General features: G+C 64.2%; 53 protein-coding genes, 1 tRNA gene and 1 pseudogene (2 of these 55 cut by a window edge). 32 read left to right on the top strand and 23 right to left on the bottom strand.

Going from position 1 to position 56,353, the window contains the following annotated elements; all coding sequences use genetic code 11:
• Nucleotides 1-641 carry the 5' end (the start) of a S41 family peptidase gene (locus tag AAG793_RS09375; protein ID WP_341907136.1) on the bottom strand. The gene continues 799 nt to the left of window position 1, outside the view, so the window shows 641 of its 1,440 coding nt (coding positions 1-641); its start codon is at nt 639-641; its stop codon lies off the left edge, out of view.
• 256 nt (nt 642-897) lie between these two features.
• Nucleotides 898-1,641: a 2,3-diphosphoglycerate-dependent phosphoglycerate mutase gene (gene gpmA, locus AAG793_RS09370; RefSeq protein WP_341907692.1), complete on the bottom strand. Its 744-nt coding sequence runs from the start codon at nt 1,639-1,641 to the stop codon at nt 898-900.
• Between the two features lie 123 nt (nt 1,642-1,764).
• On the opposite strand from gpmA, the gene AAG793_RS09365 reads away from it, so the two are divergent.
• The 4 genes from AAG793_RS09365 (at nt 1,765) to AAG793_RS09350 (ending at nt 4,152) form a co-directional block, all read left to right on the top strand.
• Nucleotides 1,765-2,175 (top strand): rhodanese-like domain-containing protein, encoded by a 411-nt coding sequence (locus AAG793_RS09365; RefSeq protein ID WP_341907133.1) that lies wholly within the window; start codon nt 1,765-1,767, stop codon nt 2,173-2,175.
• 19 nt (nt 2,176-2,194) lie between these two features.
• Nucleotides 2,195-2,455: a glutaredoxin 3 gene (grxC, locus tag AAG793_RS09360; RefSeq protein ID WP_341907131.1), complete on the top strand. Its 261-nt coding sequence runs from the start codon at nt 2,195-2,197 to the stop codon at nt 2,453-2,455.
• 168 nt (nt 2,456-2,623) lie between these two features.
• Nucleotides 2,624-3,094, top strand: a complete 471-nt coding sequence (secB, locus tag AAG793_RS09355; protein ID WP_341907129.1) for a protein-export chaperone SecB — start codon at nt 2,624-2,626, stop codon at nt 3,092-3,094.
• A gap of 47 nt (nt 3,095-3,141) precedes the next feature.
• Nucleotides 3,142-4,152, top strand: coding sequence for an NAD(P)H-dependent glycerol-3-phosphate dehydrogenase (locus AAG793_RS09350; RefSeq protein WP_341907126.1), 1,011 nt, complete (start codon nt 3,142-3,144; stop codon nt 4,150-4,152).
• A gap of 46 nt (nt 4,153-4,198) precedes the next feature.
• Here AAG793_RS09350 and panC read toward each other — a convergent pair whose 3' ends face one another.
• The 4 genes from panC to panD all read right to left on the bottom strand — a co-directional run bounded on the left by panC (nt 4,199) and on the right by panD (nt 7,622).
• The gene (gene panC, locus AAG793_RS09345) at nt 4,199-5,047 is read right to left on the bottom strand and encodes a pantoate--beta-alanine ligase (protein WP_341907122.1); all 849 of its coding nucleotides are present in this window, start codon (nt 5,045-5,047) and stop codon (nt 4,199-4,201) included.
• A gap of 64 nt (nt 5,048-5,111) precedes the next feature.
• Nucleotides 5,112-6,014, bottom strand: a complete 903-nt coding sequence (gene panB / locus AAG793_RS09340) for a 3-methyl-2-oxobutanoate hydroxymethyltransferase (RefSeq protein WP_341907117.1) — start codon at nt 6,012-6,014, stop codon at nt 5,112-5,114.
• A 105-nt stretch (nt 6,015-6,119) separates the two neighbouring features.
• The gene (bioB, locus tag AAG793_RS09335) at nt 6,120-7,145 is read right to left on the bottom strand and encodes a biotin synthase BioB (RefSeq protein ID WP_341907114.1); all 1,026 of its coding nucleotides are present in this window, start codon (nt 7,143-7,145) and stop codon (nt 6,120-6,122) included.
• A 96-nt stretch (nt 7,146-7,241) separates the two neighbouring features.
• The gene (panD, locus tag AAG793_RS09330; protein WP_341907111.1) at nt 7,242-7,622 is read right to left on the bottom strand and encodes an aspartate 1-decarboxylase; all 381 of its coding nucleotides are present in this window, start codon (nt 7,620-7,622) and stop codon (nt 7,242-7,244) included.
• Nucleotides 7,623-7,794: 172 nt separating this feature from the next.
• On the opposite strand from panD, the gene nadC reads away from it, so the two are divergent.
• Both nadC and AAG793_RS09320 read left to right on the top strand, forming a co-directional pair.
• Complete coding sequence (nadC, locus tag AAG793_RS09325; RefSeq protein ID WP_341907108.1) at nt 7,795-8,673, top strand: carboxylating nicotinate-nucleotide diphosphorylase; 879 nt, start codon at nt 7,795-7,797, stop codon at nt 8,671-8,673.
• Nucleotides 8,670-9,147, top strand: a pseudogene (locus tag AAG793_RS09320) (hypothetical protein). Before nadC ends, AAG793_RS09320 begins: the two are co-directional and overlap by 4 nt.
• Here AAG793_RS09320 and AAG793_RS09315 read toward each other — a convergent pair.
• Nucleotides 9,144-9,953 carry a ScpA family protein gene (locus AAG793_RS09315; protein WP_341907690.1) on the bottom strand — a complete coding sequence of 270 codons (810 nt, stop codon included), beginning with the start codon at nt 9,951-9,953 and terminating at the stop codon, nt 9,144-9,146. The pseudogene AAG793_RS09320 and the gene AAG793_RS09315 sit on opposite strands and share 4 nt — an antisense overlap.
• A gap of 123 nt (nt 9,954-10,076) precedes the next feature.
• A complete protein-coding gene (locus AAG793_RS09310; protein WP_341907105.1) occupies nt 10,077-10,295 on the bottom strand; it encodes a DUF3460 family protein in 219 nt (72 codons plus the stop codon).
• 184 nt (nt 10,296-10,479) lie between these two features.
• On the opposite strand from AAG793_RS09310, the gene AAG793_RS09305 reads away from it, so the two are divergent.
• Nucleotides 10,480-11,007, top strand: coding sequence for an outer membrane protein assembly factor BamE (locus AAG793_RS09305; protein WP_341907102.1), 528 nt, complete (start codon nt 10,480-10,482; stop codon nt 11,005-11,007).
• A 20-nt stretch (nt 11,008-11,027) separates the two neighbouring features.
• On the opposite strand, the gene AAG793_RS09300 is transcribed toward AAG793_RS09305, so the two are convergent.
• Together AAG793_RS09300 and metG are read right to left on the bottom strand one after the other, a co-directional pair.
• Nucleotides 11,028-12,698: a SulP family inorganic anion transporter gene (locus AAG793_RS09300; protein WP_341907099.1), complete on the bottom strand. Its 1,671-nt coding sequence runs from the start codon at nt 12,696-12,698 to the stop codon at nt 11,028-11,030.
• Nucleotides 12,699-12,780: 82 nt separating this feature from the next.
• Complete coding sequence (gene metG / locus AAG793_RS09295; protein WP_341907096.1) at nt 12,781-14,931, bottom strand: methionine--tRNA ligase; 2,151 nt, start codon at nt 14,929-14,931, stop codon at nt 12,781-12,783.
• 232 nt (nt 14,932-15,163) lie between these two features.
• On the opposite strand from metG, the gene apbC reads away from it, so the two are divergent.
• Complete coding sequence (gene apbC / locus AAG793_RS09290) at nt 15,164-16,264, top strand: iron-sulfur cluster carrier protein ApbC (protein ID WP_341907093.1); 1,101 nt, start codon at nt 15,164-15,166, stop codon at nt 16,262-16,264.
• 35 nt (nt 16,265-16,299) lie between these two features.
• Here the strand turns inward: apbC and AAG793_RS09285 are convergent, their stop codons facing one another.
• On the bottom strand, nt 16,300-16,824 hold the full coding sequence (locus AAG793_RS09285; protein ID WP_341907090.1) for an alpha/beta fold hydrolase: 525 nt from the start codon (nt 16,822-16,824) through the stop codon (nt 16,300-16,302).
• 77 nt (nt 16,825-16,901) lie between these two features.
• Here AAG793_RS09285 and AAG793_RS09280 point away from each other — a divergent pair, with 77 nt between their 5' ends.
• The 16 genes from AAG793_RS09280 (at nt 16,902) to AAG793_RS09205 (ending at nt 37,117) form a co-directional block, all read left to right on the top strand.
• Nucleotides 16,902-17,369: an Lrp/AsnC family transcriptional regulator gene (locus AAG793_RS09280; RefSeq protein ID WP_341907087.1), complete on the top strand. Its 468-nt coding sequence runs from the start codon at nt 16,902-16,904 to the stop codon at nt 17,367-17,369.
• A 23-nt stretch (nt 17,370-17,392) separates the two neighbouring features.
• Nucleotides 17,393-19,276 (top strand): NADH-ubiquinone oxidoreductase-F iron-sulfur binding region domain-containing protein, encoded by a 1,884-nt coding sequence (locus AAG793_RS09275; RefSeq protein ID WP_341907083.1) that lies wholly within the window; start codon nt 17,393-17,395, stop codon nt 19,274-19,276.
• Nucleotides 19,273-22,152 (top strand): formate dehydrogenase subunit alpha, encoded by a 2,880-nt coding sequence (gene fdhF, locus AAG793_RS09270; protein WP_341907080.1) that lies wholly within the window; start codon nt 19,273-19,275, stop codon nt 22,150-22,152. The genes AAG793_RS09275 and fdhF overlap by 4 nt, the downstream gene beginning before the upstream one ends.
• 77 nt (nt 22,153-22,229) lie before the next feature.
• A complete protein-coding gene (locus AAG793_RS09265; RefSeq protein ID WP_341907077.1) occupies nt 22,230-22,838 on the top strand; it encodes a DUF3305 domain-containing protein in 609 nt (202 codons plus the stop codon).
• Nucleotides 22,825-23,610, top strand: a complete 786-nt coding sequence (locus tag AAG793_RS09260; protein ID WP_341907074.1) for a DUF3306 domain-containing protein — start codon at nt 22,825-22,827, stop codon at nt 23,608-23,610. Before AAG793_RS09265 ends, AAG793_RS09260 begins: the two co-directional genes overlap by 14 nt.
• The gene (locus tag AAG793_RS09255) at nt 23,537-25,675 is read left to right on the top strand and encodes a 4Fe-4S binding protein (RefSeq protein WP_341907072.1); all 2,139 of its coding nucleotides are present in this window, start codon (nt 23,537-23,539) and stop codon (nt 25,673-25,675) included. Before AAG793_RS09260 ends, AAG793_RS09255 begins: the two co-directional genes overlap by 74 nt.
• Nucleotides 25,676-25,689: 14 nt before the next feature.
• The gene (locus tag AAG793_RS09250; protein WP_341907069.1) at nt 25,690-26,319 is read left to right on the top strand and encodes a molecular chaperone TorD family protein; all 630 of its coding nucleotides are present in this window, start codon (nt 25,690-25,692) and stop codon (nt 26,317-26,319) included.
• A gap of 308 nt (nt 26,320-26,627) precedes the next feature.
• Complete coding sequence (locus AAG793_RS09245; protein WP_341907067.1) at nt 26,628-26,837, top strand: formate dehydrogenase; 210 nt, start codon at nt 26,628-26,630, stop codon at nt 26,835-26,837.
• A gap of 26 nt (nt 26,838-26,863) precedes the next feature.
• Complete coding sequence (locus AAG793_RS09240; protein WP_341907065.1) at nt 26,864-29,833, top strand: formate dehydrogenase subunit alpha; 2,970 nt, start codon at nt 26,864-26,866, stop codon at nt 29,831-29,833.
• Nucleotides 29,834-29,845: 12 nt separating this feature from the next.
• Nucleotides 29,846-30,466 carry a formate dehydrogenase FDH3 subunit beta gene (gene fdh3B / locus AAG793_RS09235; RefSeq protein WP_341907062.1) on the top strand — a complete coding sequence of 207 codons (621 nt, stop codon included), beginning with the start codon at nt 29,846-29,848 and terminating at the stop codon, nt 30,464-30,466.
• Complete coding sequence (locus AAG793_RS09230; RefSeq protein WP_341907058.1) at nt 30,463-30,705, top strand: hypothetical protein; 243 nt, start codon at nt 30,463-30,465, stop codon at nt 30,703-30,705. Before fdh3B ends, AAG793_RS09230 begins: the two co-directional genes overlap by 4 nt.
• Nucleotides 30,706-30,724: 19 nt before the next feature.
• The gene (locus tag AAG793_RS09225; RefSeq protein ID WP_341907055.1) at nt 30,725-31,894 is read left to right on the top strand and encodes a formate dehydrogenase subunit gamma; all 1,170 of its coding nucleotides are present in this window, start codon (nt 30,725-30,727) and stop codon (nt 31,892-31,894) included.
• 25 nt (nt 31,895-31,919) lie between these two features.
• Nucleotides 31,920-32,348 (top strand): hypothetical protein, encoded by a 429-nt coding sequence (locus AAG793_RS09220; protein ID WP_341907052.1) that lies wholly within the window; start codon nt 31,920-31,922, stop codon nt 32,346-32,348.
• 101 nt (nt 32,349-32,449) lie between these two features.
• Complete coding sequence (locus AAG793_RS09215) at nt 32,450-33,493, top strand: formate dehydrogenase accessory sulfurtransferase FdhD (protein ID WP_341907050.1); 1,044 nt, start codon at nt 32,450-32,452, stop codon at nt 33,491-33,493.
• A gap of 55 nt (nt 33,494-33,548) precedes the next feature.
• Complete coding sequence (locus AAG793_RS09210; RefSeq protein ID WP_341907049.1) at nt 33,549-36,128, top strand: FtsX-like permease family protein; 2,580 nt, start codon at nt 33,549-33,551, stop codon at nt 36,126-36,128.
• Between the two features lie 557 nt (nt 36,129-36,685).
• Entirely contained in the window at nt 36,686-37,117 is a 432-nt protein-coding gene (locus AAG793_RS09205) for a group II truncated hemoglobin (protein ID WP_341907047.1), read from the top strand.
• A gap of 16 nt (nt 37,118-37,133) precedes the next feature.
• Here AAG793_RS09205 and AAG793_RS09200 read toward each other — a convergent pair whose 3' ends face one another.
• Nucleotides 37,134-37,790: a Smr/MutS family protein gene (locus tag AAG793_RS09200; RefSeq protein WP_341907044.1), complete on the bottom strand. Its 657-nt coding sequence runs from the start codon at nt 37,788-37,790 to the stop codon at nt 37,134-37,136.
• A gap of 9 nt (nt 37,791-37,799) precedes the next feature.
• Complete coding sequence (gene radC / locus AAG793_RS09195) at nt 37,800-38,474, bottom strand: DNA repair protein RadC (RefSeq protein ID WP_341907042.1); 675 nt, start codon at nt 38,472-38,474, stop codon at nt 37,800-37,802.
• 115 nt (nt 38,475-38,589) lie between these two features.
• Between radC and AAG793_RS09190 the strand changes: the two genes are divergently transcribed.
• The 5 genes from AAG793_RS09190 (at nt 38,590) to AAG793_RS09170 (ending at nt 42,740) form a co-directional block, all read left to right on the top strand.
• Entirely contained in the window at nt 38,590-39,087 is a 498-nt protein-coding gene (locus AAG793_RS09190; RefSeq protein WP_341907037.1) for an FKBP-type peptidyl-prolyl cis-trans isomerase, read from the top strand.
• Nucleotides 39,084-40,085: a 4-hydroxy-3-methylbut-2-enyl diphosphate reductase gene (ispH, locus tag AAG793_RS09185; protein WP_341907034.1), complete on the top strand. Its 1,002-nt coding sequence runs from the start codon at nt 39,084-39,086 to the stop codon at nt 40,083-40,085. The genes AAG793_RS09190 and ispH overlap by 4 nt, the downstream gene beginning before the upstream one ends.
• A gap of 19 nt (nt 40,086-40,104) precedes the next feature.
• On the top strand, nt 40,105-41,046 hold the full coding sequence (locus AAG793_RS09180; protein WP_341907031.1) for a threonine/serine dehydratase: 942 nt from the start codon (nt 40,105-40,107) through the stop codon (nt 41,044-41,046).
• A gap of 174 nt (nt 41,047-41,220) precedes the next feature.
• A complete protein-coding gene (serS, locus tag AAG793_RS09175) occupies nt 41,221-42,606 on the top strand; it encodes a serine--tRNA ligase (protein WP_341907028.1) in 1,386 nt (461 codons plus the stop codon).
• Nucleotides 42,607-42,652: 46 nt separating this feature from the next.
• Nucleotides 42,653-42,740, top strand: a tRNA-Ser gene (locus tag AAG793_RS09170).
• A gap of 30 nt (nt 42,741-42,770) precedes the next feature.
• Here AAG793_RS09170 and AAG793_RS09165 read toward each other — a convergent pair.
• The 4 genes from AAG793_RS09165 to AAG793_RS09150 form a co-directional block, all read right to left on the bottom strand.
• Nucleotides 42,771-43,652, bottom strand: coding sequence for a DUF3750 domain-containing protein (locus tag AAG793_RS09165; RefSeq protein ID WP_341907026.1), 882 nt, complete (start codon nt 43,650-43,652; stop codon nt 42,771-42,773).
• Between the two features lie 124 nt (nt 43,653-43,776).
• Nucleotides 43,777-44,361 (bottom strand): response regulator transcription factor, encoded by a 585-nt coding sequence (locus AAG793_RS09160; RefSeq protein ID WP_341907023.1) that lies wholly within the window; start codon nt 44,359-44,361, stop codon nt 43,777-43,779.
• A 181-nt stretch (nt 44,362-44,542) separates the two neighbouring features.
• The gene (locus tag AAG793_RS09155) at nt 44,543-45,853 is read right to left on the bottom strand and encodes a tryptophan--tRNA ligase (protein WP_341907020.1); all 1,311 of its coding nucleotides are present in this window, start codon (nt 45,851-45,853) and stop codon (nt 44,543-44,545) included.
• A gap of 35 nt (nt 45,854-45,888) precedes the next feature.
• A complete protein-coding gene (locus tag AAG793_RS09150; protein WP_341907015.1) occupies nt 45,889-46,557 on the bottom strand; it encodes a site-2 protease family protein in 669 nt (222 codons plus the stop codon).
• A 123-nt stretch (nt 46,558-46,680) separates the two neighbouring features.
• Here AAG793_RS09150 and AAG793_RS09145 point away from each other — a divergent pair, with 123 nt between their 5' ends.
• Nucleotides 46,681-47,691 carry a metal-dependent hydrolase gene (locus AAG793_RS09145; RefSeq protein ID WP_341907012.1) on the top strand — a complete coding sequence of 337 codons (1,011 nt, stop codon included), beginning with the start codon at nt 46,681-46,683 and terminating at the stop codon, nt 47,689-47,691.
• Nucleotides 47,692-47,712: 21 nt separating this feature from the next.
• On the opposite strand, the gene AAG793_RS09140 is transcribed toward AAG793_RS09145, so the two are convergent.
• The 5 genes from AAG793_RS09140 to AAG793_RS09120 form a co-directional block, all read right to left on the bottom strand.
• Nucleotides 47,713-48,348: an L-threonylcarbamoyladenylate synthase gene (locus tag AAG793_RS09140; RefSeq protein WP_341907009.1), complete on the bottom strand. Its 636-nt coding sequence runs from the start codon at nt 48,346-48,348 to the stop codon at nt 47,713-47,715.
• Nucleotides 48,349-48,383: 35 nt separating this feature from the next.
• Nucleotides 48,384-49,289 carry a DMT family transporter gene (locus AAG793_RS09135; protein WP_341907006.1) on the bottom strand — a complete coding sequence of 302 codons (906 nt, stop codon included), beginning with the start codon at nt 49,287-49,289 and terminating at the stop codon, nt 48,384-48,386.
• Between the two features lie 8 nt (nt 49,290-49,297).
• A complete protein-coding gene (locus AAG793_RS09130; protein WP_341907003.1) occupies nt 49,298-50,158 on the bottom strand; it encodes a 3',5'-nucleoside bisphosphate phosphatase in 861 nt (286 codons plus the stop codon).
• A gap of 359 nt (nt 50,159-50,517) precedes the next feature.
• A complete protein-coding gene (gene recJ / locus AAG793_RS09125; RefSeq protein ID WP_341907000.1) occupies nt 50,518-52,242 on the bottom strand; it encodes a single-stranded-DNA-specific exonuclease RecJ in 1,725 nt (574 codons plus the stop codon).
• A gap of 43 nt (nt 52,243-52,285) precedes the next feature.
• A complete protein-coding gene (locus AAG793_RS09120; protein WP_341906997.1) occupies nt 52,286-53,311 on the bottom strand; it encodes a hypothetical protein in 1,026 nt (341 codons plus the stop codon).
• 32 nt (nt 53,312-53,343) lie between these two features.
• On the opposite strand from AAG793_RS09120, the gene AAG793_RS09115 reads away from it, so the two are divergent.
• Nucleotides 53,344-54,597: a lipoprotein-releasing ABC transporter permease subunit gene (locus AAG793_RS09115; RefSeq protein WP_341906994.1), complete on the top strand. Its 1,254-nt coding sequence runs from the start codon at nt 53,344-53,346 to the stop codon at nt 54,595-54,597.
• A 13-nt stretch (nt 54,598-54,610) separates the two neighbouring features.
• Nucleotides 54,611-55,336: a lipoprotein-releasing ABC transporter ATP-binding protein LolD gene (lolD, locus tag AAG793_RS09110; protein WP_341907688.1), complete on the top strand. Its 726-nt coding sequence runs from the start codon at nt 54,611-54,613 to the stop codon at nt 55,334-55,336.
• A 60-nt stretch (nt 55,337-55,396) separates the two neighbouring features.
• On the opposite strand, the gene AAG793_RS09105 is transcribed toward lolD, so the two are convergent.
• Nucleotides 55,397-56,353 carry the 3' portion of a VWA domain-containing protein gene (locus AAG793_RS09105; RefSeq protein ID WP_341906988.1) on the bottom strand. The gene runs 111 nt beyond the window's last position, so 957 of the gene's 1,068 nt are visible here — the last part of the coding sequence; its start codon lies beyond the right edge, outside the window — the gene reads right to left on this strand; it ends in the stop codon at nt 55,397-55,399.

The following is a 56,353-nucleotide window of genomic DNA, read 5'->3' as shown; positions in this document are numbered from 1 at the left end:
TCTTCTACCGTGCGCTCCTGGAACTGGCTCAGGCGGATCCATGCATAGCCGGGTTCCACCACCTTGCTGCGGACCGACTGGGTGCGGATTTCCTCGCGGATGATGGTGACCGGGAAGGTGCGGTTCTCGTCCTTGCGGAAAATCGTCAGCGACACCTTGGTCTTGGGCTCGCCGCGCATGCGCTTGACGGCTTCGTTGAGCGTCAGGCCTTTGACGGCGGTGTCGTCGATTCGGGTGATCAGGTCGTTCGGCTTGAGGCCGGCCTTGTCGGCAGGCGAGCCTTCAATCGGGGACACCACTTTGACCAGGCCGTCTTCCTGGCTGATTTCAATACCGACGCCGACAAAGCGGCCGGTCGTGCCCTCGCGGAATTCCTTGTAGGACTTCTTGTCAAAGTAGACCGAGTGCGGGTCCAGGCTGGCGACCATACCCGAGATGGCATCGGTGATGAGTTTTTTCTCGTCCACTGGCTCCACATAGTCAGACTTGACCATGCCGAACACGGCGGCCAGCTGCTGCAGTTCTTCCAGCGGAAGCGGCGTCAGGCCACCGCGCGCGACGGCCTGCAGTTGCACGGTGGTGAGCGCACCGGCAATCGCACCAATTGAAATCCAGCCTGCAATCTTGAGCTTCTGACCCATACGAACACCTTTTTAAGCCCGACGGAAAGACCTTGCTCCGCCATGTCTGGAGCAATATACACCTTGGAGAAAGGCCATGCGAGACAGTTCCTTGCAGCAGGGCCCGGGGCAAGGAAAAAGTCCGCCTTTGACCCTGTTTTGACCCGTTTTTTGCCCGGTTTAGATGCCCTGACGGCAGTTTCCGCTGCAGCTTTACCGTGCGTTCACGCGGCGGCGCGGGAAACTGGCAGAAAACCGGTCGCCCAGAACCGGTCGCTCAGGCTTTGCCCTGGGCACCCACTGCGGCGGCCGCAGCTGCGGCTGCCTCGCTGTCACCCAGGTAGTAATGACGCAGCGGCTGCAGATTGGCGTCGAGTTCGTACACCAGCGGAATGCCGTTCGGGATATTCAGGCCGACGATGTCGCTGTCGGAGACCTTGTCGAGGTATTTCACCAGCGCGCGAATCGAGTTGCCGTGCGCGGCCACCACGATGCGTTTGCCGGCCTTGATGGCGGGCGCCATCGACTCGTTCCAGAACGGCAGCACCCGGTCCACTGTGTCTTTGAGGCACTCGGTCAGCGGAACCTGCCCGGGTTGCAGTTTGGCGTAGCGGGGGTCGCCGCGCTCGCAGCGGGGGTCGCTGGCGTCCAGCGCGGGCGGCGGGGTGTCGTAGCTGCGGCGCCACACCAGCACCTGGTCGTCGCCGTATTTCTTGGCGGTTTCGGCCTTGTTCAGGCCCTGCAGCGCGCCGTAGTGGCGCTCGTTGAGTCGCCAGCTGTTGACCACGGGCAGCCAGGTCCGGTCCATTTCGTCCAGCGTGTGCCACAGGGTGCGGGTGGCGCGCTTGAGCACGCTGGTGTAGGCCACGTCAAAGTCATAGCCTTCGGCCTTGAGCAGCCGGCCGGCGTTCTTGGCCTGCTCCACGCCGGTGTCGGTGAGGTCCACGTCGGTCCAGCCGGTGAAGCGGTTTTCAAGATTCCAGGTGGATTCGCCGTGGCGGATGAGCACGAGTTTGTACATGTTGATGAGGTGAATGGCAGTGGAAACGGGAGAGGTGAGCATGGATTCCGGGGCCTTCGGGACGCCGGACCGTGCCTCCATTCTAAAATCACGGGTTGGCTGAAAAAACGCAAAGGGTAAAACGTGAAATTTCTGATGGACAACTGGATGCTGATTTCGATCGCTGTTGCTTCGGGCGGCATGCTGATCTGGCCGCTGATTGCCGGTGGCATGAACGCTGGCGCACTGACTGCCAGCGGGGCGGTCCAGCTGATCAACCGCGAGAAAGCAGTGGTGGTGGATGTGGGCGACGAGGCCGAATTCGCCGCTGGGCATGTGACGGGGGCCAAACATGTGCCGCTGAACGAACTGGAAGAAAAGCTCGTCGCCACCGTCAAGAACAAGACCGTGCCGCTGATCCTGGTTTGCGCCAACGGGGCCCGGTCCGGACGGGCTGTGGCGACCGCCAAAAAACTCGGTTACGAGCAGGCTCAATCGCTGGGCGGCGGACTCAAAGCATGGAAAGAGGCTAACCTGCCTCTTGAAAAAGCCTGAGCCAGTTCGAAAGACATTCATGCAAACCGTCAAAATCTACACCACGGGCACCTGCCCCTACTGCATCCACGCCAAGCAGTTGCTCAAGCAGCGCGGCGTCACGGACCTCAATGAAATCCGCGTCGACATGGTGCCCGATGAGCGCCAGAAAATGATGGAAATCACCGGCCGGCGCACGGTGCCGCAGATTTTCATCGGCGACACCCATGTGGGTGGCTGCGACGACCTCGTCGCACTCGACGGCCGGGGCGGCTTGATGCCGCTTCTCAACGGGGCCTGACCACCCATAGCCTGTGCGGGCGCCGTTGCCAGGCTGGCACTTTGGCCTGAGATAATGCGCGCTTGTTGGCCCGGCTTGATCCCCGCGCCCAAGCGGCCATCGCTGACTCGGGCGCTTTGTCCTTCCAGCACCCCACTCGTACTATTTCCTCTGTCCTGAAAGACCACCATGGCCGAAGCCACTCTTGACCCCGTATTCCAGATCCAGCGCGTTTACCTCAAGGACGTGTCCCTAGAGCAGCCCAATTCCCCCGAGATCCTGTTGAACCAGGAGCAGCCCGGCGTTGACATCCAGCTGGGTGTTGAGGCCGCCCCCGTGGCCGAAGGCCTGTTCGAGGTGACGGTGACCGCCACTGTTCACACCAAGATTGCCGACAAGACGGTTTTTCTGGTCGAAGCCAAGCAGGCCGGCATTTTCGAGATCCGTAACCTGGCGCCCGAGCAGATGAATGGCATTCTCGGCGTTGCCTGCCCGCAGATCGTCTACCCCTACCTGCGCAGCAATGTGGCCGACGTCATCCAGCGTGGTGGTTTCCCGCCGGTTCACATGGCCGAGATCAACTTCCAGGCCATGTACGAACAGCAGCAGGCCGATGCCGCTGCCGCAGCGGCACCCGCTGCGCCGCAGATTATCGTCTGACCGGCAAATTCACGGATGCAGCCACTGGCTGATTGCCGCCTGTGCCCATGAACATCCTCGTGATCGGCGCAGGTGCCTGGGGCACCGCGCTGGCCGCCAGCAGTGCAACCCGGCATCGCGTCACCTTGTGGGCACGCGATGCATCCCTAGTGCAGACGCTGGCCGATACCCACACCAATCCGCGCTACCTGCCTGGCATCACCTTGCCTGCCTCGTTGCGGGTGGCTGGCGGCAGCGATGCCTCGCTGGCCGACGCACTGACCGGACAAGACCTCATCGTCGTGGCCACGCCGGTTTCTGCTGCGCGCAGCATGCTGACGCGCCTGCAGAACCTGGCCGCGCCGGTGGCCTGGCTCAGCAAGGGCTTTGAAGCCACAGTGGCTGCCGGTGCGGAGCCGCACGGCCTGCTGGTCCACGAAATCCGTGCCCAGGTGGCACCGGGCTTGCTGGCGGGCGTGTTGAGCGGCCCCAGCTTTGCGTTGGAAGTCGCGCGTGGCCAGCCCACCGCGCTGGTGGCAGCAAGCGAGCATTCCAGCGTGCGCGAGACGCTGGTCCAGGCCTTCCACGGCCCGGCATTGCGTGTGTATGCCAATGACGATGTGGTGGGTGTGGAGGTGGGTGGCGCGGTCAAGAACGTGCTGGCGATTGCCACCGGGCTGTGCGATGGCCTGCAACTGGGCCTTAATGCACGGGCGGCGCTGATCACCCGTGGGCTGGCCGAAATGACCCGCCTCGGCGTGGCGCTCGGTGCCAGACCGGAAACCTTCACTGGCTTGTCAGGCTTGGGCGATCTGGTGCTCACGGCCACCGGCGACCTGAGCCGCAACCGCCGCGTGGGCTTGCTGCTGGCGCAGGGCCAGAGCCTTGCACAGGCTGTGGATTCGCTGGGTCATGTGGCTGAAGGCGTGTACTGCGCCCGCACCGTGGTGCAGCGCGCGGCTGGCCTCGGCGTGGACATGCCGATTGCGCGCAGCGTGGTGGACTTGCTGGACGGCAAGCTACAGCCTGCTGCCGCGGTGGCGGTGTTGATGGGGCGCGAGCCGACCGCCGAGCTGTGATGACGCGCGCTCATAGCGCGGTCACAGCGCGGTCAGACACAGGCTTTCAGATTTCCAGGTTGTCAATCAGCCGGGTGTTGCCCAGCTTGGCGGCGCCCAGCACCACCAGTGGCTGATCGGCCAGAGGCTCTTGCGGCGGCAGCAGGTCGCTGCGGCGGCGCACGGTGAGGTAATCAGGCTTCCAGCCCCGGCGTGCCAGACCCTGCATGGCTTGCGCTTCAAGCACTGAGAGATCGGGCGTGGGCGTGGCCCGCGCTGCGGTACCCAGTGCCCGCAGGGCCCGCGAGAGCTCCACCGCCTCCGCCCGCTCCGTGGCGTTGAGATAGCTGTTGCGTGACGACAGCGCCAGACCATCTTCAGCGCGCTGGGTTTCCCCGGCCAGGATCTCGATGGGCAGCGCAAACTGCTGCACCATGCGGCGAACCACCATCACCTGCTGGTAATCCTTCTTGCCGAAGGCCGCCACGCCTGAAGGCTTGCCCGCATACACGCAGGAAAACAGCTTGAGCACCACCGTGCTCACGCCAATGAAAAAACCGGGCCGGAAGTGGCCTTCGAGGATGTCGCTCAGGTCGGTCGCTGGGTGCACCTTGTAGGTCTGCGGCTCCGGGTAGAGCTCTTTTTCGCGCGGTGCAAACAGCACGTTGCAGCCAGCCTCTTTCAGCCGCTGGGCATCGGCGTCCAGCGTGCGCGGGTAGCTGTCGAAGTCTTCGTGCGGCGCAAACTGAAGGCGGTTCACAAAAATGCTGGAGACCGTCACATCGCCCAGCGGTTTGGCCTGTTTGACGAGCGCGATGTGGCCGTCGTGCAGATTGCCCATGGTGGGCACAAAGGCCGGGCGCTGGTAGGGCGCCAGATGTTCGCGCAGCTCGGCGATGGTGTGAACGATGTGCATAGTGTCTCCAGGAATTGCCGCAGCGGGGCTTGTGGTGAAGAGGTGGCGTTGGCGTGGCCCTGGCTTACCAGGCGTGAACGGCGTCCACAGGGAAGCTGCCGTCCTTGACGGCGCGGACATAGGCTTCCATGGCGCCGCGCACGCTGGCACTGCGGTTGTCGGGCCCGTCCATGAAGTTGCGCACGAACTTCGGCATCTTGCCGAGGTTCATGCCCAGCATGTCGTGCAGCACCAGCACCTGGCCGGCCGTGCCTTTGCCGGCACCAATGCCGATGGTCGGGCAGTGCGTCAGTTCCTGCGTGAGCGTCGCAGACAGCGCGGCGGGCACCATCTCCAGCACCACCATCGCGGCGCCAGCGTCCTGCAGCTCGTGGGCGTGGCGCCTCAGGGTGGCGGCGGCCTCATCACCCTTGCCCTGCACCCGGTAGCCGCCCAGCGCGTGCACGGTCTGCGGCGTCAGACCCAGATGTGCGCACACCGGAATGCCGCGCTCGACCAGAAAGCGCACGGTATCGGCCGTCCAGCCGCCACCTTCGAGCTTGACCATGTGGGCGCCGGCCTGCATCAGCACTGCCGCGCTGCGCAGCGCCTGCTCGTTGGATTCGTGATACATACCAAAGGGCAGATCGCCGATCAGCCAGGCAGTGGCCTGCGAGCGGCGCAGGCCGTTGGCCACGCATTCGGTGTGGTGGCGCATGGTCTCCAGCGTCACGCCGACGGTGCTGGTCAGGCCCTGGCAGACCATGCCCAGTGAATCGCCCACCAGAATGCACTCCACACCGGCCGCATCGGCCACGGCGGCAAAGGTCGCGTCGTAGGCGGTCAGCATGGTGATCTTTTCACCCTGGGCGTGCATTTCGCGCAGGCGCGGCAGGCTCAGCGGCTTGCGCGTCGAAGGCGTGGACGACGGCGGCAGCGTGCCATACGGCGTGGCTGACGCAGCGGAGGTGTTGGAAGGTGTCGTCATGCGGCGAATCCGGAAAATTAGCGAGAGTCTAACCAGCTTCCGCCGTCTTGCTGAGCGGGGGTTTAGAGAGGCCAGACCACGGCTGTGGATGCCCGCCCCTCGATATCAATTCCTTGGGGCCAGCGGCAGCTGCGCCGCGCGGCGCATGCCCATGCGCTCGAGCAGTTGCACGTCGGCATCGGTGTCCGGGTTGCCGGTGGTCAGCAGCTTATCGCCATAAAAAATCGAATTGGCACCGGCGAGGAAACACAGCGCCTGCACGGCATCGCCCATCTGCTGGCGGCCGGCTGACAGGCGCACGCGTGCCGTCGGCATGGTGATGCGCGCCACGGCGATGGTGCGTACAAACTCCAGCGGGTCCAGGTCCTGCTGCTCAGCCAGCGGCGTGCCCTCGACCTTGACCAGGTGGTTGATGGGGACGGACTCCGGGTGGGGCTCCAGGTTGGCCAGCTCGGCGACCAGGCCGGCGCGCTGGCGTCGGGTTTCACCCATGCCGACAATGCCGCCGCAGCAGACCTTCACGCCGGCGCCGCGCACCCGGGCGAGGGTGTCCAGCCGGTCCTGGTAGTCGCGCGTGGTGATGATGTCGCCGTAAAAATCGGGCGCGCTGTCGAGATTGTGGTTGTAGTAATCGAGGCCGGCGCTTTGCAGCGTCTGGGCATGGCCGTCTTCCAGCATGCCCAGCGTGGCACAGGTTTCGAGACCCAGCGCCTTCACGGTACGTACCAGCTCGGCCACCTTTTCAATGTCGCGGTCCTTGGGCGAACGCCATGCCGCGCCCATGCAGAAACGGGTGGCGCCTGCCGCCTGCGCGCGCTGTGCGGCGGCCAGCACTTCGGCCGGCTCCATCAGCTTGCTGGCTTCGATACCAGTGTCGTAGCGCGCGGCTTGCGGGCAGTAGCTGCAGTCTTCCGGGCAGCCGCCGGTCTTGACCGAAAGCAGCGTTGCGAACTCGACCTGGTTGGGGTCGAAATGCGCACGGTGAACGGTCTGCGCGCGGTGCATCAACTCCGGAAACGGCAGGTTGAACAGCGCCTCGATCGCGTCCACGCTCCAGCGTTCAGCCCCTGTTTTTTTCGTGGCGGGCTGAGGGCGGTGCAGGGTGATGGCTTGCTCAATGACGTGGGACATCTTCTCTTCCTGGGAATAAGTTCTCGGAGTCTATCCAATGCGATGTTGATGATCGCTCTGTCAGGCGTGAGGTGAGTGTTGCCTACGCCGCCAGCCTCAGGGCTGCTGTACCGGCACCGACGAACGCTGTTCATGGATGCGGTTTTCGGGCGTGACGAACACCAGCTTTGGGCTGAAGCCTGCCGCCTGGTCGTCATGCACCTGGGCGAACGCCGCAATGATGACGAGATCGCCCACCGCCGCGCGGCGTGCGGCAGAGCCATTGACCGAAATGATGCGGCTGCCGCGTTCAGCGCGGATGGCGTAGGTGATGAAACGCTCGCCGTTGTTGATGTTCCAGATGTGCACCTGTTCGTTTTCGGCGATGTTGGCGGCGGCCAGCAGGTCCTCGTCAATCGCGCAGGAGCCTTCGTAATGAAGCTCGCAATGCGTCACGGCGGCACGGTGGATCTTGGATTTGAGCAGGGTACGGAACATGGCAGGCGTGGTGTGGAGTGCAACAAAGAGGCGGGCGGGAGGTCCGTCGAGGTGGCACGATGATGGCGCGACTTTGGGGCGCTGCTTGCCGTCGCTGTAACATTTGCGACAAATTCCGGCGTCATTTGATAGTTTAGTACAGGGTAGATGGTCAAATCTTCTTAGATTGCTTATGAAAAAGTCATTTGATTTCTCGGTGGACGCCCTGGGCGTGCTGGCCCGTGCCGATGCGAGGCGCGCCCTGGCAGAAGACGTGGGCGAGGGCGATTTGACGTCGGGACTGATCGATCCGGCCTGCCAGGCCGGCGCGCAGGTGGTGGCGCGTGAGGCCGCCGTGCTGTGCGGCAGTGCGTGGGTCGAGGCAACCGTGCGGCAGCTCGATCCGCGGGCCCGACTGGTCTGGCGGGTGCTGGACGGACAGCGCTGCCACGCCGGTCAGGTGGTATTCGAAGTGCATGGCCAGGCGCAGGCGCTGCTGACGGCCGAACGTACCGCGCTCAATTTCCTGCAGTTGCTCAGCGGCGTGGCCACCAAGACAGCGACCTATGTCGAGCAGGTGCGCGGTACACGTGCCGTGATCGTCGACACGCGCAAGACGGTGCCAGGACTGCGGTTGGCGCAGAAGTACGCCGTGGTCACCGGCGGTGGCACCAACCACCGCGTGGGCCTGTACGACGCGGTGCTCATCAAGGAAAACCACATCGCCGCTGCCGGCGGTATCGCCCAGGTGCTGGCCCGCGCTGCCGAGGTTGCTGCCCGTGCGGACTTTGTCGAGATTGAAGTCGAGACGCTCGATGAACTCGCTCAGGCGCTGGACGCTGGCGCCCGCATGGTGCTGCTCGACAACATGTCGCTGATCGAGCTGAAAGAGGCGGTGCGCATCAACCGCGGCCGCGCCATTCTGGAAATCTCCGGTGGCGTGACGCTGGACGGTTTGCGTGCGCTGGCCGACACCGGAGTGGACCGCATCTCGATTGGTACCCTGACCAAGGATGTGAAGGCGGTGGATTTCTCGATGCGCTTCGGTGCGGTCAGCGCGGTGCCTGCATGAGCGCTGTCGTGTCCGCGGTCACGTCGACCATTCGCGTGGACTATGAGCAACCCGATGCGTCTGGCGCGGCAGGTGAAGCGATCTGCAGCACGCGGCGCGCATGGGCCCGGGTGCCCGCCGAACCCTCGCAGGCCGAACGGGCCTTGCTGAAAGAGCGCAGCCGGCATCTGCTGAAGAAGCGCAACGCCGTCATGGTGTCGCACTACTACGTGCACCCGGACCTGCAGGACATTCATCGAAGCGCCGACAGCCGGCAACAGCGCCACCTGCAAGAGCTGCGCACAGTGGCCGTGGATGGCCATGAACAGCTTGGCCGGTGTGGCGCAGGTGCTAGACACCGGTGCGAGTGAGGTCCATGTGGATGCCGCGTTGGCGGTGCAGGCCCGTCAGCCTATCGACCGGATGATTGCGTTCACCGCCCGCATTACAACCTGCGTTGCGGGCAGCCTTCAACCCCACACGGGCGCTGCCTAGGCCGGCGTGTAAGCCAGCCGCACATAGATGGGCGCAAACGCCTCGGCCTGCGTGACTTCCAGCAGGCCTTCCTTGGAGAGTTCGAGCAAGGCGATAAAGGTCACCACCAGCACGGGCATGCCGCGCCGGGCGTCGAACAGGTCTTCAAACTCAAGAAAAGTGCGGCCCTGCAGCTTGCGCAGCACGATGCTCATGTGCTCGCGCACCGAGAGCTCTTCGCGGCTGATGACGTGGTGCTGCACCAGGCGTGCACGCTTGACGATGTCGCGCCAGGCTTCCTGCAGGTCCACCACATTCACATCGGGAAAGCGCGGCTGCAGCGACTGCTCGACATACACCTGCGCACGCAGGAAGTCGCGGCCGAACTGCGGCACTTCGTTGAGCTTGTGCGCGGCCAGCTTGATCTGCTCGTACTCCAGAAGCCGGCGCACCAGCTCGGCACGCGGGTCTTCCGGTTCCTGGCCTTCGGCTGTCTTCTTGGGCGGCAGCAGCATGCGCGACTTGATCTCGATCAGCATCGCGGCCATCAGCAGGTATTCGGCTGCAAGTTCGAGATTGGTGGCACGGATTTCCTCGACATAGGCCAGGTACTGGCGCGTGACCGCTGCCATCGGGATGTCGAGGATGTTGAAGTTCTGCTTGCGGATCAAATAGAGCAGCAAGTCGAGCGGACCTTCAAACGCCTCCAGAAACACCTTGAGGGCGTCTGGCGGGATGTATAGGTCGTGCGGCATCGCAAACAGCGGCTCGCCGTAGAGCCGTGCCAGCGCCACCTGGTCAATCACCACCGGCATGTCGGGCGGCATGACAGGCGCTGTCGCGTCCGTCAGCGCCAGTTCGCCAGCAGGCGGCAGCGCGTCCAGTGAAGGGGGCAGGGGTGTTTGCGACATGGGTCGACCGGCGGGCGCTGGCAGGTTTCGCTGAAAGATTTACTTCGCGTTGTCGTGGCCGCTGGTGCCGTAGACGTAAGGCTTCTGGGGCACGCGGGCCTGCGCGTACTCGGCCTGGTCGCCGCGGTTCAGGTTCTTGTCCCAGAGCAGGGCACGGCCGGCGCGTTGCTCGGCCTCCAGCGTGGGCTTCTTTGCCTTGAGCTGTTCAATGAACTGCGTGGTATCTGACGTGTAATCGGGGCGGCGGAAGAAAGGCATGGGGCTAAACTGTTCAGTGCGTGTAGTTGCGTGATTTTACCGGGGAGCGCCTGTGCGGCCTTTATCGCGATATTCGTTGCCGTCTTTATGGCTTGCTGCCGGAGCCGCCGCGCAGGTGCCAAAGGCGATGCCCAGGCCACTAGAGACCGCCGGCCCCCACTTTTTCATCAGGACGTTGCTCGTTATGGGTTTGCTGTCTTTCATTTTGGGTCTGGTCGGCTGCGACCAGCAGCGCATTGCGGAGCTGGAAGAAGGCGTGTCCACCGAGGCCGATGTGCGGGCGCGCTTTGGCGAGCCTGAAAAGGTCTGGACCGCTGCCGACATGGCCAGCCTGCCCTTTCCGGGTGCGGCGGCTGCCCCCGGTGCGCGAACGCTGGAGTACAACCGCCAGCCGCAGGGCATGGTCAATTACATGATCACGGTGGGTGCAGACGGTCGTATGACCGCCCTGCGCCAGGTGCTCACGCCGCAGAACTTCGAGCGGGTACTGCCCGGCATGTCGATGGAGCAGGTGCGCAAGATGCTGGGCAAGCCGATGAAGATCACGCCCTACGCGCTCAAGCAGGAAACCCATTACGACTGGCGTTATCTGGTGCCGCCCAACGTGCCATGGGTGTTCACCGCGATCTTTGACACCGATTTGAAGGTGGTCCGCACCACCATGGTGGAGGAGCAGAGTCTCTTTCCTCCGGGCAACGGTGGTAGCCGCTAGGGCGGCTGGTGCGCTGAGGCTTAAAGCAACTCGACTTTTTCCAGAAACCCGGCCTGCTCCATCACTTCGCGCGGCTGGGCATTGAGCCCGGCCAGCAGCAGGCGGCCACCGCGCAGCACGATGGCCTTGTGCAGCTGCTCCAGCACATCCATGCCGGAGGTGTCGAGCAACTGCAGCGACTGCACATCCAGCCGCACGGCCAGGCCCTGCGGCGCGTTTTCCACCGCCGTGAGGATGGGATCCACCTTGGCGACGGCGCCGAAGAACAGCGAGCCATACAACTGGAAGCTGGCCGAATCGGCGGTACGTGAGGTCTCCACCACCTGAAACAGCGAGCTCATGCGCCGCGCCAGCAGCACGCAGGCCAGCACCAGACCGACCTGCAGCGCTACCGTCAGGTCGAATATCACCGTCAGCAGAAAGGTGCCCAGCATCAGCAGCCGGTGGTGGTTGCTGGCCTTGTGAATCTGCGCAAATTCACGCCACTCGCCCATGTTCCACGCCACGTACAGCAGAATGCCCGCGAGGACAGCCAGCGGCACATGCACCGCCAGTGGCGCCGCGACCAGCACCACCGCCACCAGCGTGACCGAATGCACCAGCCCCGAGACCGGAGAGGTGGCACCCGCCCGCACATTGGTCACCGTGCGGGCAATCGTGCCAGTGGCCGGCATGCCGCCGAAGAAGGGCACCACAAAATTCGCCACACCCTGCGCCATCAGTTCCTGATTCGGGTCGTGGCGCGGCAGGCCGGAAATCTGGTCGGCCACCCGTGCGCACAGCAGCGACTCGATGGCGCCGAGCAGCGCAATCGTCAGTGTGGGCGCCACCAGCAGTTGCACGGTGCTCCATGAAAAGTCGGGCAGCTCGAACGCGGGTAGTGTGCGCGGAATGCCGCCAAAGCGGGTGCCGATGGTGTCAACCGGCAGCGACAGGACATAGGCAAACGCCGTCAGCGTGATCAGCGCCACAATCGGCCCCGGCATGCGGGATGCCAGCCTGGCGGCGCGCCAGAGCTGCACGCCTTCCACCGCCTGCATCATTCGGGTGATGCGGACGCTGAAACCGCTGGCGATGCGGGTCTGGGTGTCAAAAAGGCGCGGCCACACGAACAGGCCCAGCAGGCATGCCAGGCCAATGCCCAGCGCGAGTGGATTGAAGCTTTCCATGTGATTGGCCATCACACGCAGCTGCGAGAAGAAGTCGGCCGGCATCTTGGCAATCTGCAGCCCCAGCAGGTCCTTGACCTGCGACAGCACGATCAGCACCGCAATGCCGTTGGTAAACCCCACCACGATGCTCACCGGCACGTAGCGCACCAGCGTACCGAGTTTGAGGAAGCCGAGCACAAACAGCAGCACACCGGCGCACGCGGTGGAGATCAGCAGGTTGGCCAGGCCATAGCGCTCGACGATGCCGTAGACGATGACGATGAAGGCGCCCGCCGGCCCGCCGATCTGGACTGCCGATCCGCCCAGCGCAGAAATCAGCGCGCCGGCGATGATGGCCGTCCAGATGCCGGCTTCCGGTTTGAGGCCTGAGGCAATCGCAAAGGCCATGGCCAGTGGCAGCGCCACAATGCCGACTGTCACACCTGCGCCGGCGTCCTTGAAGAAGCGCTCGCGGTTGTACCCGTTCAGCGCCGCCAGCAGGCGGGGCCGAAAAGGTGCGAGGTAAGCCGGCAAACCCATGTGCCCCTATTGTGCATCTGGCCTTCGGGTGCGGCGCATACGCCGTATGGCGGGTATCCGGTGCCTTGTCTGACTGGTTGTGTCAGCGCACGCGCATGCCGGGCGTGGCGCCGGGCAGCGGCTCCAGCACGTAGATGCCGGGGTTGGCCTTCTCGTCGCCATGGCTGGCGGCCAGCACCATGCCTTCACTGATACCGAACTTCATCTTGCGCGGTGCCAGGTTGGCCACCATCACGGTGTGCTTACCGATCAGGTCGGCGGGCTGGTAGGCGCTGGCGATGCCGCTGAAGACGTTACGGGTTTTGCCTTCGCCCAGATCCAGCGTCAGGCGCAGCAGCTTGGTCGAGCCTTCGACGGCTTCGCAGTTGACGATCAGCGCGATGCGCAGGTCGATCTTCGCGAAGTCGTCGATGGTGATGGTAGGGGCGAGTGACTCACCGCCGGGCAGGGCAAGCTCTGCTGCCGGCTGGGCGGGTTCGGCGGATGCGGGTGGCTCAAACAGGGCTTCGAGTTGCTCTGGTGTGACGCGCTGCATGAGGTGCTGGTACGGCCGAATGGTTTGACTAGCCATCATGACCTTCTCGCTGATCTGATTTGCCGCAGCCTCCCCTTCAGGTCTGACCAGGATGCCCTGCGCATCGGTCCAGGTGAGTGGTTCGATATTCAAGAACTCTTCAACCTTTTGTGCGGTTGCCGGCAAGACCGCCTTGAGGGCCAAAGTGAGCAACCGGAACATCACAAGACTGAAGGAGCACACGATGTGCAGTTCCTCCAGTTTCGCCGGGTCTTTTGACAGGTCCCACGGCGCACGGCTGCTCACATACTCGTTCGCCATGTCAGTGAGGCTCATGACGGCTCGCAGAGCCTTGGAATACTCCCTGCGTTCGAAATCCCGCTGAATCTCAGGCAGGAGTTCAGCAAATGTTCCCATCAGTTGTACTTCTTGCAGACTGTTCTGGTAGCCAACCGCAAGGCGACCATCAAATTTCTTGTTGATAAAGCCCGCAGTGCGGCTCGCAATATTGATGTACTTGCCTACCAGGTCGCTGTTCACCCGCGCCATGAAGTCGTCGGCGTTGAAGTCAATGTCCTCATTGCGCGCATTGAGCTTGGCGGCGAGGTAGTAGCGCAGCCACTCGGGGTTCATGCCCAGGCTCAGGTACTTCAGCGGGTCCAGCCCGGTGCCACGGCTCTTGCTCATCTTCTCGCCGTTGTTCACGGTGAGGAAGCCGTGCACAAACACGTTGTCGGGCGTCTTGCGGCCGCTGAAATGCAGCATCGCGGGCCAGAACAGGGTGTGGAAGGTGACGATGTCCTTGCCGATGAAGTGGTACTGCTCCAGTCCCGGCGTGGCCATGTAGGCCTCGTAATCTTCGCCACGCTTTTCGAGCAGGTTCTTCAGCGAGGCGAGGTAGCCCACTGGCGCGTCCAGCCAGACATAGAAGTACTTGCCCGGCGCGTCGGGAATCTCGATGCCGAAGTAGGGCGCGTCACGGCTGATGTCCCAATCGCCCAGGCCTTCGCTTTTTGTGCCATCGGGGTTGGTACGCACCGAGAACCATTCCTTGATCTTGTTGGCCACCTCGGGCTGCAGCTTGCCGTCTTGTGTCCAGTTCTCCAGAAATTCCACACAGCGCGGGTCGGACAGCTTGAAAAAAAAGTGCTCGGAACTCTTGAGCTCGGGCTTGACGCCCGACAGGGTGGAGTACGGATTGATCAGGTCGGTGGGCGCGTAGACCGAGCCGCAGACTTCGCAGTTGTCGCCGTACTGGTCCTTGGCGTGGCACTTGGGGCATTCGCCCTTGATGTAGCGGTCGGGCAGGAACATGTTCTTTGCCGGGTCAAAGAACTGCTCGATGGTGCGCACCTCAATCAATGAGCCATCGGCGCGATCACGCAGGTCGCGGTAAATCTGCTGTGCCAGCGCGGTGTTCTCGGGCGAGTGGGTGCTGTGCCAGTTGTCAAAGCTGATGTGAAAGCCATCCAGATAGGGCTTGCGGCCTGCCGCGATGTCGGCCACGAACTGCTCCGGGGTCTTGCCGGCTTTTTCGGCCGCAATCATGATGGGCGCGCCGTGCGTGTCGTCAGCGCCCACAAAGTTCACCGCATGGCCCTGCATGCGCTGGAAGCGCACCCAGATGTCGGCCTGGATGTATTCCATGATGTGGCCGATGTGGAAGTTGCCGTTGGCATACGGCAGGGCGGTGGTGACGAAAAGGCGGCGCTGGGTCATGGGGTCTGGAGTAAAGGCGCCCGGTGAGGCGTGATGGGCTAACCCGCGATTTTAAGTCGCGGCGTCGGGTCGTGGCGTTGACGGTAGGGTTGAGATCGGCCGGGCGGCCATTCCCCTTCCCAGCGGCGGGTTCGGGGCGGGGCGTTAGACTTCCGGGCTGCGGCTGCCAACGGTGCCCTGTGCCCAGAGCCGCCGCCCTCACCCAAGCTAGATACCACTGGAGACTTTCCCGATGCCCCCCGAGCAGCCACAACAACAGGCGGTCCTGAACGCCGTTCAAACCGTCGTCGATCCCAACACCGGGAAAGACTTCGTCAGCACCAAATCCATCAAGAACCTGCAGATCACCGGTGGCGATGTGGCGTTTGACGTGGAACTGGGCTACCCGGCCAAGAGCCAGATCGCCGGCTTTCGCAAAAGCCTGATCGCCGCCGTCAAGACCGTGCCCGGCGTGGACAACGTGTCCGTCAATGTGACGGTGAAGATTGCCAGCCACAGCGTGCAGCGTGGCGTGCAGCTGCTGCCCAATGTGAAGAACATCATTGCCGTGGCTTCCGGCAAGGGCGGCGTGGGCAAAAGCACTACTGCCGTGAACCTGGCCCTGGCCCTGGCGGCCGAAGGCGCGAGCGTCGGCCTGCTGGACGCTGACATCTACGGCCCCAGCCAGCCCATGATGATGGGCATCGAAGGCCGGCCTGAAAGCGTGGACGGCAAGAACATGGAGCCGATGGAGAACTACGGCATCCAGGTCATGTCGATCGGTTTTCTGGTCGCGCAGGACGAAGCCATGATCTGGCGCGGCCCCATGGCCACCCAGGCGCTGGAGCAGCTGCTGCGCCAGACCAACTGGAAAGACCTCGACTACCTGATTGTTGACATGCCGCCCGGCACCGGCGACATCCAGCTCACCCTGAGCCAGCGCGTGCCGATGACGGGCGCAGTGATCGTCACCACGCCGCAGGACATCGCGCTGCTCGATGCCAAGAAGGGCATCAAGATGTTCGAGAAGGTGGGCGTGCCCATCCTCGGCATCGTGGAGAACATGGCGGTGCACATCTGCAGCCAGTGCGGCCACGCCGAGCATATTTTTGGCGAAGGCGGCGGCAAGAAGATGGCGGCCGACTACAAGATGGACTACCTGGGCGCGCTGCCGCTGAACATGCAGATCCGCCTGCAGGCCGACAACGGCCGGCCCACCGTGGTGGCCGACCCGGATGGCGACGTCGCCGGCATCTACAAGGCGGTAGCGCGCAAGGTGGCGATCACCGTGGCGGCCAAGGCCAAGGACTTCTCGTCGAAGTTCCCGACCATCAAGATTTCCAAAGACACCTGACCGTTGGGCTGACCGGTGAGCTGACCGCTGGCCAGTCAGCGCCAGCGCTCAACCAGCGCCCAGCCTTCGGGCCAGGCGCCCAGCCCGCTGTCGGCATTGAGGTGACCCAGTGCTCCCAGCGTAATGTGCTCCGTCCCCCAGGCGTGGACATGCTGGCGCGTGTAGCCGGGGCTGGAGAAAGGGTCGCTCTCGCTGCTGACCAGTGTGGCGTGGCGGCCTCCCAGGTCGTCGGGCACTGAGCCGAAGCCCTGCGCCTCCGGCGGAAAGTTCGGGCCCGCCGGGTCGGGCACCGCCACCAGCAGCACGCCGCGAACCGGGCGCTGTGACCGGTGGCACCAATGCGCGGCGACGAGGCAGCCCAGGCTGTGCGCCACCACGATGGGGGGCTGCGTGGCATTGGCCACAGCCTGGTCCAGCACTTTCACCCATTCATCGCACACCGGATGGTCCCAGTCGCGCTGCTGCACGCGCGTGACGCTGGGGTGTGCCGTTTCCCACAGGCTTTGCCAGTGGCCGGGGCCGGAGTTGAAGATGCCGGGCACAAGAAGTACGGGGTGCATGACAGTCTGCCTCAAGAAGTGGGGATGCACTACGATAGAGTTCGAGCCCGCTCCGGGCAATGCAAAAGTATCGGAAGATGGTTGCACGAACCTTGAATTCATCGGCAGTCGAACTGGACAAAAAAGACCGTGCCATCCTGAAGGCCTTGCAGCTCGATGCGCGCATCAGCCTCTCGTCGCTCGGCAAGAAGATCGGCCTGTCGCAGCCTGCGGTCAGCGAACGGGTCAGGAAGCTGGAAGATGCGGGCGTGATCGATGGTTACGCGGCGCGCATCAACCTCAAGGCTGTCGGTCTCGGCTTGCAGGCCATCGTGCGGGTGCGCACCACGCACGAACACATCCAGCGCTACCTGGCCCTGTTCAAAACGCTGCCGGCGGTGCTGGAGGTTTTCCGCGTCACGGGGGACGACTGCTTTGTGCTGCGCTGCGCCTTCGGCGAGCCCGGTGAACTGGAGACGGTGGTTGATGCGCTGGCCGCTTACGGCAGCGTCACCACCTCGCTGGTGCTCTCGCACCCGATGTCGCAGGCCGCGCCGCTGGGCTAGGCCAGCTCTTACCGCATCAACGCATGAATTCAGTGACTTCCATTCCGCTCGGCACTGCCGATGATTTGCGCCAGGGCCTGCGCCGCGTGGGCAAGCTCAAGGGGCGCCAACCCGACGACACATCGCTGACCGAGGTGCGCGCGCTGATCGGCGCACGACCTCCCGAAGGGCATCGCCGTGACCTGCTGATCGAGCACCTGCACAAGCTCAATGACGCCTACCGCTGCCTGCACGACCGGCATCTGGTGGCGCTGGCCAAAGAGATGAACATTCCCATGGCCGAGGTCTATGAGGTGGCCACGTTCTATCACCACTTCGAGGTGGTGCGGGGTGATGATGCCGCTGCGCCGGGCCGCCCCAAGCGAGGCGTCACCCCCTCGGGGGGCAGCGAAGCACACGCAGTGGCGAGCGTGGGGGTCAAACTACCGTCGGCGCTGACGGTGCGCGTGTGTGACGGCCTGGCGTGTGAGCTGGCCGGTGCGCAGGACCTGCTGGCGCGCCTGCCCACACTTTTGGGCGATGTGGACGTGCGCGTGATTTCGGCGCCCTGCATCGGCCGCTGTGAGCAGGCGCCTGCTGCAGTGGTGCACCAGTGCCCGGTGCCGTTCGCCACCGCCGACAAGGTGGTGGCCCAGGTCCGCAATGGCCAGACCAGCCATCTGGTACCCGCGGCGGTCGCCCCCTTTTCAGCGGCCGACCATGCTGGCTCGGCGATTCCCGTGCCGACCGATCCAGTGGAGCGGTGCAGTCCTGCGTACACCGACTACGCCACCTACCGCGCGCAGGGTGGCTACGCGCTGGCGGCGGCGCTGGTCAATGGCGAGGACGATGTGGAAGATGCGCTCCGGGCGATGGAGGACTCCGGCCTGCGAGGTCTGGGCGGTGCTGGTTTTCCAGCCGGGCGCAAATGGCGCATCGTCCGTGATCAGCCAAGTCCTCGCCTGATGGCTGTGAATATCGACGAAGGCGAGCCCGGTACTTTCAAGGACCGCACTTATCTCGAGCGCGATCCGCACCGCTTTCTCGAAGGGCTGCTGATTGCCGCCCAGGTGGTGGGCATTGAAGCCTGCTACATCTATCTGCGCGATGAATACCATGGCTGCCGCGCCCTGCTGGAAGCCGAAATCGCCAAGCTGCATTCCGACCCGCCTTGCCCGTTGCCGCATATCGAGCTGCGGCGTGGGGCAGGTGCCTACATCTGCGGCGAAGAGTCGGCCATGATTGAAAGCATTGAAGGCAAGCGCGGTGAACCCCGCATGCGCCCACCCTACATCGCGCAGGTGGGTCTGTTCGGCCGGCCCACGCTGGAGCACAACTTTGAAACCCTGTATTGGGTGCGCGACATCATTGAAAGAGGCCCGCAGTGGTTCAGCGGCTTTGGTCGCCATGGGCGCAAGGGCCTGCGCTCCTTCAGCGTGAGTGGCCGGGTCAAACAGCCGGGCGTCAAGCTGGCGCCTGCGGGCATCACGCTGCGCGAGTTAATCGACGAGTATTGCGGCGGTATGCAGGATGGCCACTCGCTGTATGCCTATCTGCCGGGCGGCGCGTCGGGCGGCATCTTTCCAGCCAGCCTGGCCGATGTGCCGCTGGACTTCGACACCCTGCAGCCTCACGGCGGCTTCATCGGTTCAGCCGCAGTCATTGTGCTGGGCCACCACGACAGAGCGCGTGACGCAGCGCTGAACATGATGCGTTTCTTTGCCCACGAAAGCTGTGGCCAGTGCACGCCCTGTCGCGTCGGTACCGCCAAGGCGGCGACGCTGATGGAGGCCCCCGCATGGGACCACGCCACGCTGGAAGACCTGAGCGGGGTGATGACCGATGCATCGATTTGTGGACTCGGCCAGGCGGCGCCGAATCCGGTGCGCTGTGTGCAGAAGTACTTCCCACACGAGGTGACCGCATGAACGCGCCAACCCGGATTGAAGAGGTGGCCCTGCAGACGGTCGAGTTCAAACTTGACGGCAAAACCGTGCAGGCCTTTGAGGGTGAAACCATTCTGAAAGCCGCCGAGCGCAACGGCGTGTGCATTCCCCACCTTTGCTACAAGGACGGCCTGCGTGCCGACGGGAACTGCCGCGCCTGCGTGGTCGAGATCACCGGCGAGCGTACGCTGGCGCCCAGCTGCTGCCGCAGCGTCACCGCCGGCATGGAAGTGCAGGCGACCAGCGAACGCGCCCTCAAGAGCCAGAAGATGGTGCTGGAGATGCTGCTCTCCGACATGCCGGACACCGGCTACAAATGGAATGAAGCCGATGAGTCGCTGCAGCACGGCGAGCTCAGCGAATGGGCGTCGCGCATGAAGGTGAGCGTGCGTCCCGAACTGAAGGCGCTGCGCCGCGAGCAGCCTGTAGCCGACGTGTCGCACCCCGCCATGGCAGTCAACCTTGACGCCTGCATCCAGTGCAACCGCTGCGTGCGCGCCTGCCGCGAGGAGCAGGTCAACGACGTCATCGGCTACGCCCTGCGCGGCGCGCACAGCGTGATCGTGTTCGACCTGAACGGCCCCATGGGCGACAGCACCTGTGTGGCCTGCGGCGAATGTGTGCAGGCTTGTCCGACCGGCGCGCTGATGCCCAAGACCCAGGTTGGCTCGCAGGTGGTGGACAGGAAGGTGGACTCGGTCTGCCCCTTCTGCGGCGTTGGCTGTCTGCTGACCTACAAGGTGAAAGACAACCGCATTGTCAGCGTCGAGGGCCGCGATGGTCCGGCCAACCACAGCCGTCTGTGCGTCAAGGGCCGCTTCGGTTTTGACTACGCCCACAGTCCGCAGCGCCTCACGGTGCCGCTGGTCCGCAAGGCTGGCGTACCGAAGGACCCGGAGGCGCTGCAGCACCTGAACAGAGACACTGCCGACTGGTCAGACGTGTTCCGCGAAGCCACCTGGGAAGAAGCCCTGGCGCTGGCCGCCGGCCCGCTCAAACACCTGCGCGACACCCATGGAAAAAAGTCGCTGGCCGGTTTTGGCTCAGCCAAGGGCAGCAACGAAGAGGCCTACCTGTTCCAGAAACTGGTGCGCACCGGCTTTGGCTCGAACAACGTCGACCATTGCACACGTCTGTGCCATGCGTCCAGTGTGGCGGCCTTGCTCGAAGGTGTGGGTTCGGGCGCGGTGAGCAACCAGGTGAACGATGTCGAGCACTCGGACCTGATTTTCCTGATCGGCTGCAACCCGACCAGCAACCACCCGGTGGCCGCCACCTTCATGAAGAACGCCGCACAGCGCGGCGCCAAAATTGTCGTGGCCGATCCGCGCGGCACCGAGATCGCCAAACATGCCTGGCGCGCCTTGCCCTTCAAGGCCGACACCGACGTGGCCATGCTGAACGCATTGATCCACACCGTGATTGACGAGGGGCTGACAGACGAAACCTTTATCCGTGAGCGTGCCAGCAACTACGAGGCGCTGAAGGAAAACGTCAAGGGCTACAGCCCCGAGGCGATGGCGCCCATCTGCGGCATTCCGGCCGAGACGCTGCGCGAAGTGGCGCGGGCTTTTGCTACGGCCAAAGGCGCGATGATTCTCTGGGGCATGGGCGTGAGCCAGCATGTGCATGGCACCGACAACGCGCGTTGCCTGATCGCACTGAGCACTGTCACCGGGCAGATCGGCAAGCCGGGTTCCGGCCTGCACCCGTTGCGCGGTCAGAACAATGTGCAGGGCGCGAGCGATGCGGGCCTGATTCCGATGATGTTCCCCAACTACCAGCGGGTGGACAACGCCGAGGCGCATGCGTGGTTCGAGAAATTCTGGAACACACCGCTGGACGAGAAGCCCGGCTACACCGTGGTCGAGATCATGCACAAGGCGCTGGCGCCCGACACCGACCCGCACAAGGTGCGCGGCATGTACATCATGGGCGAGAACCCTGCCATGAGCGACCCGGACCTGAACCATGCCCGCCACGCGCTGGCCAGCCTGCAGCATCTGGTGGTGCAGGACATCTTCATGACCGAAACCGCGTGGCTGGCTGACGTGGTGCTGCCGGCCACCGCCTGGCCCGAGAAGACTGGCACGGTGAGCAACACCGACCGGATGGTGCAGCTGGGCCGGCAGGCCATCTACCCGCCGGGCGAGGCCAAGCCTGACCTCTGGATCATTCAGCAGGTCGCTGAACGTTTGGGTCTGACCTGGAACTACGCAGGCGAGCACGCTGGCGTGGCGGCTGTGTACGAAGAAATGCGCCAAGCCATGCACGCGGCCATCTCCGGCATCACGTGGGAGCGGCTGCAGCGGGAGTCCAGCGTCACCTACCCGTGCCTCACCGAAGACGACCCCGGCGCGCCCACGGTGTTCATCGACCACTTTGCCACTGACGACGGGCGGGTGCATCTGGTGCCGGCCGACATCATTCCGGCCAACGAGCGGCCGGATGCCGATTACCCGTTTGTGCTGATCACCGGCCGGCAACTGGAGCACTGGCACACCGGCAGCATGACGCGCCGCGCCACGGTGCTGGACGCCATTGAGCCGATGGCCACCGCCTCGCTCTGCGGCGACGACTTGCAAGCGCTGGGGCTGGCCCCGGGCGATGTGGTCACGGTGCAGTCGCGCCGCGGGCAGGTCGCCCTCCATGTGCGCCGCGACGACGGCACGCCGCGCGGCGCGGTGTTCATCCCGTTCGCCTATTACGAGGCGGCGGCCAACCTGATGACGAATGCCGCACTGGACCCGTTCGGCAAGATTCCCGAGTTCAAGTACTGCGCGGTGGCGGTGCGCAAAGGGGGTGTTCTGGCCTCCTCAGCAGGCTACGGGCCGCAAGCCGAGCCTGCTGCGCAGTAAGTGCCCGCTACCGCCTGAACCGGCAGTCAATGAACCTGTGACTGCAGGGTGGGTATTGCCCGCCGTACACTCCCCGGATGTCTGACTTCCTGCTCCACACCGCCAACCCGGAGGCCGGGGTGCGCCGGCCTTTTGTCGAGGTCGCGGTGGTGATGCGCCGTGAGCGGATCGACAACCGCTGGCAGCCCTGGCGCTGGTCGCTCGCCGACATCGTGCCGAACGAGGACGGTTTCGGCGCGCAGGCGCGGCTGCTTCTCAAGGACGACAGCGAAGAGCGTTGGCTGCACCCGGGCTTCAAGGTCGAGCTGTTCACCGACGACGCCGAAGGCTACTACCTCAACGTGACCACCGAGACACCGTGCTTCTGGGTGGTGTGGCGCATGGAGGAAGAGGCGGCGCTCGCTGAAGAACCTGTCGCGATTCCGCAAACCGTCACCCTGAGTTACCACGACGCCGGTCGCTGGCTGGACGCACAGGAAACCGTGGAGCAGGTGCCCGTGACTCTTGAGATCGCCGAGTGGATGCAGGCCTTTGTGGACCAGCACCATGTGCTGGAAGCCAAGCGCCGCCAGCGGCCGCAGAGCTTCAAGTCCCTGACAGATCGTTTTGGCAACCCGGCGCGCGTCAGCACCGACAAGACCTTTGGTGGTGGTGGCGGTGGAGGAGGGGGGCGTGGCCGTGGCTGAAGACCCGAATGGTTTTCTTGGCCGCTGGGCCCGCCGCAAGACGGCGGTGCTGCAGGGCAAACCCGTTGAAGATCCGGCGCCAGAAACCAAGGCGCCGGTGCCCTCCGTCGCAGCGGCACCTGCTGGCACTGTCGCGCAAACGCCAGCAGGTGATTCCCGTGCAGCGGTGCCCGCAAGCGGATCCGCAGCCAACGAACCCGCCAAGACCTTGTCGCTGGACGACGTGCGCACACTGACCAAGGACTCGGACTTCAAGCCCTTCATGGCCGGCGATGTCGGCCCGGAAGTGCGCAACGCCGCGATGAAAAAGCTCTTTACCGACCCGCACTTCAACGTGATGGACGGTCTGGACATTTACATCGACGACTACTCCGTGTCCGAGCCGATCCCGGAGTCCATGCTCCGGCAGATGACCAGCGCCAAGTTTCTGAACCTGTTCGACGAGGACAAGGAAGAAGACAAGAAAGACGACCAGAAGGGCGGCCAAAAGGACGGAGTTGCCGCCCCACCAGCGGGGGAAAGTGCGTACCCGCCAGACAGCGAAAGCGTGGCACAGTCCCCCCAGTCCCCGGCGGCATTGCCAGCCGGTCCCTCCGGAGCTTTAGACCCTTCACCCATTCCAGGGTCTTCCGGTTTTCCAGATACCGATACCAGCCAGCCTGTTCCCGTTCCGGGGGCAGAAGCCAGCCCACAGCACCATGCCCACACTGATTTGCGACTGCAACCAGACCATGCCGCTCCAGCCCCCCACGCTGGGCGCGGCACTGAATGAAAAACTGACCCTGCACTCGGCCCTGTGCCGGCGCGAGATCGGCAGTTTCCAGAAAGCCATGACGACGGGCGACGACGTCGTGGTGGCCTGCACCCAGGAAAAGCGCGTCTTCGCCGAGGTGGCCAGCCAGACCGAGGGCGTCACCTCCGTCATCAAGTTTGTGAACATCCGCGAGACCGGCGGCTGGAGCAAGGACGGCGCCAGCGCCAGCCCCAAGATCGCCGCACTGCTGGCCGCTTCGCACCTGCCCGATGCGGAGCCGGTGGCGACCGTTACCTACAAAAGCAGCGGCCGTCTGCTGATCGTCGGCCCGCTGGACCGGGCCGAGCAGATCGCTGCGCTGGTGGCCGACACGCTGGACGTGACGATTTTTGCGCAGGGCGTGTCTGCCCAGCCGCAGCAGGGATTCCCCGCGCAGGAGCGCAAGTACCCGGTGATCAGCGGCGAGCAGTTGTCTTTGACTGGCTGGCTGGGTGCGTTTGAAGCCAGCTGGCAAAAGAGCAACGCGATTGACCTCGACCTCTGCACACGCTGCAACGCCTGTGTGACGGCCTGCCCCGAAGGCGCGATTGATCTCAGCTACCAGGTCAATGCCGACAAATGCACGGCCCACCGCGACTGCGTGGCGGTGTGCAAGGTGGCCGGCGCCATCGACTTCACGCGCGAGCCGCAAAAGGTCACCGAGAAATTTGACACCGTGCTTGACCTTGGCGCTTCGCCGCTGATCGGCCTTCATGCGCCGCCGCAGGGCTACTTTGCCGTCAACGCCTCGGCAGGACTGGCATCGCCGGGCCTGCTGCCGGCCGTGATGAAGCTGCGCGAACTGGTGGGCGAATTCGAGAAGCCGAAGTTTTTTGCCTACAAGCAAAAACTGTGCGCCCACAGCCGCAACGAAACCGTGGGCTGCAACGCATGCGTGGACATTTGCTCGGCACAGGCCATTCGCAGCGAAAAAAGCCGCCAGCAGATCGTCGTCAACCCCAACCTGTGTGTGGGCTGTGGGGCCTGCACCACGGTCTGCCCGACCGGTGCACTCACCTACGCGTATCCGCGTGCGAGTGAGCAGGGCGTGCGGCTGAAAACACTGCTCTCCACCTACACCAAGGTAGGCGGTACCCATCCGGTGCTGCTGCTGCACAGCCAGACGCAGGGTCAGCAGACGGTGGAGGCACTGGGCCGTGCGGCCCAGCTCAACAAGACCGTGCGCGGCGTGCCCGCCAACGTGATTCCGCAGCCGCTGTGGCACACCGCCAGCGCCGGCATTGATTTGTGGCTCAGTGCCATTGCCCTCGGCGCATCGCAGGTGGCGGTGCTGGTGACGGACGAAGAGGCGCCCGCCTACCTGGAAGGCCTTGCCGATCAGATGAATGTGGCGCAGGCTCTGCTCACTGGCATGGGCTATGCCGGTGTGCATTTCCAGCTGGTGCGCGCCAGTGCGTCGGGCGATGAGCCACTGAAGACCCTCGACGCCGCACTGCAGGCCCTGAGCCGCGCACGCCCGGCTGTACCTTCGGCCACGGCCCGGTTTGCAGTGGTGCAGGAAAAGCGCAGCACGCTCGACATGGCGCTCGACCACCTGATGAGCCATGCGCCTGCACCGCTGCCAGAGGCGGTGGCATTACCGGCCAAGGGCTCGCCGTTCGGCAACCTGAAGGTCAACGCCGACACCTGCACGCTGTGCCTGAGCTGCGTCAGTGCCTGCCCGGCCAGCGCGCTGCAGGACAACCCGGATCGGCCACAGCTGCGCTTCATTGAGAAGAACTGCGTGCAGTGCGGCCTGTGCGCCAGCACCTGCCCCGAGAACGCCATCACGCTGGAGCCGCGCCTGCTGCTCACGCCGCAGCGCAAGGAAGCCCGCGTCCTCAATGAATCCCAGCCCTACCAGTGCATCCGCTGCAGCAAGCCCTTCGGCACGCTCAAGGCGATCGAGTCCATGCTTGGCAAGCTGGCAGGGCATGCGATGTTCCAGGGCGCCGCTGCCGACCGCCTGAAGATGTGCGGCGACTGCCGCGTGATCGACCTGTACTCGGCCGAGAACGAAACCAAGATCACCGACATCCGCTGACGAACCTGCAAACCATGACGCAAGCTCCTGTCTCCACTCCCGTTTCAACTTCCACCCTCGACGAAGAGACCGCCCGCGCCGAGGTCTATGGCCTGCTGGCGGCGCTGTACTACGCTGCGCCCTCCGCCGAGCTGCATGAGAGTCTGCGTGTGGCCGTGACCGAAGCACCCGCTGCTGGCGCACTGCTGGAAAGCTCCTGGCGCGATGTGGTGGCTGCGGCGCGCGAGATGCCGCTCGCCGACATCCAGCGCGAGTACGAGGCGTTGTTCGGCGGTGTCGGCAAGCCCGATGTGTACCTCTTTGGTTCTCATTACCTGAGCGGATTTCTCAACGAAAAGCCGCTGGCCCTGCTGCGTGAAGACATTGCCGCCCTCGGGCTCACGCGCGATGAAGCCATGTTCGAAACCGAAGACCATGTGTCTTATGTCTTCGAGGTGATGCGCTACCTGATTGCCGGCGACGATGTGGCGGTGGCCAATCTCACCCGGCAACGCGAGTTCTACACCCGCCATGTGCAGGCCTGGGTGCCGGCCATGTGTGACGCGGTGGCTGCGCATCCGGCAGCGCGTTTTTATCGCGCACTCGCTGCTTTTACCGGGCACTTTGTCAGCGTCGAAACCCAGGGCTTCGACATGCTCGTCTGAGTGGTTCGGGCTTTCACTCTTTGTAACGCTTTCGGCCCTGTTTTCGTTGTGCGCCGCCTGTGTGTGCGTGGTGCGTAAAGGGTGTGGTGTAACGGTGATTCAAAGGGTTTTCACTAGTCCCCATTTATCTCAATTTGAGACACTTGCATGCATGAAGACAGTGCATCGCAACGATAAGATTACTTACCTTTTTGGTGCAGAGTCTTGTGCGGGTTATCACATTGGTTGAAGCCCCACTCTGACGTAAAGTATGTAAACAAGAACATAGGTTCAGACCACGTACCGTCCTTGCTTTCCAGGAGACCGATATGAACGACAGTCAACCCAAACCCTCACGCCGGGGTTTCTTTTTTGGTGCAGCCGTCACGGGTGCCGCCGCTGCCGCCGTGGTGGCTTTGCCCGGTGCGCCAGCCCTGCAGGCTGAAGCTGTGGAGACCCTGAAGCCAGCCCCTGAAAAAGGCGGTGGCTACACGCTCTCCGAGCATGTCAAGCATTACTACAAAACCACGCGTATCTAATCGATTCACCCTCTACGGAGAGCTTCATGCTGCTCACGAAAAAATCCAATGATGTTCATCCTGCGCACCGCGCAGGCTCCACGCGTTTTGTGCAAAGCCTCTCACGCGGGCTGTCCGGTGCACTGCCGACCATGGACCGCCGCGCATTCCTGCGTCGCTCCGGTCTCGGTGTCGGCGTCGGTCTGGCAGCGACCCAGCTGACGCTGGTGAAGAAGGCCAAGGCGGCCACGCCGGGTGCAGGCGATGGCACCGGCAAGATCGAAGTCAAGCGCACCGTCTGTACGCATTGCTCGGTGGGCTGCGCGGTTGATGCCGTGGTGGAAAACGGCGTCTGGGTTCGCCAGGAGCCGGTGTTCGATTCCCCGATCAACCTCGGCGCCCACTGCGCCAAGGGCGCCGCCCTGCGCGAGCACGGCCATGGCGAGTACCGCCTGCGCTACCCGATGAAGCTGGTGAACGGCAAGTACGAGCGCATCAGCTGGGATGTGGCGCTGAACGAGATCACCGCCCGCATGCAGGAACTGCGCAAGGCCAGTGGCCCTGATTCCGTCTACTTCGTGGGTTCGTCCAAGCACAACAACGAGCAGGCTTATCTGCTGCGCAAGTTCGTGAGCTTCTGGGGCACCAACAACTGTGACCACCAGGCGCGTATCTGTCACTCCACCACGGTGGCTGGCGTGGCCAACACATGGGGCTACGGCGCCATGACCAATTCGTACAACGACATGCAGAACAGCAAGTGCGCGTTGTATATCGGCTCGAACGCGGCCGAAGCGCACCCCGTGAGCCTGTTGCACATGCTGCACGCCAAGGAAACCGGCTGCAAGATGATTGTGGTGGACCCGCGCTTTACCCGCACCGCTGCGCGCGCCGACGAGTACATCCGCATCCGTTCCGGTTCGGACATCCCGTTCCTGTTCGGCATGCTGTACCACATCTTCAAGAACGGTTGGGAAGACAAGAAGTACATCAACGACCGCGTCTACGGCATGGAGAAGGTCAAGGAAGAGGTCATGGCCAAGTGGACGCCGGACAAGGTCGAAGAGGCCTGCGGTGTGCCCGAGAAGCAGGTCTACATGGCTGCCGAGATGATGGCCAAGAACCGTCCTTCCACCATCGTGTGGTGCATGGGCCAGACCCAGCACACCCATGGCAATGCCATCGTTCGCGCCTCGTGCATTCTCCAACTGGTGCTGGGCAACGTCGGCGTGTCCGGCGGCGGCACCAACATCTTCCGCGGCCATGACAACGTGCAGGGTGCAACCGACGTCGGTCCGAACCCGGACTCGCTGCCCGGTTACTACGGTCTGGCCGAAGGCTCGTGGAAGCATTTCGCCAAGACCTGGGGCGTGGACTTCGACTGGATCAAGGCCCGCTACGCATCGGCAGCCATGATGGGCAAGCCCGGCATCACGGTGTCTCGCTGGGTCGACGGTGTGCTCGAAAAGAACGAACTGATCGACCAGGACCCGAACTTGCGCGGCGTGTTCTTCTGGGGCCATGCGCCCAACTCGCAGACCCGTGGTCTGGAGATGAAGCGTGCCATGGACAAACTGGACCTGCTGGTTGTGGTCGACCCCTACCCATCGGCTACCGCCGCCATGGCTGCGATGCCGGGCAAAGCCGAAGACCTCAACCCGAACCGTGCGGTGTATCTGCTGCCAGCGGCCACCCAGTTCGAGACCAGCGGCTCGGTGACGGCTTCCAACCGTTCCCTCCAGTGGCGCGAGAAGGTGATCGAGCCGCTGTGGGAAAGCCGCAGCGACCACATGATCATGCATCAGTTCGCCGAGAAGCTGGGCTTTGCCAAAGAGCTGTCCAAGAACTACAAGATGCAGAAGGTCAAGGGCATGGACGAGCCTGTGCCGGAAGATATCCTGCGCGAAATCAACAAGTGTGTGTGGACCATCGGTTACACCGGTCAGAGCCCTGAGCGCCTGAAAGCGCACATGCGCAACATGCACCTGTTCGACATCAAGACGCTCAAATCCAAGGGCGGCAAGGACAAGGAAACGGGTTACGACACCACCGGTGACTATTTCGGTCTGCCATGGCCCTGCTACGGCACGCCGGAAATGAAACACCCCGGCTCGGCCAACCTGTACGACACTTCCCGTCACGTCATGGACGGTGGCGGTAACTTCCGCGCCAACTTCGGCGTCGAGAAAGACGGCAAGAACCTGCTGGCAGAAGACGGCTCCCACTCCAAGGGCGCCGACATCACCACCGGTTACCCCGAATTCGACCACCTGCTGCTCAAGAAGCTGGGCTGGTGGGATGAGCTCACCGACGCCGAGAAGACCGCTGCCGAGGGCAAGAACTGGAAGACCGACTCTTCGGGCGGCATCATCCGCGTGGCGATGAAGAACCACGGTTGCCACCCGTTCGGCAACGCCAAGGCTCGCGCCGTGGTGTGGAACTTCCCGGATGCGATTCCGCAGCACCGCGAGCCGCTGTATGGCAACCGCGCCGACCTGCAGGCCAAGTACCCGACGCACGACGACAAGAAGGCGTTCTGGCGCATGCCGACGCTGTACAAGACGATCCAGCAGAAGAACATCGCCGACAAGGTGCACGAGAAGTTCCCGCTGGTGATGACCTCTGGTCGTCTGGTCGAGTACGAGGGTGGCGGCGAGGAAACCCGCTCCAACCCGTGGCTGGCCGAACTGCAGCAGGAAATGTTTGTCGAGATCAACCCGAAAGTGGCGGCCGAAAAAGGCATCCGCAACGGCGAACGCGCCTGGGTCAGCACGCCAACCGGCGCACGCCTGAATGTGCAGGCCCTGGTGACCGAGCGTGTGGGACCGGACACCGTGTTCCTGCCCTTCCACTTCTCGGGTCGCTGGCAAGGCGCCGACATGCTGGCTTACTACCCGAACGGTGCTGCACCAGTGGTTCGCGGTGAGGCCATCAACACGGCCACCACCTACGGCTACGACAGCGTCACGATGATGCAGGAAACCAAGACGACGGTCTGCAACGTCGAGAAAGCATAAGAGGACACAAAAATGGCACGGATGAAATTCGTCTGCGACGCTGAGCGTTGCATTGAGTGCAACGGCTGCGTGACAGCCTGCAAAAACGAGCATGAAGTTCCCTGGGGCGTGAACCGCCGCCGCGTGGTCACGCTCAATGACGGCGTTCCCGGCGAGCGCTCCATTTCGGTGGCCTGCATGCACTGCAGCGATGCACCCTGCATGGCGGTTTGCCCGGTCAACTGCTTCTATCGCACCGACGAAGGTGTGGTGCTGCACGACAAGGACATCTGCATTGGCTGCGGCTACTGCTCCTATGCCTGCCCGTTCGGCGCACCCCAGTTCCCGGCTTCGGGCACCTTCGGGGTTCGCGGCAAGATGGACAAGTGCACCTTCTGCGCCGGTGGCCCTGAAGCCAACGGCAGCCAGGCCGAGTTCGAGAAGTACGGCCGCAACCGTCTGGCCGAGGGCAAGCTGCCCGCCTGTGCCGAGATGTGCTCGACCAAGGCGCTGCTCGCTGGTGATGGCGACGTGGTGGCGGACATCTTCCGTGCCCGCGTGGTCCAGCGCGGCAAGGGTGCTGAAGTCTGGGGCTGGGGCACTGCCTACGGTTCCAAGCAAGCAGGCAATCCACCTGCAGGAGCAAAGTCATGATGACCAGAACCCTCACACTCGTTTCGGCACTGGTGGCCGTGGTTGGTCTGTCTGCCTGCGGCGATAAGCCGCAGGGCATGGGCGGCGTCAAGAGCGATGTGCCGCCGTTCAAGGGCGTCGAGACCAAGTACGCTGAGCCAGGCTGGAAAGCCGGCGACAAGACTAGCTGGGAGCAGGCCCTGAAGGCCCGTGCCCAGTACACGCAAAACGAGTACAGCCGTACGACGGCCCCGAAATAAACTGACGGAGGCCCGAGTCATGGTGCGTGCAAAGTTTGCAGTTTTTCTGGCCGCCGCGGCCCTGAGCGGGCTGGCCATTGCCCAGGCGCCTGTATCCGCAGCAGCGCCTGCGGCAGCGGCCGCTGCGCCCGCCACCGGCGGCATTCAGGGGCAGAACATCTTCGAGGTCAAACCCGAAGCCAGCGCTGACCCCAACTACGCCAAGCAGACCAATGGCGAACGCGCCCAGGTCCAGCCCGGCAACAACGCGCCGATGTGGCGGCAAGTCGGTGAAGGCGTGACCGGCTTCACCAGCCTGCCCAAAAGCATGGCGCCGGAAGCCGGCAACCTGATCCAGCCGTTTGTGCAGTACCCCGGCTCGCGCCTCACCAACGCTGGTGAAGCGTGGCGCCAGGTCCGCAACAACTGGATCATTCCCTACGGTGGTTCGCTGGTGCTGATCACGCTGCTGGCCATTGCGATCTTCTACAAGACCAAGGGCACCATCATGCTGCACGGGGCCGAGACCGGCCGCAAGATCGAGCGCTTCACACCGTTCGAGCGTGCCGCACACTGGTCCAACGCGATTGCATTCTGTGCGCTGGCCATCTCTGGCCTGGTCATGGCGTTTGGCAAGTTCTTCCTGCAGCCCATCATCGGCGGCCTGCTGTTTGGCTGGCTCACCTATGTGCTCAAGAACGTGCACAACTTCGCCGGCCCGCTGTTTGCGGTGTCTCTGGTGATCGTGTTCGTCACATTCCTGAAGGACAACTGGCCACAGAAGGGTGATCTGAACTGGGTTCTCAAAGGTGGTGGCCTGATTGGCAGTGCCGAGCCACCCTCGAACCGCTTCAACGCTGGCGAAAAAATCGTGTTCTGGGGCGGCGTGTTCTTCCTCGGACTGATCGTGGTGGCTTCCGGTTTCGTGCTCGACATGATTGTTCCAGGCATGACCTACGAGCGCTCGACGATGCAGATTGCCCACATGGTGCACGCCATCGCTACGGTGCTGATGATGTGCATGTTCCTCGGTCACATCTACCTGGGCACGCTCGGTCAGGATGGAGCCTACAAGGCCATGCGCACCGGCTATGTCGACGAGACCTGGGCCAAGGAACACCACCAGTACTGGTACGAAGACGTCAAGGCTGGCAAGGTGCCCGCCCAGCGCAGCCCGACCACACCCCCTGGCCAGACGGTTCAGGCCTGACGAACGAAACGTGAAAGAGGATGGTATGAAAAACGCCCTGAAACACCTGATTGCCTTGGGCATGCTGGCCGGCTTTTCTGTCGGCGCCATGGCCAAGTTGCCTGCGCTGAGCGATGAAGCCAAAGCCAAGGCCGCTGAAACGGCTGCCAAGACTGCCTGGACGGGCAAGGTCGACGGCTACCTGCTGTGCAAGTCGATGGACAAGGTCGCTGCCAGCTATTACAAGTCGGCCAAAGCGTCTGGCAAGGACACCAAGCCTGCCACCGCCACACCGGCTTGTGCCGACCCCGGCCCGTTTGTTTACACAGCAGCCGCGCCGAGTGCACCCGCTGCGCCGGCGGCCAACGCCAAGCCGATTGAGGCTGCAGGCGCACATTCACCCTCTGGCACCACGGTCAGCCCGCCGAGCGGCAAGGCGCCTGATGCAGTGGTGAACCCGGCCAAGAAGTCCTGAACGGACGCCTGAGCCATCCGCTGAGAACCTTCACTTCACAGCATAAGCCGGCCTGCCAAGCGCCGGCTTTTTCTTTTTTGCTGTAGCCTCTGCACCCCAACATGTCTGCGTCATCCACCGTGTCGTCCCCGTCCGTTACCAAACCCGCCGACTCCGTCAGCCCCGCCGGCCTCACCCATGCGCCGGCGTTGCCGTACCTCAGCGCGGCGCACGCCCCGCTCACCTGCGAGGTGGACGCCGTCAATGAATTCGGCGATCACCAGCGCATCGCCATTCCATCGGAACGTGCACTCACGGTGTATGTCGACAAGCGTGAGCTGGTCACGCTGATGACGCTGGGCGCCCACCCCGAACTGCTGGTGCTGGGTTATCTGCACAACCAGCGCCTGGTGCGTTCTGCCGGCGATGTCGAATCCATCACGGTGGACTGGGATGTTGGTGCCGCCGCTGTCAAGACGCGCCACGGCATCGTCGACATCGAGGAAAAAACTGCACGCCGCGTGGTCACCACCGGTTGCGGTCAGGGCAGTGTGTTTGGCGGTCTGATGGACGAGGTGGACCAGATTGTTTTGCCCGCCGGTGCGCAGATAACGCAGAGTCAGCTCTACAGCCTGGTCAACACCATCCGGCTGAAAGAGACCACCTACAAATCAGCCGGCTCGGTGCATGCGTGCGCGCTGTTCTCATGCCTGACGCCCGAGCCTGAGATGCTGCTGTTCGTCGAAGACGTGGGCCGCCACAATGCCATTGACACGATTGCCGGTTGGTTATCGATGAATAGAGCCCCCACGCTCCCCACTGCGTGTGGTTCGCTGCCTCCCGAGGGGGCGCGTTTCGACTTGGGGCGGCCCGGCGTCGAAACTGTCCCGCCCACGCAAGCGGCATGGGACGGCCTTGTGTTCTACACCACCGGCCGCCTGACCAGTGAAATGGTCATCAAGTCGGCGCAAATGGGCGTGCCCATCGTGATCTCGCGCAGCGGCATCACCCAGATGGGTCACCAGATTGCGCAAACCGTCGGGCTGTGCGCCATCGGCCGGGCGACCAACAAGCGCTTTGTCTGTTACGCCAACCCACAGCGCCTGCAGCTGCAACCCGGTCTGGTGTCCCGGCCGGAGACCGCAACCGAGGCCAAGACTGACTGAGACTATCAAATCCCGTGTTGACAGGCGGTTAACCCGGATGCGCTAAGGTAGCGCCATGGCACCCTTATTCCTCCGGCTCGGCTGGAAAACCATGCTGCGCGATTTGCGTGCGGGCGAGCTGCGCCTGCTGATCGTGGCGGTGACGCTCGCCGTGGCCGCGCTGACGGCGGTGGGCTTCTTTGCAGACCGCATCAAAGGCGGCCTGCAGCGCGATGCGCGGCAACTGCTCGGTGGTGATGCAGTGGTCCGCAGCGATGGCCCCACACCGCAAGCCTTCATTGAGAAGGCCCGCGCCCTGGGCTTGCAAACCGCATCGACCGTGACCTTTCCCACCATGGGGCGGGCACGCGATGAAGACGGCGGAGCCAGCAAGCTGGTGGCCTTCAAGGCTGTGCCCGAAGGTTATCCGCTGCGTGGCAAGTTGAAGATCGCCGACACCCTGGAAGGCGCCACCGCCGCCGCGAAAGACACCCGCGACATTCCCGCCCCGGGCACTGCGTGGGTCGACCCGGCGCTGCTCGACGGTCTGGGCCTGAAGATCGGCCAGCCCTTGCTGATGGGCGACTCCACCTTCACTGTCACGCGCGTCATCGTGCAGGAGCCTGATCGCGGTGCCGGCTTCATCAGCTTTTCGCCCCGGGTGATGATCAACCAGGCCGACGTGGCCGCGACCGGGCTGATCCAGCCCGCCAGCCGCACCAACTACCGTTTTGCGGTGGCAGGTGATGAGAAAGCCGTCAGCGCCTACGTCCGATGGGCGACCGACCTGATCAAGGCGCCCGAGGCAGAGACAGGCAGGGCGCGTCTGGGCGGCGTCCGACTGGAGTCACTCGAAAGCGGCAGCCCTGAAATGAGCCGCACATTGGATCGGGCCGAGAAATTCCTCAACCTCGTGGCGCTGCTTGCCGCCTTGCTCAGCGCGGTGGCTGTCGCCATCGTGGCGCGGGGTTTTGCTGCCAAGCACCTCGACGACTGCGCCATGCTGCGGGTGCTGGGCCAACCGCAGCGCACCATCGCGCTCGCCTACACCTTCGAATTTGTGGTGGCGGGGCTTATTGCCAGTGCCTTTGGCGTGGCTTTGGGATTTGCCGTGCACCACGCCTTTGTGCTGCTGCTCTCTGGCCTGGTCGAGACTGTTCTGCCCACTGCCACCTTCTGGCCGGTGCTGTTTGGTATGGGCATGGGTCTCACGCTGCTGCTGTCTTTCGGACTGCCGCCCGTGCTGCAGCTGGCACAGGTGCCGCCGCTGCGTGTGATTCGCCGCGACGTGGGCAATCTCCGGCCAGCATCGATGGCGGTGCTGGGCGTCGGCATGCTGGGTTTTGCAGCACTGCTGGTGGCTGCCAGCAACGACCTGAAACTGGGCCTGATTGCTGTGGGCGGATTTGCGGGCGCGGCGCTGGTGTTTGCGCTGGCCAGCTTTGCGGCGGTCAAGCTGCTGCGAGCCAGCGTCAACGAGAGCACCGCGCCAAGGTGGCTGGTGCTGGCCACGCGGCAGCTGTCGGCACGGCCGGTTTACGCGGTGGTGCAGACCAGCGCACTGGCCGTCGGGCTGCTGGCGCTGATGCTGCTGGTGCTGCTGCGCACCGACCTCATCAGCAGCTGGCGCAAGGCAACACCGCCTGACGCGCCCAACCGGTTTGTCATCAATGTGCAGCCGGAGCAGGCTGCTCCCTTCCAGCAGGCCCTGATTGAGGGCGGTGTCACCAAGTACGACTGGTACCCCATGATTCGCGGCCGGTTGGTCGCCATCAACGGCAAGACCGTCACACCTGACGACTACGAAGACGATCGCGCCAAGCGGCTGGTGGACCGGGAGTTCAACCTGTCCCACGCCGCCGCCCAGCCGCCCTACAACCAGATTGTTGCCGGGCGCTGGACTGCCGACGAGAAAAACGCCGTGAGCGTGGAAGACGGTCTTGCGAAAACACTGGGCCTGAAGCTCGGCGACACCCTGCGCTTTGAGATCGGCGGCCAGCAGAATGAAGCGAAGGTCACCAGCCTGCGCAAGGTCGACTGGGGCTCGATGCGCGTCAATTTCTTTGTGATGTACCCGGTGGCGCGCATGCCTACCGAAGTACCGCTGTCATACATCACCGCCTTCCGCGCACCAGAGCCTGCAGTGCCCGCGGCTGGGCAGACCGCCCTGCAGAGTTTTGACAACACGCTGGTGCGGGCCTTCCCCAACATCACCAACGTCGACATGAGCAGCACGCTGGCGCAGGTGCAGCGCGTGCTCGACCAGGTCATCCGCGCCGTGGAGTTCCTGTTTGGCTTCACCCTCGCCGCAGGTCTGGTGGTGCTGTTTGCCGCCATCACCGCCACCCGCGAAGAGCGGGCCAGGGAGTTCGCCATCATGCGTGCCGTTGGCGCACGCGCCTCACTGCTGCGCCAGGTGCAGCGCGCTGAACTCGCAGGCGTGGGTTTGCTGGCGGGCTTCCTGGCCTCGCTGGTGGCGCTGCTGGTGGGCTGGGGTCTGGCGCGCTATGTGTTCGACTTCAGCTGGACAGGTTCGTGGACGGTGCCGGTGCTGGGCAGCGTGGCGGGGGCATTGCTGGCTTTGGCGGCGGGGTGGTGGGGGTTGAGGTCGGTGTTGAATACGCCGGTGGTGGAGACGTTGCGGAAAGCGCAGTAGAAGGCCTTATCCGTTCTGGCTGAGTCTTTCGATGCCTTTGATCTTTCGCTACCGCCCGGAGCCGGGACTCGCCCCGGCGGGCGAGGCACTTTTCTTTGCTTCGCCAAAGAAAAGTACCCAAAAGAAAGGCGACCCGAAGTCTGGGTCCCTTCGCTTGCGCTACGGGCAACCTGCGCTGCTCGGCCCAGCCACACAGGACAAGCGGGAACGGAGACCGACGCAACAAGGACACGCCATGGCGTGTCCTTGTTGCGTCCGGTATTTGGGTATTTGTCTTCTGTCTTCCTGCATCCACCCCTCGTGAATGCGCCGAGGAGCGCAGGTTCAGGCGGATCAGGGCTGGCGTTGTCTGAGCCGAAGACGAGTTTAGCCAGACCCCGCCTGGACCGAGCACCGCAGGTTGCCCCGCAGCGCAGCGTAGGGGACGCAGTCACCAGGGTCACCTTTTCTTTTGCTTACTTTTCTCTTGGCGAAGCAAAAGAAAAGTGAGTTGCCGCCGGGCAATCCCCGGCCTCAAGATTCCAAACAGAACCCAACCCCCATCCGATAATCCAAATATGCAAATCGAAGAAAAGCCCCCCGGCAACCCGCCCTTTGAAACCCCCTACGCCTGGATAGGCGGCGAGGAGAAGGTCAAGGCGCTGGTCGAGCGGTTTTATGACCTGATGGATCTGGAGCCCGGCTACACCGCGCTGCGCGCCGCCCACGGCAGCACGCTGGAGAACGCCCGCGAGCGGCTGTTCTGGTTCCTGTGCGGCTGGCTGGGCGGGCCGCAGTACTACACCGAGCGCTTCGGTCACCCGCGCCTGCGGATGCGTCACATGCCGCAGAACACCGGGGGTGGTTCCATCGGCATCGTCGAGCGTGACCAGTGGCTGGCCTGCATGGACCAGGCGATGCGAGAGACGGGGGTGGACGAGGCCTTGCGCATCCGCCTCAATGCATCGTTTTTCCAGACGGCGGACTGGATGCGGAACCGGGGCGAGTAGCGCGGGTGAACAGGGCTCAGCCCTGCGCCAGCAGTACCACCAGCGCCCCCGCGCCGCCCTCGGCCGGTCGCGCCTGCACAAAGGCCAGCACTTCCTGCTTCTGGATCAGCCAGCTCTGCACCTTGCCCTTGAGCACCGGCGTCTTGCCGGGTGAGCCTAGGCCCTTGCCATGCACCACACGCACGCAGCGCCAGCCGATCTTGTGTGCGTCTTTGAGGAATTGCGACAGCGTCTCGCGCGCTTCCTCGCGCCTCAGGCCATGCAGATCGACCTGGCCCTGAATGCTCCAGCCGCCGCGGCGCAGCTTGCGCACCACGTCCGGGCCCATGCCGGGGCGGCGAAAGCTCAGCGCCTCGTCGGTATCGAGCAGGGTTTCCACATCGAATTCGTCCGAGATCGCCTCGCGCATCACCGCGAGTTCGTCGCGTTGCTGTTGAACGGGAATAGGTGCGGGCGGCGAGGGGGCGATGGCGGCTTTGTGACCGGGTTGATGCTTGATCGGCAAGGCCTTGACCGGGCCAATGGCGCGCGAAAAGAGTTCTTTTTCAGCGCGGGCCTTGGCCGCCGCAGCCACACGCGCCGCTTCGCGTTCGCGCTCCAGCAGGACGCGCGCCTCAATGGCCTTCTTGACGGCCTTGAGGTCCTGCAGGCTCTTGAGCGCGGGCGATTTCATGAGCCGACTTTAAAGCAGGCCCAGTTCCGCCATCGATACGGCTTCGGAACCCGTGACCACGAAATGGTCGAGCACGCGCACATCCACCAAGCCCAGCGCTGACTTGAGGGTTTGCGTCAGTGCCTCGTCGGCGCGAGACGGCTTCGCTGCGCCACTGGGGTGGTTGTGGGCCAGCACCACGCTGGCGGCGTTCAGTGCCAGGGCCCGCACCACCACCTCGCGCGGGTAGACCGAGGTTTGCGTCAGTGTGCCGCGAAACAGCTCTTCCAGCGCAATCAGCCGGTGCTGGCTGTCGAGAAACAGCACTGCAAAAATCTCGTGCGGCCGGCTGCCCAGTTGCAGCTGAAGGTAGTCGCGCACCGCCTGCGGCGTGGCAAACAGCGGCTTCTCCTTCAGCTCTTCGGCCAGTGCCCGGCGCGCCAGCTCCAGCACCGCCACCAGTTCGGCGCGTTTGGCCGGTCCCAGGCCCTTGATGCTCTTGAGCGCCTCCGGCCCGGTGTGCAACAGGCCGGCTACGCCGCCAAAGGTGTCGACCAGCTCCTGCCCCATCTGCAGCGCGTTCTTGCCCGGCAGGCCGGTGCGCAGCAGCAGGGCCAGCAGCTCGGCGTCACTCAGCGCGCTGGCGCCACGCGACAGCAGCTTTTCGCGGGGGCGGGCGTCTTCGGGGATGTCTTTGAGGAGCATGTTTTGGTGTGACAAAAGCTGAAAACCCCGACGACGGGCGGCAATCGGACAGTTTCTACAATAGGGGCAGTTTACAAATCCCGGCCCGGCATCCTGCGGCCCGTGCGAAAGTTTGATGTCCACCGTGCAATTCCCCGAATCCCCCGCCGCGCCGACCGTCCAGTCCGGCTCCTTTCTGACCCTGCACTACCGCATGGCGGGCCCCGCCGTGAACGGCCAGCCGGGGGCCGACATCATCAACACCTTCGATGGCAAGCCCGCGACGCTCAGTCTGGGCACCGGCGAACTGTCGCCAGCCATCGAGCAGCGCTTGCTGGGCTTGGCCGAAGGCACGCGCACCACCTTCGAGCTGGCGGCTGGCGAGGCCTTTGGCGAGCGCAACCCGGAGCTGGTGCAGTGGGTGGCGCGCAAGCTGCTCAACGAGCTGGGTGACCCGGCCGAGCAGTACAAGGTGGGCGATGTGGTGCAGTTCCCCACGCCCGACGGCATGGGTCAGTACGCCGGTGCGGTGCAGCAGGTGCGCGCTGACGGCGAAGCGGTGCAGTTTGATTTCAATCACCCGCTGGCTGGCCAGTCGGTGGTGTTTGAAGTGCAGGTGATTGGAGTCCTATGAACGCGTCAGCCCCCAGCCCCCAGGAAATCCTGCTTGCCGAGCCGCGCGGCTTTTGTGCCGGCGTGGACCGTGCCATCGAGATCGTCGAGCGCGCGCTCACCAAATTCGGTGCACCGATTTACGTGCGCCATGAGATCGTGCACAACACCTATGTGGTGAACGACCTCAAGGCCAAGGGCGCCATCTTCATTGAGGAGCTCGCCGATGTTCCACCTGGTGCCACGCTGGTGTTCAGCGCGCACGGCGTGAGCAAGGCGATCCAGGAAGAGGCGGTGCGCCGTGGCTTCCAGATTTTTGACGCCACCTGCCCGCTGGTCTCCAAGGTGCATGTGGAGGTCGCCAAGCTGCACAAGGAAGGCTACGAGTTCATCATGATCGGCCACAAGGGCCATCCCGAGGTCGAAGGCACCATGGGCCAGCTCGACAGCGGCATCCATCTGGTGGAAGACGTGGCCGATGTCGCGCGTATCTCGCCGTTGCAAACAGAAAGGCTGGCGGTGGTCACGCAGACCACGCTCAGCGTGGACGATGCCGCCGAGATCAGCGCCGCCGTGATGGCGCGCTTCCCGCAGGCGCGCTCGCCCAAGCAGCAGGACATCTGCTACGCCACCCAGAACCGCCAGGACGCAGTGAAGGTGCTGAGCCCGCAGGTGGACATCCTCATCGTGGTCGGCAGCCCGACCAGCTCCAACAGCAACCGCCTGCGTGAGCTGGCCGCCAAGCTGGGCACCGAGGCCTACATGGTCGATGACGCCACCGAGCTGAAGGAGTCGTGGTTCACCGGCAAGGCCCGCGTGGGCCTCACGGCGGGTGCGTCGGCACCGGAGATTCTGGTCAAGCAGGTGATTGACCGCATCAAGGCGCTGGGCGCGGTGTCGGTGCGCAAGATGCCGGGCATTGAAGAAACCCTCAAGTTCCCGCTGCCCAAGGGTTTGAAGCTCGACGCGCAAGGGGTGGCACTCGATGTGGGCGAGAGCCGCCTGCACGAGCAGAACTGACAGCGTCGTTGATGCCTCGATGATCCCGCACGCGCAGATCGAACACTGCCAGCAGCGCTTCGATAAGGATTACCGCCACTTCATCCGCCAGACGCCGCTGTGGAAGCTGCCCGGTAAGGCGCTGGGTGTGAACTGCGCCGAGGTCTGGCTCAAGCTGGAGCACCTGCAGACGGGCGGCAGCTTCAAGGCGCGCGGCATGCTCAACCGGCTGCTGTCCAACCCCATTCCTGCCAGCGGCGTCATCGTCGCTTCAGGCGGCAACGCCGGCATTGCCACGGCAGCGGCGGCGCGTGAACTCGGTGTGCGCTGCGAAGTGTTCGTGCCCGAGGTCTCCACCCAGGCCAAGCGCGACAAGCTGGCCGCACTGGGCGCGCAGGTGGTTGTGACTGGTGCGGCCTACGCCGATGCGCTGCAGGCCTGCATGGCGCGACAGCAGGCCACCGGTGCGCTGATGACCCATGCCTACGACCAACCCGAGGTGCTGGCCGGCTCGGGTACCCTAGCATTGGAAATCGAACAGCAGGGCGGCTTGCCTGACGCGGTGCTGGTCAGCGTCGGTGGCGGCGGCCTGATCGGCGGCGCGGCCAGCTGGTTTGGCCAGCGCACCCGGGTGGTGGCGCTGGAGCCCGAACTGGCGCCCACGCTGTTCCGTGCACGTGAGGCCGGCCAGCCGGTGGATGTGGCGGTTGGCGGCATCGCGGCCGACTCACTGGGTGCCAAGCGCATTGGCGCCCTCGCATGGGAGTCCACGCAAGCCCATGTGCGCGATGCGCTGCTGCTGACTGACGACACCATCCGCGCGGCTCAGCTGTATCTGTGGAAAGAATTCAAACTGGCGGTGGAGCCGGCTGCGGCCCTGCCACTGGCCGCGCTGCACAGCGGGCGCTTTGTGCCTGCGCCTGATGACAAGGTGTGCCTCATCATCTGCGGCGCCAATCTGGACCCGGCGTCGCTTGTCTGAAGTTAATTTGGCCCCGGAGGGAGTTCTAGAAATTCGATTGTCGGGATGCAGGGCAAGGCGCACGGAGCACAGGACACCGGAATGCACTTCGGTGCATGAGGATTCCGAGCACCGCGCAACGCCGCCATGCGTCCGAGAATCGGATTTATAGAAGTCCCTCAATACAATCTACCCATGCTTGACATCAACCTGCTCCGCAAAGACCTGCCCTCGGCCATCGCCCGCCTGGAAACCCGCAAGAAGCCGCAGGCTTTCCTGAATGTCGAGGCCTTCCAGTCGCTGGAAGCCGAGCGCAAGGCACTGCAGATGCGCACCGAAGAGCTGCAGAACCAGCGCAACACGCTCTCCAAGCAGATCGGCCAGCTCAAGGCCAAAGGCGAAGACGCCAGCGCGGTGATGGCGCAGGTCAGCAGCTCCAAGGCGGAACTGGAAACATCCGCAGTCCGGCTCGACCAGATCCAGACCGAGCTGCAGGCCCTGCTGCTGGCCGTGCCCAATTTGCCGCATGACTCGGTGCCGGTGGGCAGCGATGAGCATGGCAACCGCGAAATGCGCACCTGGAGCCCCGCTGGCGGCCTGGGCGGCAAACCACCTGCGTTCAGCTTCGAGGTGAAAGACCATGTCGATGTGGGCCAACCGCTGGGGCTGGACTTTGAACTCGGCACCAAGCTTTCTGGCTCGCGTTTCACCGTGATGAAGGGCCCGCTTGCCCGTCTGCACCGGGCGCTTGCCCAGTTCATGCTAGACGTGCAGACCCAGGAGCACGGCTACACCGAGTGCTACACGCCATATATCGTCAACGCTGAGACGCTGCGTGGAACTGGTCAACTGCCAAAATTCGAAGAAGATTTATTCAGAGTGCCGCGTGGTCGACAAACGCTTGACTCTTCTCAGTTGGCTGAAATCGCTGCGCAAGGAGGCTCTGGGTCTCACGGTGGCTCAGTTGAAGAGAATTTCTATCTGATCCCCACCAGCGAAGTCACGCTGACCAACTTCGTGCGCGGCGAGATCGTGCCCGAGGCGCAACTGCCTCTGAAGTTCACCGCCCACACCCCGTGCTTCCGCTCCGAAGCCGGCAGCTATGGCCGCGACACCCGCGGCATGATCCGCCAGCACCAGTTCGACAAGGTCGAGATGGTGCAGATCACCCACCCCGAGAAAAGCTACGAGGCGTTGGAAGCGATGACCGGCCACGCGGAGGCCATCCTGCAAAAGCTCGGCCTGCCGTATCGCGTGGTGCTGCTGTGCACCGGCGACATGGGTTTCGGCGCGACCAAGACCTACGACCTCGAAGTGTGGTTGCCTGCGCAGAACACCTACCGCGAGATCAGCTCGGTGTCGAACTGCGAAGCCTTCCAGGCCCGCCGCCTGCAGGCGCGCTTCAAGAATGCCCACGGCAAGAACGAGTTTGTGCACACGCTGAACGGCTCCGGCCTTGCCGTGGGCCGCACACTGGTGGCGGTGCTTGAAAATTACCAGCAGGCCGACGGGTCGGTGGCCATCCCCACCGTGCTGCAGCCCTACATGGGCGGCCTGAAGGTCCTGACCCCGTCAGCGTGAGGCGCCGCAGGGCCGCTGCCCTGCTAGAATCATGCCTTCGAGCAACGGAGAGGTGGCAGAGTGGCCGAATGTACCTGACTCGAAATCAGGCGTACCGCAAGGTACCGTGGGTTCGAATCCCACCCTCTCCGCCACATCGTCAAGCAATAGGGGCCTTCGGGCCCTTATTTGTTTTCGGCCGTAGCGGACGCATCCGCGCCGTGATTTGTTGATGCATGTGTCTGAGCCGATGTGGTCTCAGCACTTGCAGCTGGCGCGGCCAGATCACTGAACCCCAACCGCCCCCAGAACGGCAAGCGCAGTGCCGGCGAATTGAAGTCGACGCCGAAGTTCAGCCCCAGCACGTTGAACTCCAGCCCCTCCTGCACGCCCAGGCTCACACCCAGCAAACCCAGCAGCGAGAACTGCAGGCCCGAGCCCGACGTCGAGATGCCGATGGGGTTGGTCAGCGGCCGGTAGTCTTTGCCGATGGCGTTGGCGGGCAGGTCGAGCTTCAGCGCAGGCACTTCGCGCCCGATGTGCGCTAAAAACGTGTTGCTGTTGGGGCCGGGGTAGCTGCGGTACTGCCTGGCATAGGGGTAGCTGGCAATCGCTGCCTCCACGGCATCGATCATGGGCTCGACGCCTTCGCCGCGGTGGTCCACCAGCAGCTCGGGGGTGGAGCCGTACCAATACCCGTCGGGCACGGCGTAGTCACGCTGCACGACATTCGGCGCGCGCCAGCCCACGACGTCGTAGCGCGTGTAGCTCGTCTCGCCCTTTCGCTTGTAGATGATCCACGGGTGCACGGCGAAATTGCCGCGCCAGCCGTAGGTGGCTGCCGCATAGACCTGAACGATGGCCCGGTCGGCTTCCTGCACCGGGTCAGGGGCGATGCCGGCCGAATACCTGGGTGCGGTGATCCAGCTGCGGCGGGGCGTGTCTGTGCTGGTGGCGGCGGTATTGACCGCATGGTCTTGCGCCAGGGCGGCATGCGCTACCAGGACAAGAGGCGCGAGTAGAGGCGCTACAAGGCTGGCGCCGAGCCATCGGGATGGTGGTTTCACACCGGTGATTATCTGAACCGCAGGCAAGCTGTGGAGCACCAGCCCCCAATAGGCTTGGAACAAGCAGGTGCTTTGACGTACTGGCGCTTGGCGGTCGCTTGCCCTGAAGGACTTGTGTCAGGCCCTAGAGCAGTCCCTGCGTCCGCGCGAGGTGGCTGGCTTGCGAGCGGCTTTTCACGTTCAGCCTGCGGAACAGGCGCCACAAATGGACCTTGACCGTGTGCTCGCTGATCTGCAGTTCCTCGGCGATGTCGCGGTTGCTCATGCCCCGGTCCAGCATGCCCAGCAACTGCTTCTGGCGGCGCGACAGCTTTTCGGTGGGGGCGAGCGACATCGGTTCCAGGTCGTCGCTGAGGAACACCCGCAGCACGTTGGAAATCTCGGTGGCACCGGCTGACTTCTGGATGTAGGCATCGGCACCGGCTTCGATGGCGAGCTCTTCGTAGTCCTGGGCCGAGGCGCCGGACAGTACCACCAGCGGTACGTCGGGAAACTGCTGCTTGAGTTCGCGCACGCCAGACACCCCGTTAGTGTCGGGCAATTTGAGGTCGAGGCAGATCAGCTCGGGCGTACCGTGCTCCTGCACGGCGGCGGGAATGCCGGCCATGCGGTCAATTTCAGCGACCGTGGCCTTGCTGCTCAGCCGGTGGATCAGAAGGACCACCGCCTCACGCATCAGTGGGTGGTCATCGATGACGAATATGCTCATTGAATCGGGCCTGTTGTAGTTCGAAGAAGTGGCTCAGAGCGTGAATGTGCGCCAGCACGCATGAGAACTTTAGTACAAAAAGTCACGCCGCGCGCACTATTTTCGAGTGCTTCGTGCACGGCTATTGTGCGCTGGGCAGGGGTAGTGAGCGCAGACTGCAGCAACCCTGCCGAGCATGCGGTCAGGAGTCAGAAAAGTGTTGCAGCGCCGCAATCACCTCGGCTTCAGCGGCGCCGTCACCCAGCGTGACCTGATCCCCCAGCGAGGACAGCGCACCTGCACCGGCTTTTTGCAGCCCGGCGATGGTTTGTGCAGCCTCGCGCGGCGAGTCGAAGCCCTTGCTCTGAAGTAGTACTTTGGCGTCTGCCGACAGCAGCTTGAAGTAGAACTGGCCGTCTTTCTCGCGGTACTGCTTGAAGGCGGGCGCAGCGGCCTTGGCTGCCTTGGCTTTGCCGGTGGTCGCGGCCGCACCCAGGTTCCGCAGCCCGACGGCCTGGCGCAGCTCGGCCATGAAGGGCGTGGCCAGCTCGCGTGCCTTGCGGGCTCCCGCCAGCAGCACGCGCTCCATCTCTTCCGGGTTGGCCATCAAGGCGTGGTAACGCTCACGCATGGGTGCGACTTCCTGGTCGATGCGCTCGAACAGCAGTTGCTTGGCGTCACCCCAGGAAATGCCTTCCGCATAGGCTTTGCGCAGGGCCTCTGTTTCGGCCGCGCTGGCAAAGGCCTGATAAATCTGGAACAGCGCCGAGCCTTCGACCTCCTTGGGCTCGCCCGGCGCGCGGGAGTCGGTCAGGATGCTGCCGATCAGCTTGCGCAGCGGCTCCCGGGGTGCAAAAAGGGGAATGGTGTTGTCGTAGCTCTTGCTCATCTTGCGGCCGTCAAGGCCGGGCAGCAGGGCCACGGATTCCTCAATCACCGCCTCCGGCAGCACCAGTCGCTCGCCATACAGGTGGTTGAAGCGCTGCGCCATGTCCCGTGCCATCTCGATGTGCTGGATCTGGTCGCGGCCCACCGGCACCTTGTGCGTCTTGAACATCAGGATGTCGGCGCCCATCAGTACCGGGTACATGAAGAGCCCGGCAGTGACATCGGCATCCGGGTCGTTGCCGGCTGCTTCGTTCTTGTCGACCGAGGCCTTGTAGGCGTGGGCGCGGTTGAGTACGCCCTTACCTGTTACGCACGTCAGCAGCCAAGTGAGCTCAGGAATCTCCGGAATGTCGGACTGGCGATAGAAGACCACCCGCTCCGGGTCCAGGCCAGCGGCCAGCCAGCTGGCGGCGATTTCCATGGTGGAGCGCTGGATGCGCGCCGGCTCATCGCATTTGATCAGCGCGTGGTAGTCGGCCAGAAAGTAAAAGCTCTGCACGCCCGGCAGGCGGCTGGCAGCCACCGAGGGCCGGATGGAGCCCACAAAGTTACCAAGGTGCGGTGTGCCGGTGGTGGTGATGCCGGTGAGAAAGCGGGTCACTGGGAGCGGGGTCACGGAAGTCATGTGGGAGAGTCGGGCAGGTTGAAACGGTTGAATCGTCAGCGGATCAGGGCAATCAGCGGCGAGATCAGGGCGTTGATGACGGCGTAGCCGGCCGACATCAGCGGACGCAGCCAGATGGTGCCGACGACGCCGGCAATCACCAGACCCATCACAAGGAAAAAACCCCAAGGCTCGACACGGGCCAGCCACTGCGCCTGCTTCCAGGGCAGCAGGCCGACCAGAATGCGGCCGCCGTCCAGCGGAGGCAGCGGGAACAGGTTGAAGGCCCACATCACCAGATTGACCAGAATGCCGGCCTGCGCCATCTTGATGAAGAACACCTCGTCCACGCCAAACGCGGCCATCAGCACCAGCGCCAGCGCCCAGGCAATCGCCTGCGCAAAGTTCGATGCCGGGCCGGCCAGCGCGACCCAGATCATGTCGCGCTTTGGGTTGCGCAGGTGGCTGAAGTTCACCGGCACCGGCTTGGCATAGCCAAACAGGAAGGCGCCCGAGGTGGCGAAGTACAGCAGCAAAGGCATCGCGATGGTGCCGATCGGATCGATGTGCTTGACCGGGTTGAGCGTGATGCGCCCCAGCATGAAGGCGGTGTTGTCGCCCAACCGGCGGGCCGCATAGCCGTGGGCGGCCTCATGAACCGTGATGGCAAACAGCACGGGCAAGGCGTAAATGGCAACGGTCTGAATCAGTTCGGCGATATCCATGCAGGGATTGTCTCAGACGATGGTAGCCCGGCTGTCTGGTTCCAAGTGAGCGTTCACCAGCAGTGGGGATTTCCAAAAACCCCAAACTACCGGCTGGGTCGTTGCTCGTCTAGAGTACGGCCCATGGATTCACTGTCGCAAATTGCTCTGGGTGCGGCCGTCAGCGTCGCGGTGATGGGCCGCCGCACGGCGGTGTGGAAGGCCGCCGCATGGGGCGCGGTCGCCGGCACGCTGCCCGATCTGGATGTGCTCATCGACCACGGCGATGCCGTGGCCAACATGGTGCTCCATCGCGCTGAAACCCATTCGCCGTTCTGGCTCACACTGTTGTCGCTGCCCATGGCGATGGGCGTGGCACGCCTGCAGGGGCAATGGGCGTTGTGGCGGCGCTGGTGGCTGGCGATCTGGCTGGCGCTGGTGACGCACCCCTTGCTCGACGTGATGACGGTTTATGGCACCCAGCTGGGTTTGCCGTTCACCAACTACCCCTACGGCGTCGGCAGCGTGTTCATCATCGACCCACTTTACACCGTGCCCTTGCTGATCGGCACGGTGTGGGCGATGGCCGCGCGCGGCCGGCCAGCCGGCTTGTGGGCCAATGCCACGGGCCTGATTCTCAGCACGGCCTACATCGCCTGGGGCGTGGTGGCGCAGGCACAGGTCACGGCGGTGGCCCGGGAATCGCTGGCCACTCAGGGCATTCAGGCTGAGCGGGTGCTGGTGACGCCGGCGCCGCTCAACACCCTGCTGTGGCGGGTGTTGGCGATCTCGGGTGCGGATTACCACGAGGGTTTTTATTCACTGCTGGACGCCGAGAAGCGCGTGACGTTTGACCGCTTCCCCAGCGGCTCGGCGCTCCACGCAGAGCTGGGCGACATTCCGGCGGCGCAGCGCATCCGTGCCTTCAGCAAGGGCTTCTACAAGGTCAGCGAGCGGGATGGCAAGGTTTTCATCACCGACCTGCGCATGGGGCAGGAACCCAACTACATCTTCAACTTCGCGGTAGCCACGCGCGCCAGCCCGTTGCAGCCGTTGGTGCCACCGGAGCAGGTCGGTTCACGCACAGACGTCAAGCGCGGGCTTGAATGGCTGTCGCGGCGCATCCGGGGTGAGCTGGTGCCTCCGCCACGCTGACTCAGGGGAGGGGCGCAGCGGTCAGAGCCCCAGGCCGTGCAGATCGCCCCGGCCCTGACGTACCACCACCGCATCGCCGCCCTGACCCATCGCGGTGAGGTCAATCACCGTGGTCGGCTCCAGCGGGCAGGCGCCCGCGTCCACCACGGCCGCCAGCACGTGTTCCATCTGCTCGCGGATGTCATGGGCGTCGTTCAGCGGCTCGCTCTGGCCCGGTGGGATCAGCGTGGTCGCGAGCAGCGGCGCGCCGTGCAGTTCCAGCAGGGCCTGCAGTACCTTGTGGTCGGGCACGCGCAAGCCGATGGTCTTGCGCGCCGGGTGACTCAGGCGCCGCGGCACTTCCTTGCTGGCTTCGAGGATGAAGGTGTAGGGCCCCGGTGTCGCGGCCTTGAGCAGGCGGAACTGGCGGTTGTCCACCCGCGCGTAGTTAGCCAGCTCGCTCAGGTCGCGGCACAGCAGCGTGAGGTGGTGCTTGTCGTCCACCCCGCGGATGCGGCGCAGGCTGTCGGCAGCGGCCTTGTCGTCGATGTGGCAGACCAGCGCATAGCTGGAGTCGGTCGGCACCGCTGCGATTCCGCCGCGCGCCAGCAGCGCTACCGCCTGTTTGAGCAGGCGAGCATGCGGGTTGTCGGGATGGACTTCGAAGAACTGGGCCATGGGGTGGTGCGGGTGCGGGGCTCAGGCGCCAAGCTCTAGGCTTCGACTGGCTCGATCTTCACGCGGCTTTCACGTACCGCCAGCCAGGCGCCTGTGGCGCCGCACACGGCAATCATGACCATGCCCAGCAGCGCCCATCTGTCAGGCACATGCGAGAACAGCACCCAGCCGCCAATCATCGCAAAACCGATCTGGGCATACAGAAATGGTGTCAGCGTGGAGGCAGGTGCCCGGCCATAGGCCAGGATCATCATGAAGTGCCCCACAGCGCCCATCAGGCCCATGATGGCCAGACTGATCCACAGCGTGGCCGAGTCGAGCTGCACCCACACAAAAGGCAGCGCCACCAGTGTGACGAGGGCCGCAACCCAGCCGGTGTAGAAATGGGTGGTCAGCGGGTTCTCGGTGCGCGCCAGCCGGCTGGTGAGAATCTGGAAGCCTGCGTTCGACGCCACCAGACCCAGCGGCAGCAGCATGGCCCAGTTGAAGTCCTCACTGGTCGGCCGAATGATGATCAGCGTGCCAATGAAGCCGCCGATCACCAGCAACCAGCGCAGCCAGGACACGCGCTCGCCCAGCGTGAACGAAGCCATCAGCGTGATGACCAGTGGCGTGATCATCACGATGGCGGTGAACTCACCCACCGGCATGTGCTGCAGCCCGAAGTAGGCGAACACACTGGTGCTGAGCAGCAGCAGCCCGCGCAGGAACTGGAACTTGGGGTGGTCGGTGCGAAGCCGCACCTTGTGGCGTATCGGCAGGATTACCGCAGTGGTGGCAATCGCCTGGAAGGCGTAGCGGAACCACAGTGCCATCATCACCGGCACGCTGGTGGAGATGAATTTGGTGGTGGTGTCCAGCACGGCGAAACAGGCTACCGCAGCCACCAGAAAGGCAATGCCTGCAAGAGGCCTGTGCGCCGGACTGCCGGTTCCCGTCATCGTTGTGTTCACTGGATCCGGTCGGCAATCAGTTCCCAGACCGGCGTGAGGCCGCCGGGCAGGAAGGGCAGGTTGCCCAGATCGGTGTGGCTCTCGTCGGGGCTGTGGAAGTCGCTGCCGCGCGAAGCGGCCAGACCGAACTCTTTCGCGGTTTCGGCGTACTTCACATACTCCTGCACCGTGTGGCTGCCGGTCACCACCTCCACCGCCTGGCCGCCATGGGCCTTGAACTCGGTGAAGAGCGCGAATTCCTCATTGGGCGTGAACTTGTAGCGGCCGGGGTGGGCAATCACCGCCACGCCCTTGGCCTGGGTGATCCACTGCACGGCATCGCGCAGGTTGGCCCAGCGGTGCGGCACATAGCCCGGCTTGCCTTCGGTGAGGTATTTGCGGAAGACTTCCGAGGTGTCGCGGCACACGCCGGTTTCGACCAGAAAGCGGGCAAAGTGCGTGCGTGAGATCAGCTCCGGATTGCCAACGAACTTCAGCGCGCCTTCAAACGCGCCCTGAATCCCCACGCCGGCGAGTGACTGCGCCATCTCCTGCGCCCGCTGCTCGCGCCCACCGCGGGTGTTGTGCAGGCCCTGATGCATGGCGGGATCGTTCGCGTCGAAGCCGAGACCGACGATGTGGACGGTTTCGCCCGCGAAGGTGACGGAGATTTCGGTGCCGGTGAGGTAATGCAGGCCGTTGGCCCTGGCTGCTTCGGCTGCGCGTTGCTGGCCGCCGATTTCATCGTGGTCCGTCAGGGCCCACAGTTCCACGCCGTTGGCCTTGGCGCGTTCTGCCAGTGCCTCCGGTGTCAGGGTGCCGTCGGACACCACAGAGTGGCAGTGCAGGTCGGCGTTCAGGATGTTTTGGGGAGCCACAGAGCCATTTTAGGCTTTGTGCTTTCGAGGTGCTTTCGCGGTGTTGTCAACGCGGGCGTGCCGTGTCGACTGAATTTTCAGCGGAACCCGAAAAACGACAGCAGGAATCCAATGACCACGACAAGGCCGACGATGTAAATAATGGTGTTCATGGGTTCCTCTTGCCGCGAGACGCGCGCGATGCTGGCCCGAGGCCAGAGGCTGCACAGCGGGATGCGTGCAGCACAGACCCATGATTGCGCAAGGCGGGGCCTGTGCCTGTAGTCCGTACGGCCCACGCACCGTGGGACAAGCGCGCTGTGTGCGTGACCGAACACCACCGCCGCATCGCCCCAGGCTCGCCCACGGATCAGCCTGGCCTACAGCTCCGCACCCTCGACCAGAAAGCGCACGCGACGCACGCCCTGCCATTCATCGGCGTCTAGGCGAAAGGCGAGCGTGACACGCTGCGGCAGTGCTTCGGTGTGGCCGAACCAGATGCCATCGACCGGCTGGCCCTGGTGCTTGAGCTTGAGGGACAGGTGCTTCTCACCGACCAGGCGCTGCGACACCACCTCGACTTCCTCGCTGAAGGTGGGTGCGGCAAAGCCCTGGCCCCAGACCTCCTTGTGCAGCGTGTCCACCACATCGGTGCGGCGGTACTCGGCGGGCAGCGGCCCGTCGGTGTCGAGGCGCCGGGTCAGCGTGGCGGCGTCCAGCCATTCGCGGGCCACCTGCTGCAGGGCCTGCTCGAAGATGTCAAAGTTTTCTTCCGCCAGCGTGCAGCCCGCTGCCATCGCATGGCCGCCGAAGCGCAGCAGCACACCGGGGTGTCGCTTGGCCACCAGGTCCAGTGCGTCGCGCAGATGAAAGCCGGCAATCGAGCGGCCCGAGCCCTTGAGCTCATGCTCCTTGCCGGGGGCCTGGCTGGCGGCGAACACAAAGGTGGGCCGGTGCAGCTTGTCCTTGATGCGTGAGGCCACGATACCGACCACGCCTTCGTGGAAGTCGGGGTCAAAGATCGCAATCGCCGGCGGTGGCTCGGCGTCTTCGTCCACCATCGCGTCGGCGGCCAGTTGTGCCTGCTCGCGCATACCGGCCTCGATGTCGCGGCGTTCGCGGTTGATACCGTCCAGCATTTGTGCCAGTTCGTCGGCGCGGGCTATGTCGTCGGTGAGCAGGCATTCAATTCCCAGCGTCATGTCGCTCAGGCGCCCGGCGGCGTTGATGCGCGGGCCGAGTGCAAAGCCGAAGTCGAAGGTGGTCGCCGCATCGGCCTTGCGACCCGCTGCGCGGAACAGGCTGGCAATGCCGACGGACATCTGCCCCTGGCGGATGCGCTTGAGGCCCTGCGCCACCAGCCGGCGGTTGTTGGCGTCGAGCTTCACCACATCGGCCACCGTGCCCAGTGCCACCAGCGGCAGCAGCGCATCCAGCCGAGGTTCGGTCTGGCCTTCAAACTGCCCGCGCTGGCGCAACTCGGCACGCAGCGCCATCAGCACATAAAACATCACGCCGACGCCGGCAATCGATTTGCTTTCAAAGCTGCAAGCGGGCTGGTTCGGGTTGACGATCACATCGGCGTCGGGCAGCAGCACCTGGCCATCGCGCAAGGCGGGCAGGTGGTGGTCGGTCACCAGCACCTGCATGCCCAGTGCTTTGGCACGGGCCACGCCGTCGATGCTGGCAATGCCGTTGTCCACCGTCACCAGCAGGTCGGCGCCGCCGGCTTTCACGCGCTCGGCAATTGGCGGCGTCAGGCCGTAGCCATCAATCACCCGGTCTGGCACCAGATAGCTCACGTTTCGCGCGCCCAGCAGGCGCAGGCCGCGCAGGCCAACGGCGCAGGCGGTGGCGCCGTCGCAGTCGTAGTCGGCCACGATGCAGATACTCTTGCCGGCCGCCATGGTGTCGGCGAGCAGGCGGGCCGCGTCTGCAGCCCCGTGCAGTGCGGTCGGCGGCAGCAGTCGGGCCAGCCCGTCGTCCAGTTCGTCGGCGGCCCGCACACCGCGCGCCGCATAGAGCTGCGCCAGCAAGGGGTGCACGCCGGCCTGCTGCAGCGCCCATGCGCTGCGCGGAGGGACATCACGCACGTGGATTTTCATGGCCGGACTTTCGCAGCAGCGTGAGGAAGGCAGTCGAGGGGGGTCATAGTGATTCGAGCAGGTTCAGCAGCGGTGGCGAGGTGAAGCGGCCCACGGTGCGTGCCAGCCAGCCGTCCTGCCGCGTCTCAAAGGTGTGGGCGTTGCGTTCGCCGCACAAGGTCAGCGTGACACGGTGGCCGGCGCGTTGATGTGACATCAGGGCGCTGATGTCACTGGCGTCCAGTGCCGTCCACGCCCTGGCGTAGGCGGCCCAGTCATCGCTGAACACGGCGGGTGCGAGGCTGCGCTGCACTGTTGTCGATGGCATCTGCGAGGTGCCTGCGGGCAGGGCGCCGGTGCCGCTGAGCCAGAAGGAGTTGATGGCGACCCGGCCCTGCGCCGCGCGCGCTTCGTTCAGGGGGTGGGTGTAGAGCAGCATCTGCATTTCGTTCTGCAGCAGCTTGATTTTTCTGGCGGCGCTGCCGGTGTCACCAACCGGCTTCGGAAGCCACGGGTCGACATTGCGCCCCAGCACCCGGTCCAGCGAGGCGCTGGGCTGGTGGCGAAAGACCTCGCCACTTGCCAGCCAGCGGCCAGGCCCCAGTGCCTCGGCATAGTGCAGGGTGATGCCCTCGGTCGCAAAGTAGGGCTGCATGGCCGCCAGCAGCGCGCGCGATTCGCTTTCTGAAAGGGCCAGTGCCGCCGGGTCGGTCAGGGTGGCGTGTTCGCGTCCCATCGCCCAGTGGCAGGGTGTGATCCATGCCCAGGCGCTGCCGGGCGCGGCCTGCAGGTGCTGAGCGGCATCCAGCGCCGCCCAGGGGAGCAGACCGTCTCTGGCTGAGCCGGTGTTCCAGCCCAGCGCCCGTGCCAGCGCCCGCTCGTGCGGTGGCGACAGGGTGTGGCTGTCCGCGTCGTCACTGTGCACCCGCGTCATGCCTTGCAGCAGTCGGCTGAGACAGGGCAAGCCCTGGGGCGCCAGCGCTTTCATGGCTGGCAGCCAGTCCTCAGCGGCGCAGGCCGCAAACGCGATCAGCAGGTGGGGCGCGGGCAAGGGGCTGCCTGCGCTGGCGATAGGGAATTTGGCTGACATGGGGTGATTGTCCGGGATGCAACAATACCGCCATGCAAATCCCTTATGAGCTGCTGGTGGGCTGGCGCTACACGCGCGCGGGCCGCGCCACCCGGCGCAACGGCTTCATTTCCTTCATTTCAGGCGTTTCCATGCTCGGCATTGCGCTGGGCGTGGCGGCGCTCATCATCGTGCTAAGCGTGATGAACGGCTTCCAGAAGGAAGTGCGCGACCGCATGCTCGGCGTGATCTCGCACATTGAGGTGTTCGCGCCCAACGGCGCGGCACTGCCGGACCCGGCCAGAACCATGACCGAGATCAAGACCCAGCCGCAGGTCGTGGGTGCAGCCACCTTCATTGCTGCGCAGGCCCTGCTGGCGCGTGGCGAGGACATGAAGGGCACACTGGTGCGCGGCATCGATCCGGCACTCGAAGGCCAGGTCACCGATCTGGCGGCCACCTCGGCCTCGACGCTGGCCCGCCTTGTACCGGGTAATTTTGGCGTGGTGCTGGGCGGCGAACTGGCGCGCTCCATGGGCGTGCGTGAAGGCGACTCGGTGACGCTGATTGCGCCCAGCGGACAGGTCACACCAGCCGGTGTGGTGCCGCGCCTCAAGCAGATGATGGTGGTGGGTACCTTTGATTCCGGCCATTACGAATACGACTCGGCGCTGGTGATGCTGCATCAGGATGACGCGGCGAAAGTCTTCCGGCTGGAAGGCCCGACCGGCATCCGCATCAAGCTCAAGGACCTGCAGCAGGCGCGCGAGGTGGCGGTGGCACTGTCCACCAGCCTGAGCGGTGACCTGCTGATCCGCGACTGGACGCGCCAGAACCGCACCTGGTTTTCTGCGGTGCAGCTGGAAAAACGCATGATGTTCATCATCCTCACGCTCATCGTGGCGGTGGCGGCCTTCAACCTCGTCAGCACGCTGGTGATGACGGTGACCGACAAGCGCGCCGACATTGCCATCCTGCGCACACTGGGCGCCAGCCCGAAAAGCATCATGGGCATCTTCATGGTGCAGGGCGCGCTGGTGGGCGTGATCGGCACCCTCTCGGGTCTGTTGCTGGGGCTGGGCATTGCGCTCAACATCGATGTGATCGTGCCGGCCATCGAGCAGATGCTCAATGCCAGCTTCCTGCCCAAGGACATCTATCTCATCAGCCGCATGCCGAGCGAGCCGCAGTACAGCGACATCATGCCCATCGTGGTAATTTCGCTGGTGCTGGCGTTTCTGGCCACCATCTACCCCAGCTGGCGCGCCAGCCGGGTGAATCCGGCAGAGGCCCTCCGATATGAGTGAACTTAAAAGTGACATGGTGAATGCCCTTCAAGGTGGCCAGGCGGGAGAGAAGGGCGCCGCTGAAGTCGTGCTCAAAGCCAGCGGCCTGACCAAGCGTTTCCAGGAAGGCCTGATTGACCTGACCGTCCTGCAAGGCGTGGACCTGCAGGTCCACGCCGGCGAAACGCTGGCCATCGTCGGCGCTTCGGGATCGGGCAAAAGCACGCTGCTGCATCTGATGGGCGGGCTGGACGGGCCCACCAGCGGCGAGGTCGAGCTCAAGGGTCAACGGCTGTCGGGCCTGTCAGCGCAGCAGCAGGGCGAGCTGCGCAATCTGCACCTCGGCTTTGTCTACCAGTTCCATCACCTGCTGCCCGAGTTCAGCGCGCTGGACAACGTCGCCATGCCTTTGTGGATACGGCGGCAGACGCGTGCCGATGCGGCCGAAGTCGCCAGAAAAATGCTGGCCGCCGTGGGTCTGGAAGGCCGCATCCACCATCGGCCTGCGGAGCTTTCAGGCGGCGAACGTCAGCGGGTGGCGATTGCGCGTGCGCTGGTGACGCAGCCGGCCTGTGTGCTGGCCGATGAGCCCACCGGCAATCTGGACCGGTCCACCGCCGATGGTGTGTTTGACCTGATGATGCAACTGGCACGCGACCAGGGCACGGCTTTTGTGATGGTCACCCACGACGAAACACTGGCCTCCCGCTGCGCACGGCTGGTGCGATTGGTGTCCGGGCGTTTGTCCCTGACGAACTGATCCGCGATGCACGGCATCGCCGGATGACGCCAACCCCGTTTTCGTTGGAGTCGCCCGGTTTCAGAGAATCCGGTTGAACCAGAGCAGCGAGAGCGAGGCCGACACGAGCGCCAGCGCAGCGGCCAGCAGTGCCAGCAATCCGGAGATTTCTGTTTCCTTTTTCTCCACGGCCAGGCGCGAGCTGAGGGTTTCGTAGACCTTCTTCAGGTCGGCCGCGGTGCCGGCATAAAAGTACTCGGCCTGGGTGGTGCGGGCAATGCCCTTGAGGGTTTCCTCGTCGAGCCGCACACGCATTGACCAGCCTTCAAAACCAATCGTCTCGCCATCAACCGTGCCCACACCCACGGTGTAAACACGCACGCCGCGGTCGGCTGCGGCTTTGGCCGCATCGAGCGAGTCGACACCCGTGGTGCGCTGGCCATCGGTCAGCAGGATGATGGCCGCCGAGGTGTAGGAGCCGGGCGCCACCGGCGTGAACTCCTTCTTCGCGTCTCGACCCTCGCGCGGCTGGTCCAGCGACATGCCGCGCGGCCGGTCGCGGCCGGACAGCATGGAATCCAGCGTGATACCCGCGTCGGGGAACAGCTCGGCCAGCGACACCACAATGCCGTTGCCAATCGCGGTGCCGCGCTGCAGCTGGAACTTGTCAATGGCCGCGGACAGGTCTTCGCGGCTGAGTGTGGCCGGTTGCACCACCGAGGCAGTGCCCGCAAATGCCACCACGCCCACACGCACATTGCGCGGCAGCTCGGCCAGGAAGGCCTTGGCCGCGTTCTGCGCCGCGACCAGGCGGTTGGGTTGGACGTCGGTGGCGCGCATGCTGCCAGACACGTCCATCGCGAGGATGATGGTCTCGCGCTGCGATGGCAGGCTGATCACGGCAAACGGGCGCGAAGCGGCAACCAGCATGGCGGCAATCGACAGCAGAAAGAGCAGCGGTGGCACATGCCGGCGAAAGCCCTGGCCGCGGCCCATGGCCTCCCGCACGATGGAGAGACTGGCGTAGCGCAGCGCCAT

The organism is Polaromonas sp. YR568, from assembly GCF_943372955.1.
Lineage (GTDB): Bacteria > Pseudomonadota > Gammaproteobacteria > Burkholderiales > Burkholderiaceae_C > Polaromonas.
This window is presented reverse-complemented; position numbering and strand designations above follow the sequence as displayed.

Coding starts and splice junctions, on each gene's coding strand:
- AAG793_RS09245 (WP_341907067.1), top strand. CDS start 26,628: ATGAACGACAGTCAACCCAAACCCTCACGCCGGGGTTTCTTTTTTGGT.
- AAG793_RS09225 (WP_341907055.1), top strand. CDS start 30,725: ATGGTGCGTGCAAAGTTTGCAGTTTTTCTGGCCGCCGCGGCCCTGAGC.
- AAG793_RS09115 (WP_341906994.1), top strand. CDS start 53,344: ATGCAAATCCCTTATGAGCTGCTGGTGGGCTGGCGCTACACGCGCGCG.
- AAG793_RS09255 (WP_341907072.1), top strand. CDS start 23,537: ATGCCCACACTGATTTGCGACTGCAACCAGACCATGCCGCTCCAGCCC.
- metG (WP_341907096.1), bottom strand. CDS start 14,931: ATGACCCAGCGCCGCCTTTTCGTCACCACCGCCCTGCCGTATGCCAAC.
- ispH (WP_341907034.1), top strand. CDS start 39,084: ATGAACGCGTCAGCCCCCAGCCCCCAGGAAATCCTGCTTGCCGAGCCG.
- AAG793_RS09190 (WP_341907037.1), top strand. CDS start 38,590: ATGTCCACCGTGCAATTCCCCGAATCCCCCGCCGCGCCGACCGTCCAG.
- AAG793_RS09240 (WP_341907065.1), top strand. CDS start 26,864: ATGCTGCTCACGAAAAAATCCAATGATGTTCATCCTGCGCACCGCGCA.
- panD (WP_341907111.1), bottom strand. CDS start 7,622: ATGTTCCGTACCCTGCTCAAATCCAAGATCCACCGTGCCGCCGTGACG.
- AAG793_RS09250 (WP_341907069.1), top strand. CDS start 25,690: ATGACGCAAGCTCCTGTCTCCACTCCCGTTTCAACTTCCACCCTCGAC.
- AAG793_RS09305 (WP_341907102.1), top strand. CDS start 10,480: ATGGGTTTGCTGTCTTTCATTTTGGGTCTGGTCGGCTGCGACCAGCAG.
- radC (WP_341907042.1), bottom strand. CDS start 38,474: ATGCTCCTCAAAGACATCCCCGAAGACGCCCGCCCCCGCGAAAAGCTG.
- AAG793_RS09210 (WP_341907049.1), top strand. CDS start 33,549: ATGGCACCCTTATTCCTCCGGCTCGGCTGGAAAACCATGCTGCGCGAT.
- nadC (WP_341907108.1), top strand. CDS start 7,795: ATGAAAAAGTCATTTGATTTCTCGGTGGACGCCCTGGGCGTGCTGGCC.
- AAG793_RS09220 (WP_341907052.1), top strand. CDS start 31,920: ATGAAAAACGCCCTGAAACACCTGATTGCCTTGGGCATGCTGGCCGGC.
- AAG793_RS09350 (WP_341907126.1), top strand. CDS start 3,142: ATGAACATCCTCGTGATCGGCGCAGGTGCCTGGGGCACCGCGCTGGCC.
- AAG793_RS09315 (WP_341907690.1), bottom strand. CDS start 9,953: ATGCCGCCCGACATGCCGGTGGTGATTGACCAGGTGGCGCTGGCACGG.
- AAG793_RS09310 (WP_341907105.1), bottom strand. CDS start 10,295: ATGCCTTTCTTCCGCCGCCCCGATTACACGTCAGATACCACGCAGTTC.
- AAG793_RS09285 (WP_341907090.1), bottom strand. CDS start 16,824: ATGCACCCCGTACTTCTTGTGCCCGGCATCTTCAACTCCGGCCCCGGC.
- lolD (WP_341907688.1), top strand. CDS start 54,611: ATGGTGAATGCCCTTCAAGGTGGCCAGGCGGGAGAGAAGGGCGCCGCT.
- AAG793_RS09135 (WP_341907006.1), bottom strand. CDS start 49,289: ATGACGGGAACCGGCAGTCCGGCGCACAGGCCTCTTGCAGGCATTGCC.
- serS (WP_341907028.1), top strand. CDS start 41,221: ATGCTTGACATCAACCTGCTCCGCAAAGACCTGCCCTCGGCCATCGCC.
- gpmA (WP_341907692.1), bottom strand. CDS start 1,641: ATGTACAAACTCGTGCTCATCCGCCACGGCGAATCCACCTGGAATCTT.
- grxC (WP_341907131.1), top strand. CDS start 2,195: ATGCAAACCGTCAAAATCTACACCACGGGCACCTGCCCCTACTGCATC.
- panC (WP_341907122.1), bottom strand. CDS start 5,047: ATGCACATCGTTCACACCATCGCCGAGCTGCGCGAACATCTGGCGCCC.
- AAG793_RS09205 (WP_341907047.1), top strand. CDS start 36,686: ATGCAAATCGAAGAAAAGCCCCCCGGCAACCCGCCCTTTGAAACCCCC.
- AAG793_RS09160 (WP_341907023.1), bottom strand. CDS start 44,361: ATGAGCATATTCGTCATCGATGACCACCCACTGATGCGTGAGGCGGTG.
- AAG793_RS09120 (WP_341906997.1), bottom strand. CDS start 53,311: ATGTCAGCCAAATTCCCTATCGCCAGCGCAGGCAGCCCCTTGCCCGCG.
- AAG793_RS09145 (WP_341907012.1), top strand. CDS start 46,681: ATGGATTCACTGTCGCAAATTGCTCTGGGTGCGGCCGTCAGCGTCGCG.
- AAG793_RS09150 (WP_341907015.1), bottom strand. CDS start 46,557: ATGGATATCGCCGAACTGATTCAGACCGTTGCCATTTACGCCTTGCCC.
- AAG793_RS09140 (WP_341907009.1), bottom strand. CDS start 48,348: ATGGCCCAGTTCTTCGAAGTCCATCCCGACAACCCGCATGCTCGCCTG.
- secB (WP_341907129.1), top strand. CDS start 2,624: ATGGCCGAAGCCACTCTTGACCCCGTATTCCAGATCCAGCGCGTTTAC.
- AAG793_RS09180 (WP_341907031.1), top strand. CDS start 40,105: ATGATCCCGCACGCGCAGATCGAACACTGCCAGCAGCGCTTCGATAAG.
- recJ (WP_341907000.1), bottom strand. CDS start 52,242: ATGAAAATCCACGTGCGTGATGTCCCTCCGCGCAGCGCATGGGCGCTG.
- bioB (WP_341907114.1), bottom strand. CDS start 7,145: ATGTCCCACGTCATTGAGCAAGCCATCACCCTGCACCGCCCTCAGCCC.
- panB (WP_341907117.1), bottom strand. CDS start 6,014: ATGACGACACCTTCCAACACCTCCGCTGCGTCAGCCACGCCGTATGGC.
- AAG793_RS09215 (WP_341907050.1), top strand. CDS start 32,450: ATGTCTGCGTCATCCACCGTGTCGTCCCCGTCCGTTACCAAACCCGCC.
- AAG793_RS09275 (WP_341907083.1), top strand. CDS start 17,393: ATGAATTCAGTGACTTCCATTCCGCTCGGCACTGCCGATGATTTGCGC.
- fdhF (WP_341907080.1), top strand. CDS start 19,273: ATGAACGCGCCAACCCGGATTGAAGAGGTGGCCCTGCAGACGGTCGAG.
- AAG793_RS09265 (WP_341907077.1), top strand. CDS start 22,230: ATGTCTGACTTCCTGCTCCACACCGCCAACCCGGAGGCCGGGGTGCGC.
- AAG793_RS09230 (WP_341907058.1), top strand. CDS start 30,463: ATGATGACCAGAACCCTCACACTCGTTTCGGCACTGGTGGCCGTGGTT.
- AAG793_RS09280 (WP_341907087.1), top strand. CDS start 16,902: ATGGTTGCACGAACCTTGAATTCATCGGCAGTCGAACTGGACAAAAAA.
- AAG793_RS09200 (WP_341907044.1), bottom strand. CDS start 37,790: ATGAAATCGCCCGCGCTCAAGAGCCTGCAGGACCTCAAGGCCGTCAAG.
- AAG793_RS09300 (WP_341907099.1), bottom strand. CDS start 12,698: ATGGGTTTGCCGGCTTACCTCGCACCTTTTCGGCCCCGCCTGCTGGCG.
- apbC (WP_341907093.1), top strand. CDS start 15,164: ATGCCCCCCGAGCAGCCACAACAACAGGCGGTCCTGAACGCCGTTCAA.
- AAG793_RS09155 (WP_341907020.1), bottom strand. CDS start 45,853: ATGACTTCCGTGACCCCGCTCCCAGTGACCCGCTTTCTCACCGGCATC.
- fdh3B (WP_341907062.1), top strand. CDS start 29,846: ATGGCACGGATGAAATTCGTCTGCGACGCTGAGCGTTGCATTGAGTGC.